General features: G+C 43.7%; 59 protein-coding genes, 1 tRNA gene, 1 pseudogene and 1 other annotated feature (2 of these 62 running past the window's edge). Of the genes and pseudogenes, 37 read left to right on the top strand and 24 right to left on the bottom strand.

All coding sequences use genetic code 11. The features are described from left to right. Both IGJ25_RS16070 and IGJ25_RS16065 read left to right on the top strand, forming a co-directional pair. Positions 1–374 carry the final stretch of a PTS transporter subunit IIBC gene (locus IGJ25_RS16070; protein WP_225001281.1) on the top strand. It extends 1,801 nt beyond the left edge of the window, so 374 of the gene's 2,175 nt are visible here — the last part of the coding sequence; the start codon falls outside the window, past its left edge; the stop codon is at positions 372–374. 93 nt (positions 375–467) lie between these two features. After that, complete coding sequence (locus IGJ25_RS16065; RefSeq protein WP_225001282.1) at positions 468–1,298, top strand: endonuclease/exonuclease/phosphatase family protein; 831 nt, start codon at positions 468–470, stop codon at positions 1,296–1,298. Positions 1,299–1,354: 56 nt separating this feature from the next. Here the strand turns inward: IGJ25_RS16065 and IGJ25_RS16060 are convergent, their stop codons facing one another. The 7 genes and pseudogenes from IGJ25_RS16060 to IGJ25_RS16030 form a co-directional block, all read right to left on the bottom strand. Next, complete coding sequence (locus tag IGJ25_RS16060; protein WP_311947885.1) at positions 1,355–1,795, bottom strand: hypothetical protein; 441 nt, start codon at positions 1,793–1,795, stop codon at positions 1,355–1,357. Then, the gene (locus IGJ25_RS16055; RefSeq protein WP_225001284.1) at positions 1,788–2,561 is read right to left on the bottom strand and encodes a MurR/RpiR family transcriptional regulator; all 774 of its coding nucleotides are present in this window, start codon (positions 2,559–2,561) and stop codon (positions 1,788–1,790) included. Before IGJ25_RS16055 ends, IGJ25_RS16060 begins: the two co-directional genes overlap by 8 nt. A gap of 63 nt (positions 2,562–2,624) precedes the next feature. Further along, a complete protein-coding gene (locus tag IGJ25_RS16050; protein ID WP_008379332.1) occupies positions 2,625–3,956 on the bottom strand; it encodes a 6-phospho-alpha-glucosidase in 1,332 nt (443 codons plus the stop codon). A gap of 13 nt (positions 3,957–3,969) precedes the next feature. Further along, a pseudogene (locus IGJ25_RS16045) lies at positions 3,970–5,562 on the bottom strand (alpha-glucoside-specific PTS transporter subunit IIBC). A gap of 187 nt (positions 5,563–5,749) precedes the next feature. Next, positions 5,750–6,421, bottom strand: coding sequence for a type 1 glutamine amidotransferase (locus IGJ25_RS16040; RefSeq protein WP_005227859.1), 672 nt, complete (start codon positions 6,419–6,421; stop codon positions 5,750–5,752). Then, on the bottom strand, positions 6,414–7,763 hold the full coding sequence (locus tag IGJ25_RS16035) for a Mur ligase family protein (protein ID WP_005227862.1): 1,350 nt from the start codon (positions 7,761–7,763) through the stop codon (positions 6,414–6,416). Before IGJ25_RS16035 ends, IGJ25_RS16040 begins: the two co-directional genes overlap by 8 nt. A gap of 198 nt (positions 7,764–7,961) precedes the next feature. Then, positions 7,962–9,419 carry a TrkH family potassium uptake protein gene (locus IGJ25_RS16030; RefSeq protein ID WP_225001286.1) on the bottom strand — a complete coding sequence of 486 codons (1,458 nt, stop codon included), beginning with the start codon at positions 9,417–9,419 and terminating at the stop codon, positions 7,962–7,964. A gap of 312 nt (positions 9,420–9,731) precedes the next feature. Here IGJ25_RS16030 and IGJ25_RS16025 point away from each other — a divergent pair, with 312 nt between their 5' ends. Then, a complete protein-coding gene (locus IGJ25_RS16025) occupies positions 9,732–10,526 on the top strand; it encodes an HAD family hydrolase (protein WP_324638534.1) in 795 nt (264 codons plus the stop codon). A gap of 147 nt (positions 10,527–10,673) precedes the next feature. Here IGJ25_RS16025 and IGJ25_RS16020 read toward each other — a convergent pair whose 3' ends face one another. After that, on the bottom strand, positions 10,674–11,738 hold the full coding sequence (locus tag IGJ25_RS16020; protein WP_016609917.1) for an iron-containing alcohol dehydrogenase family protein: 1,065 nt from the start codon (positions 11,736–11,738) through the stop codon (positions 10,674–10,676). Positions 11,739–11,900: 162 nt separating this feature from the next. After that, positions 11,901–12,419: a peptide-methionine (S)-S-oxide reductase MsrA gene (msrA, locus tag IGJ25_RS16015; protein ID WP_005227878.1), complete on the bottom strand. Its 519-nt coding sequence runs from the start codon at positions 12,417–12,419 to the stop codon at positions 11,901–11,903. A 128-nt stretch (positions 12,420–12,547) separates the two neighbouring features. On the opposite strand from msrA, the gene IGJ25_RS16010 reads away from it, so the two are divergent. The 7 genes from IGJ25_RS16010 to upp all read left to right on the top strand — a co-directional run bounded on the left by IGJ25_RS16010 (position 12,548) and on the right by upp (position 19,184). Further along, positions 12,548–13,129: a GNAT family N-acetyltransferase gene (locus IGJ25_RS16010; protein ID WP_081116874.1), complete on the top strand. Its 582-nt coding sequence runs from the start codon at positions 12,548–12,550 to the stop codon at positions 13,127–13,129. A gap of 135 nt (positions 13,130–13,264) precedes the next feature. After that, a complete protein-coding gene (locus tag IGJ25_RS16005) occupies positions 13,265–13,849 on the top strand; it encodes a thymidine kinase (protein ID WP_005227882.1) in 585 nt (194 codons plus the stop codon). Between the two features lie 3 nt (positions 13,850–13,852). Then, a complete protein-coding gene (gene prfA / locus IGJ25_RS16000; RefSeq protein ID WP_005227884.1) occupies positions 13,853–14,926 on the top strand; it encodes a peptide chain release factor 1 in 1,074 nt (357 codons plus the stop codon). Then, positions 14,919–15,776, top strand: a complete 858-nt coding sequence (gene prmC, locus IGJ25_RS15995; RefSeq protein WP_225001287.1) for a peptide chain release factor N(5)-glutamine methyltransferase — start codon at positions 14,919–14,921, stop codon at positions 15,774–15,776. Before prfA ends, prmC begins: the two co-directional genes overlap by 8 nt. Before the next feature lie 175 nt (positions 15,777–15,951). Beyond that, positions 15,952–16,980 (top strand): L-threonylcarbamoyladenylate synthase, encoded by a 1,029-nt coding sequence (locus IGJ25_RS15990; protein WP_005227888.1) that lies wholly within the window; start codon positions 15,952–15,954, stop codon positions 16,978–16,980. An 81-nt stretch (positions 16,981–17,061) separates the two neighbouring features. Next, positions 17,062–18,306 carry a serine hydroxymethyltransferase gene (gene glyA / locus IGJ25_RS15985; RefSeq protein WP_005227890.1) on the top strand — a complete coding sequence of 415 codons (1,245 nt, stop codon included), beginning with the start codon at positions 17,062–17,064 and terminating at the stop codon, positions 18,304–18,306. 248 nt (positions 18,307–18,554) lie between these two features. Then, positions 18,555–19,184 carry a uracil phosphoribosyltransferase gene (gene upp, locus IGJ25_RS15980; protein WP_005227894.1) on the top strand — a complete coding sequence of 210 codons (630 nt, stop codon included), beginning with the start codon at positions 18,555–18,557 and terminating at the stop codon, positions 19,182–19,184. 173 nt (positions 19,185–19,357) lie between these two features. Here the strand turns inward: upp and IGJ25_RS15975 are convergent, their stop codons facing one another. Further along, the gene (locus IGJ25_RS15975) at positions 19,358–19,594 is read right to left on the bottom strand and encodes a hypothetical protein (protein WP_005227896.1); all 237 of its coding nucleotides are present in this window, start codon (positions 19,592–19,594) and stop codon (positions 19,358–19,360) included. A 126-nt stretch (positions 19,595–19,720) separates the two neighbouring features. Here IGJ25_RS15975 and IGJ25_RS15970 point away from each other — a divergent pair. Then, positions 19,721–19,793: transfer RNA gene (locus tag IGJ25_RS15970), tRNA-Thr, on the top strand. 102 nt (positions 19,794–19,895) lie between these two features. Here the strand turns inward: IGJ25_RS15970 and IGJ25_RS15965 are convergent. From IGJ25_RS15965 to IGJ25_RS15935, 7 genes are read right to left on the bottom strand one after another with little or no spacing between them, the layout of a single operon-like run. Further along, positions 19,896–20,411, bottom strand: coding sequence for a YjbQ family protein (locus IGJ25_RS15965; RefSeq protein ID WP_005227898.1), 516 nt, complete (start codon positions 20,409–20,411; stop codon positions 19,896–19,898). A gap of 4 nt (positions 20,412–20,415) precedes the next feature. Next, entirely contained in the window at positions 20,416–21,108 is a 693-nt protein-coding gene (locus IGJ25_RS15960; protein ID WP_249850389.1) for a triose-phosphate isomerase, read from the bottom strand. Next, positions 21,108–21,956, bottom strand: coding sequence for a class II fructose-bisphosphate aldolase (locus tag IGJ25_RS15955; protein WP_225001289.1), 849 nt, complete (start codon positions 21,954–21,956; stop codon positions 21,108–21,110). Before IGJ25_RS15955 ends, IGJ25_RS15960 begins: the two co-directional genes overlap by 1 nt. Positions 21,957–21,968: 12 nt before the next feature. Next, on the bottom strand, positions 21,969–22,253 hold the full coding sequence (locus tag IGJ25_RS15950) for a PTS sugar transporter subunit IIB (protein WP_015510443.1): 285 nt from the start codon (positions 22,251–22,253) through the stop codon (positions 21,969–21,971). A gap of 15 nt (positions 22,254–22,268) precedes the next feature. Next, positions 22,269–23,606, bottom strand: coding sequence for a PTS galactitol transporter subunit IIC (locus IGJ25_RS15945; protein ID WP_225001290.1), 1,338 nt, complete (start codon positions 23,604–23,606; stop codon positions 22,269–22,271). Positions 23,607–23,621: 15 nt separating this feature from the next. Further along, complete coding sequence (locus tag IGJ25_RS15940; RefSeq protein ID WP_005233600.1) at positions 23,622–24,077, bottom strand: PTS sugar transporter subunit IIA; 456 nt, start codon at positions 24,075–24,077, stop codon at positions 23,622–23,624. A 2-nt stretch (positions 24,078–24,079) separates the two neighbouring features. Beyond that, positions 24,080–25,993: a BglG family transcription antiterminator gene (locus IGJ25_RS15935; protein WP_413118905.1), complete on the bottom strand. Its 1,914-nt coding sequence runs from the start codon at positions 25,991–25,993 to the stop codon at positions 24,080–24,082. A 483-nt stretch (positions 25,994–26,476) separates the two neighbouring features. Here IGJ25_RS15935 and IGJ25_RS15930 point away from each other — a divergent pair, with 483 nt between their 5' ends. From IGJ25_RS15930 to IGJ25_RS15905, 6 genes are all read left to right on the top strand, one after another. Then, positions 26,477–27,661 (top strand): FtsW/RodA/SpoVE family cell cycle protein, encoded by a 1,185-nt coding sequence (locus IGJ25_RS15930; RefSeq protein ID WP_010749084.1) that lies wholly within the window; start codon positions 26,477–26,479, stop codon positions 27,659–27,661. Positions 27,662–27,670: 9 nt separating this feature from the next. Beyond that, a complete protein-coding gene (locus IGJ25_RS15925) occupies positions 27,671–28,048 on the top strand; it encodes an arsenate reductase family protein (RefSeq protein ID WP_010749085.1) in 378 nt (125 codons plus the stop codon). After that, a complete protein-coding gene (locus IGJ25_RS15920; RefSeq protein WP_010749086.1) occupies positions 28,030–28,368 on the top strand; it encodes a glycine cleavage system protein H in 339 nt (112 codons plus the stop codon). The genes IGJ25_RS15925 and IGJ25_RS15920 overlap by 19 nt, the downstream gene beginning before the upstream one ends. Before the next feature lie 77 nt (positions 28,369–28,445). Next, positions 28,446–28,695: a binding site (T-box leader), on the top strand. 71 nt (positions 28,696–28,766) lie between these two features. Next, positions 28,767–29,801: a methionine ABC transporter ATP-binding protein gene (locus IGJ25_RS15915; RefSeq protein ID WP_005227918.1), complete on the top strand. Its 1,035-nt coding sequence runs from the start codon at positions 28,767–28,769 to the stop codon at positions 29,799–29,801. Continuing rightward, on the top strand, positions 29,794–30,480 hold the full coding sequence (locus tag IGJ25_RS15910) for a methionine ABC transporter permease (RefSeq protein WP_081116877.1): 687 nt from the start codon (positions 29,794–29,796) through the stop codon (positions 30,478–30,480). Before IGJ25_RS15915 ends, IGJ25_RS15910 begins: the two co-directional genes overlap by 8 nt. 44 nt (positions 30,481–30,524) lie before the next feature. Then, a complete protein-coding gene (locus IGJ25_RS15905; RefSeq protein WP_010749087.1) occupies positions 30,525–31,379 on the top strand; it encodes a MetQ/NlpA family ABC transporter substrate-binding protein in 855 nt (284 codons plus the stop codon). A 38-nt stretch (positions 31,380–31,417) separates the two neighbouring features. On the opposite strand, the gene IGJ25_RS15900 is transcribed toward IGJ25_RS15905, so the two are convergent. The 3 genes from IGJ25_RS15900 to IGJ25_RS15890 form a co-directional block, all read right to left on the bottom strand. After that, positions 31,418–32,467 (bottom strand): helix-turn-helix domain-containing protein, encoded by a 1,050-nt coding sequence (locus tag IGJ25_RS15900; protein WP_225001292.1) that lies wholly within the window; start codon positions 32,465–32,467, stop codon positions 31,418–31,420. Positions 32,468–32,715: 248 nt separating this feature from the next. Beyond that, complete coding sequence (locus tag IGJ25_RS15895) at positions 32,716–33,033, bottom strand: DUF960 domain-containing protein (protein WP_005227922.1); 318 nt, start codon at positions 33,031–33,033, stop codon at positions 32,716–32,718. 316 nt (positions 33,034–33,349) lie between these two features. Then, a complete protein-coding gene (locus tag IGJ25_RS15890; RefSeq protein WP_005227923.1) occupies positions 33,350–33,964 on the bottom strand; it encodes a 50S ribosomal protein L25/general stress protein Ctc in 615 nt (204 codons plus the stop codon). 300 nt (positions 33,965–34,264) lie between these two features. Between IGJ25_RS15890 and IGJ25_RS15885 the strand changes: the two genes are divergently transcribed. The 3 genes from IGJ25_RS15885 (at position 34,265) to udk (ending at position 36,386) form a co-directional block, all read left to right on the top strand. Next, positions 34,265–34,981, top strand: a complete 717-nt coding sequence (locus IGJ25_RS15885; RefSeq protein ID WP_005227924.1) for a 16S rRNA pseudouridine(516) synthase — start codon at positions 34,265–34,267, stop codon at positions 34,979–34,981. A gap of 14 nt (positions 34,982–34,995) precedes the next feature. Further along, on the top strand, positions 34,996–35,679 hold the full coding sequence (locus IGJ25_RS15880; protein WP_016609901.1) for a YjjG family noncanonical pyrimidine nucleotidase: 684 nt from the start codon (positions 34,996–34,998) through the stop codon (positions 35,677–35,679). A gap of 83 nt (positions 35,680–35,762) precedes the next feature. Further along, positions 35,763–36,386 carry a uridine kinase gene (gene udk / locus IGJ25_RS15875; RefSeq protein WP_005227927.1) on the top strand — a complete coding sequence of 208 codons (624 nt, stop codon included), beginning with the start codon at positions 35,763–35,765 and terminating at the stop codon, positions 36,384–36,386. Positions 36,387–36,734: 348 nt separating this feature from the next. Here the strand turns inward: udk and IGJ25_RS15870 are convergent, their stop codons facing one another. From IGJ25_RS15870 to IGJ25_RS15860, 3 genes are read right to left on the bottom strand one after another with little or no spacing between them, the layout of a single operon-like run. Then, the gene (locus tag IGJ25_RS15870; RefSeq protein ID WP_005227930.1) at positions 36,735–37,208 is read right to left on the bottom strand and encodes a GNAT family N-acetyltransferase; all 474 of its coding nucleotides are present in this window, start codon (positions 37,206–37,208) and stop codon (positions 36,735–36,737) included. A 13-nt stretch (positions 37,209–37,221) separates the two neighbouring features. Continuing rightward, positions 37,222–38,538 carry a sensor histidine kinase gene (locus IGJ25_RS15865; protein WP_005227932.1) on the bottom strand — a complete coding sequence of 439 codons (1,317 nt, stop codon included), beginning with the start codon at positions 38,536–38,538 and terminating at the stop codon, positions 37,222–37,224. A gap of 3 nt (positions 38,539–38,541) precedes the next feature. Next, positions 38,542–39,216 (bottom strand): response regulator transcription factor, encoded by a 675-nt coding sequence (locus IGJ25_RS15860; RefSeq protein WP_225000628.1) that lies wholly within the window; start codon positions 39,214–39,216, stop codon positions 38,542–38,544. Positions 39,217–39,348: 132 nt separating this feature from the next. Here IGJ25_RS15860 and IGJ25_RS15855 point away from each other — a divergent pair, with 132 nt between their 5' ends. The 6 genes from IGJ25_RS15855 to IGJ25_RS15830 all read left to right on the top strand — a co-directional run bounded on the left by IGJ25_RS15855 (position 39,349) and on the right by IGJ25_RS15830 (position 45,561). Then, complete coding sequence (locus IGJ25_RS15855) at positions 39,349–40,071, top strand: polyphosphate polymerase domain-containing protein (protein ID WP_015510432.1); 723 nt, start codon at positions 39,349–39,351, stop codon at positions 40,069–40,071. Continuing rightward, on the top strand, positions 40,061–40,738 hold the full coding sequence (locus tag IGJ25_RS15850; RefSeq protein ID WP_159160658.1) for a DUF4956 domain-containing protein: 678 nt from the start codon (positions 40,061–40,063) through the stop codon (positions 40,736–40,738). Before IGJ25_RS15855 ends, IGJ25_RS15850 begins: the two co-directional genes overlap by 11 nt. A gap of 15 nt (positions 40,739–40,753) precedes the next feature. Next, entirely contained in the window at positions 40,754–42,610 is a 1,857-nt protein-coding gene (locus tag IGJ25_RS15845; protein ID WP_225000627.1) for a carbohydrate-binding domain-containing protein, read from the top strand. 170 nt (positions 42,611–42,780) lie between these two features. Beyond that, positions 42,781–44,265, top strand: coding sequence for an ABC transporter permease (locus IGJ25_RS15840; RefSeq protein ID WP_225000626.1), 1,485 nt, complete (start codon positions 42,781–42,783; stop codon positions 44,263–44,265). A gap of 10 nt (positions 44,266–44,275) precedes the next feature. Beyond that, a complete protein-coding gene (locus tag IGJ25_RS15835) occupies positions 44,276–44,941 on the top strand; it encodes an ABC transporter ATP-binding protein (RefSeq protein ID WP_016609898.1) in 666 nt (221 codons plus the stop codon). Positions 44,942–45,108: 167 nt separating this feature from the next. After that, entirely contained in the window at positions 45,109–45,561 is a 453-nt protein-coding gene (locus IGJ25_RS15830) for a YaiI/YqxD family protein (protein WP_142964512.1), read from the top strand. Between the two features lie 52 nt (positions 45,562–45,613). Here the strand turns inward: IGJ25_RS15830 and IGJ25_RS15825 are convergent, their stop codons facing one another. Continuing rightward, on the bottom strand, positions 45,614–47,356 hold the full coding sequence (locus IGJ25_RS15825; RefSeq protein WP_015510427.1) for an ABC1 kinase family protein: 1,743 nt from the start codon (positions 47,354–47,356) through the stop codon (positions 45,614–45,616). Between the two features lie 182 nt (positions 47,357–47,538). On the opposite strand from IGJ25_RS15825, the gene IGJ25_RS15820 reads away from it, so the two are divergent. From IGJ25_RS15820 to pcp, 11 genes are all read left to right on the top strand, one after another. Beyond that, positions 47,539–48,633, top strand: coding sequence for a D-alanine--D-alanine ligase (locus tag IGJ25_RS15820; RefSeq protein WP_115232835.1), 1,095 nt, complete (start codon positions 47,539–47,541; stop codon positions 48,631–48,633). An 86-nt stretch (positions 48,634–48,719) separates the two neighbouring features. Further along, entirely contained in the window at positions 48,720–50,069 is a 1,350-nt protein-coding gene (locus IGJ25_RS15815) for a UDP-N-acetylmuramoyl-tripeptide--D-alanyl-D-alanine ligase (protein WP_142965595.1), read from the top strand. Positions 50,070–50,359: 290 nt separating this feature from the next. Then, positions 50,360–51,883, top strand: coding sequence for a degradosome RNA helicase CshA (cshA, locus tag IGJ25_RS15810; RefSeq protein ID WP_225000625.1), 1,524 nt, complete (start codon positions 50,360–50,362; stop codon positions 51,881–51,883). A gap of 203 nt (positions 51,884–52,086) precedes the next feature. Next, positions 52,087–52,452, top strand: coding sequence for a holo-ACP synthase (acpS, locus tag IGJ25_RS15805; RefSeq protein WP_225000624.1), 366 nt, complete (start codon positions 52,087–52,089; stop codon positions 52,450–52,452). 122 nt (positions 52,453–52,574) lie between these two features. Continuing rightward, a complete protein-coding gene (gene alr, locus IGJ25_RS15800) occupies positions 52,575–53,696 on the top strand; it encodes an alanine racemase (RefSeq protein ID WP_225000623.1) in 1,122 nt (373 codons plus the stop codon). Between the two features lie 9 nt (positions 53,697–53,705). Beyond that, on the top strand, positions 53,706–54,077 hold the full coding sequence (locus IGJ25_RS15795) for a type II toxin-antitoxin system PemK/MazF family toxin (protein ID WP_005227961.1): 372 nt from the start codon (positions 53,706–53,708) through the stop codon (positions 54,075–54,077). 8 nt (positions 54,078–54,085) lie between these two features. Next, the gene (locus IGJ25_RS15790; RefSeq protein ID WP_005227970.1) at positions 54,086–54,382 is read left to right on the top strand and encodes a hypothetical protein; all 297 of its coding nucleotides are present in this window, start codon (positions 54,086–54,088) and stop codon (positions 54,380–54,382) included. Between the two features lie 300 nt (positions 54,383–54,682). Then, positions 54,683–55,750 (top strand): 23S rRNA (adenine(2503)-C(2))-methyltransferase RlmN, encoded by a 1,068-nt coding sequence (gene rlmN, locus IGJ25_RS15785; protein ID WP_231435901.1) that lies wholly within the window; start codon positions 54,683–54,685, stop codon positions 55,748–55,750. Between the two features lie 194 nt (positions 55,751–55,944). After that, positions 55,945–56,628 (top strand): DUF969 domain-containing protein, encoded by a 684-nt coding sequence (locus IGJ25_RS15780; RefSeq protein WP_010749105.1) that lies wholly within the window; start codon positions 55,945–55,947, stop codon positions 56,626–56,628. After that, positions 56,629–57,549, top strand: coding sequence for a DUF979 domain-containing protein (locus IGJ25_RS15775; RefSeq protein ID WP_005227977.1), 921 nt, complete (start codon positions 56,629–56,631; stop codon positions 57,547–57,549). Positions 57,550–57,578: 29 nt separating this feature from the next. Further along, positions 57,579–57,671, top strand: the 5' end (the start) of a protein-coding gene (gene pcp / locus IGJ25_RS15770) for a pyroglutamyl-peptidase I (protein WP_005227979.1). It continues 555 nt past the right edge of the window; 93 of the gene's 648 nt are visible here — the first part of the coding sequence; the start codon lies at positions 57,579–57,581; its stop codon lies off the right edge, out of view.

Raw genomic sequence — 57,671 nt, 5'->3', positions numbered from 1 at the left:
TGATGGGTGACGGTTATGGCGTGCGCCCAGAGCAGACGATAGTTGTCGCACCAATCAGCGGGAAAGTCACCAACATCTTCCCAACGAAACATGCGATTGGCTTGCTTTCTGATGAAGGCATCGAAGTATTGGTTCACATGGGCTTAGATACCGTTGACTTAAACGGTGCCCCCTTTACGGTAGCTGTCACTGAAGGACAACAAGTGGCGGTGGGTGACAAGTTAGCGGAGATGGATCTCGCTGCAGTAAGTGCTGCTGGCAAAGACACCACCATCGTTGTAGTGTTGACCAACAGCGATCAAATCGATTCCTTTGAATTGACCCAAATCGGCAAGCAACAAGCAGCCGCAGTTGTTGGAATCGTAAAACTATAATAAAATGACAAGCGGGTCGACTCTTTTGTTGACCCGCTCTCTTTTATTTTTTAAAGGAATCGTACAAGCAAACCGAGAGAAGGAGCCTTATTCATGAAGGTATTAACATTGAACACCCATAGCTGGTTAGAAGAAAATCAGCTCGAAAAATGCAAGATGATCGCACAAGAGATTGCAACAGGAGACTATGACATCATCGCCTTGCAAGAAGTCAACCAAACGATCGCTGCTCAAACCATCGTTCCTGATGGGCTATATTGCCCCACAGATACGCTGGTGGAAATCAAGGAGGACAATTTTGCTTTACGCCTAGTGGAAGAACTGCAACTGTTAGACTGTGATTACTACTGGTCATGGACCTACAGTCACGTAGGCTATGACATTTACCACGAAGGCAATGCCTTATTGTCCAAACAGCCCATCATTGCCAAAGAATACCTTGCTTCACAAGCCACGGATGTCTGGGATCATACCACACGCAAAAACCTGAGCGGCGTGACTGAAGCCGATGGACAGATCGTACAAGTCGTTAGCTGTCATTTTTCTTGGTGGCAAGACGGTAAATTTGCCTACGAGTGGCAACAGACAGAAGCATTTTTAGCAGAACGGGCAGATACCTTATTGATCCTAGGAGATTTCAACAACGATGCGACCAGTTCTGGTCATCAACTCGTCCTTGACAGCTCCTTACAGCTGCAAGACAGCTTTTTAACGGCTGCCGAAACGATCGGTGAAGCCTCTGTCGTTAAAGCCATTGATGGTTGGCAAGACAATCGAGAAGCATTGCGGATCGATTATGTTTTTGCATCCAATGACCTGCAAGCAACGGAATACGAAGTCGTTTTTGACGGAACGCGTACTCCGATCGTCAGCGATCACTTTGGAATCAAAGTGGTTTTTGCTTCAAAAACAGAGCCAAACTAGCAGAAGCGACAGCAAAAAAGCAGTGCCAATCGGCACTGCTTTTCTTTTTGGGGAAGTTAAATCGCTGATCGAACAAAGAGGAAAAAGAATAAACTCAATAAAAGAATGAATGCTAATGCCCCATAGGTAAAACTCTTTTCGCCCCAGGTTGCGTTTTCCTCCTGACTTGAAAGACTTCTTCTTGTAAAAAAGACGAGTCCTGCGCCGATGACATTCGCTGTCAGCAACTGTTGAAAGAAGATCAGGAATAAATACTGACCCAAAAGGCCTTTTTTACTCATGGAAAACCGTTGAATAAAGTACAGGCAAGCCCCTTGCAGCAAAAGGAGACTACTTAACAAGACCCCTAAAGCGGCTAACGGTTGTGAGCTGAGGTACTGGGCAAAGGTCATCCCATGGTTGAAGGCAGTCAAGGAAAGATAAAGATAGTAAGCACCGGCGATCAAAAGCCAATAACTCAGTAAAATCAATGGAAACGCCCATTTTCGTTTAGTCATGGTTGCCCTCCTGTAAAGTGAATAGTCCGTAGGAACGGATCAAATAATCAATCAAGCAGCTTAGTCCAATCAAAGACTGGCTAGGGATTTTCTTGCGACCGATTTGAAAAAAATCGCAATAATAGGTCAGGTGAAACGTTGAATGGCGAGCAAAATAATTATCTCCTGGTGCACTCAATGTCAAAACGGGAATCTGACGAATCGCAAAAGTCGTCAGATTCTCTTTGACGTTTTCTGTTTCGCCGCACAGTGAGGCGATGATCACACAATCTTCGGCAGTGATCATCGGCATGACCATATCAAATTCCGTTTTGTTCGGCAATACGATCACTCGTTTTTCCATAGAAAGCATCATTTTGGAAAACTCCTCCAGTGCTTTCTTTTGGGAAAACCCAGTTGGGTAGCAGTAGATAGTTTTGCTGCGGTCAAACAAGCGGTTGAGGGCAGCTAAGTCTACCGTTTTTAAATAGTTGAGGGTGGCGAAAATATCCTCTTGTTGCTTTTCAAAAATCGTTTTTTGTTGCGAAATCGTTGTTGCCTGTTCTTGCTGATGCCGTAGAAAATATTTGAACTCGGAATAGCCAGAAAAACCAAGTTTTTTCGTCAACCGTAAAATAGAAGACTTGGAGACGTGAACCTGCTCGGATAGCTCGACGATCCCCATAGATAGAACGGTGTCGCCGTTGGAAAGAATGTAGTTTAGAATGCCACGATCAAGTTCACTTAACTCTGATTGGTGCTGTTGAATCAAATACTGTAATTTCACAAAAACCCCTCCTTATTGATTAAGTATAGCTGAAAAGCCAGGAGGGGAGGCGAAGAACGCTGGCTAGTGTAATTCTGGCCAAAAGGCTTGATTTGCTTCAATCAATTCATCGAGTAATTCTTTGGCTACACGGGCATTTGGGACCACTTTTGAAAGAATCAGTGCTTGCCATAATTTCTGGTAAGAACCCTCTGCCCAAGCCTCCACGACTAATTTTTCTACGGCGACTTGTTGCTCCATCAATCCTTTTTGGAAGCGAGGGATCTTGCCTTGTGTGATTGGTTCTGCCCCGTTACTGCCGACGATACAAGGTACTTCCACCATTGCCTGCTCATCAAAGTTGACGATCGCTCCTTCGTTAGGCACGATCAACAGCATCCGTTCTTGCGTGTTATAAGCGATCGCTCGTGCAAGGTCAACGATGTAACTGGCGTGTTCATCCACTTCAAGCGTGGTGTCAGTCGCTGTCTGGTTTTCTACGATGCGTTGGCATTCACCAAAGACGTGTTTTTCGCGGCCAGCCATGACTTCATTTGCCCGTGTAAAAGATGGGTTGGTGTGCGCCACTTCATCTTGAGGGAAAAAGTAATATTTCAAGTAGGTATTTGGCAAAGTGGATGGATCAACTTCGTACACTTCTTTTGCTTTGGCAAAGGTGTGCATCCAGCTGGCATCAGCATGTTGGCTCGCTTCGATTTCTTCTGGCAATGAATAGCCGTATTTTGCCACATGCGCCTGGATCTGCGGCAGCAAATCATTGCCAGCTTTGTCTCGTATATCTGTCCACCAGCCAAAGTGATTCAAGCCATAATAGCGAACCACCAACTCTTTGCGAGAAGCTAAACCGATCGCTTGCGCCATCCGTTCTTCGATTCCCACTGGCATATCACAAATATTAATGATCTTGGCATCAGGGCGCAATTTACGAGTCGCTTCTGCGACAATCGCTGCAGGATTGGAATAATTCAACATCCACGCATCAGGGGAATATTTTTCCATATAATCGACTAACTCCAATACACCGCCGATAGAACGCATCCCATAAGCGATCCCGCCAGGACCACAAGTTTCTTGGCCGACCACACCATATTTCAAAGGGATTTTTTCATCCTTTTCGCGCATCGCATACAAGCCAACTCGGATATGCGCCATCACAAAATCGACATCCTGAAATGCGGTTTCGGGATCAGTGGTTGCTAAAAAGCTGATTTCTGGTGCGCGTTCTTTCAATAAAATCTCGCAAGCTTGTGCAACTTTTTCTTGTCGTTCTTCCAAATTGTCGTAAAACTTGATTTGGCGAATCGGGAAACGATCCAAGTGTTCCAAAAGCATCAAGACGATTCCTGGGGTAAAGGTACTGCCGCCTCCGGCGATCACGATTGAAAATTTTTTCATTTTTGTTTCCTCCTTAGTCTGATACAGCTAATAATTTTTCGAATTGTTCTCTCACTTGTGGCACATCCAGACCAACGATCACTTGGAAGGCGTTGCCGTTGCGAACAACACCATGGGCACCAGCGCCTTTAAAGATGTCATCTGGCAGCACTTGGTCTTGATCTTTGACGGTGATTCTTAGGCGAGTGGCACAATTAGTGACTTTATCAATGTTGTCGCGACCGCCAAACCCTTCTAAGTAGACTGCGGCTTGTTCGGTGTAGCGATTGGCACCAGCAATCACTGGCGTTCCAGTGTTGGCTTGTTTTTCTTTGTAATCTTTTTTGGTGTATAGTTTGACTTCGCTATTGTTTTCTTCCCGTCCTGGTGTGGCTAACTTAAATTTGAGGATCAAGAAGCGGAAAACAAGGAAATAAAGGGCAGTAAAGGCTAACCCGATCACCAGCTGCGTGAAGATCATACTGCGATGATTTTGAAATAGCGGAATCCAGACCTTCGCCAACAGATCGATCAAGCCGCCCCCCATATCTCCAACGACCCCGAAGGCAAACATCGTTGCCGCCATGGTCGCTGCTAAAACAGCGTGCACCGCAAAGAGGGGTGGTGAGATAAAGAGGAAGGTGAATTCCAATGGCTCAGTGATACCAGCTAAAACGGCAGTTAAAGTGGCAGGGATCAAAATCGCTAAGACCTTCTTTTTGTTCTCAGGCTTGGCTGTGAAATAAAAAGCAGCAGCGATCCCTGGTGCAGCAAAGATCTTAGAATTGCCATGTAAAGCAAAGCCCCCTTCAGGGAAAAGCTCTTTCAATGGTCTGGTGGATTGGGCAAATTCTTGTAAATGTGCCATCCAGTATTTGGAGATTCCTTCTTCGACGACAGCGGGACCAAAAACAAAGGGGGTATACACGAAATGATGGAGACCTGTGGGAATCAATATTCGCTCTAAGAAAGTATAGAGCCAGACCCCAAAGACCCCAGCACTTGCTAGAAACCCTTGCATGGACCCAATGCCAGCTTGGACTTTCGGCCAAATCAATGCGATCAAGAAAGCAACTGGCAGCATTAAAAAGAAACCGAGGATCACGACAAAGGAAGAGCCTTGGAAGATTCCGAGAAAATCAGGCAGCTTCGTATCGAAAAACTTGTTGTGAAGATAGACGACGATCGCCGAAATAAAAATTGCTCCGATAATACCAGTATCTAATGTTTTGATGCCAGCGATCATTTTCAAACCACTCTAACCGCCGGGATCAGCTGCAAAGTTGACACCGAAGAAGCTACCAAAGTACTCGATCATGCCAGAAATAAAATAATTACAAGTAATATAGACGACAAAGGCTTCCATTGCCGCTCGCGCATTGGCTTTTTTTGCGAGACCGATCGGTAATCCAATGACAAATAATAATTCCATTTGGTTGAAGACCGTCCACGCTCCGTTTTCAATGATCGTCCAAATGTTGTACCAAGTAGAGCCTTCAGTGGCGATGCTCCCCACAAGCATCGGATTTTTAAAGATAATACACAGCGCGACCATGATCCCTGAAAAGGAAAACAAGAGGACCGGGGTAAACATCGCACCGCCAAACCGCTGAACTTTTTCCATCATAATTTCTTAACATCTCCTTTCAATTTTTACTACAACCTCAGTATAGAAAAGAAAGATAGCGGTTACAATAAAGCGAGGCAGCATAGGAACGTAGAAGCAAACAAAGAGAAAAAGTGGCAACTGCGGGGAAATTTCCCATAAAAAAACAAACCTGCGAAAAACAGGTTTGTTTGCTCCGTACGTGTATTTAAATTTCGACGTTGCCATAACGATTGGCAAGGGCGGTGCGGATCAAGCGCTCTGCCAAATGCTCATTTCTTGCAAGGAGCGGTCCGTGGAAGTAAGAGCCGAACACATTGCGGTAAACCACGCCTTCGGTTTGGTCTTCGCCATTATTTCCTTGTCCTTGGATGACTTTCCCCAATGGTTTTTCCCCTTTACCTAAAAAAGTACGGCCATTATGGTTTTCAAAGCCATAATAGGTCTCATCGAATTCTTCATTGTGGATCACGATGTCACCGATGAATCGGTTGTTTTCTTGGCTTAAGGTGTAATGATCCAAGGCGCCGATCCCATTGATTTTCTCACCGTTGGCACCGATGTAGTAATGACCCAGCAATTGATAGCCGCCGCAGATCGCCAGCATGACGCCATCATTTTCGATATAGCTGGTCAGGGCTTCTTTTTTTGATTGGATATCTTGTGAAACGATCACTTGTTCAAAATCTTGTCCGCCACCGAAGAAGACGAGATCATATTTTTCAGGATCGAAGGGCTCGTGAATGCTGACGACCTCTGCGTTGAAGGTCACGCCTAGTTTTTCGGCCACGTAGCGCAGCATCAAGAGATTGCCGTTGTCGCCATAAGTATTCAAAAGATTTCCATACAAGTGGGCAACATTCAGTTGATACTTAGTCACGACTCATTCCTCCTTTGATATAGCCTTTTTCCGCAAGCTTTTTGCGTAGCTGCAAGACTGCAGTGTAAGTCGCTAAAATATAGACTTTTTCTGTTGGTAAGTCTGCGATTTGCTTGATGACGTCATCAAGTTCAGGGGTTTCAATGATTTTTTCTTCAGGGATCCCCGCAACTTTTAGCCGCAACGCCATATCTTTGTGACGATCACCACCAGCGATCACTTGAGGAATCCCCATATCGGCAAACGCTTCATGGTCGCCATCCCAAATCCAGCTGACGTCGATCCCATCTGCGTAGTTGGCATTCAACAAGCTGACTAGCGAGAAAGGATAGGGCGACAGGCCGATCATATCGATGACTTGGTTCAAACCAACAGGGTTTTTAACTAAGACTAACGTACATTCTTTGTCCCCAATGCGGATCACTTCTTGGCGACCAAAGACTTTTTCGTCATAGGCCAAACCAGATTTGATTTTTGCAGGTGCTACGCCATAATATTCCGCAACCGCAGTTGCCGCCAGCGCATTGTAGACATTGTACATCCCACCAACTTCGATGCGATAGTCGTTGCCATCGATCACAAAGTCAGCAGAGGTGTTGTCCATTGCGGTCATTTCCGTCAGTTTATAATCCAATTCTGGTCGATGGAAGCCGCAATTTGGGCAGTAGTATTTTCCAAGATTGGCATAGGTGATCATTTTATAGTGTAAAATGTGATGACACTCAGGACACAACACGCCATCCGTATTGTAATGGGCCATCTGCTCTTCATCTGGCAAATGATCAAATCCATAGTATTTCCGCGGATTGACAGTTGCTACCGAATTGAACAGTGGCGAATCCCCATTGCAGAGGATCGTAGCTTCTGGTGAGTTTGCGGCACCTTCAACGATCATTTTATAGGTCGTATAGATCTCGCCATAACGGTCCATTTGATCGCGGAAAATATTGGTGAAAACGAATAATTCCGGTTTGATGTACTTCGTTACTTTGCTGAGACTGGCTTCATCGATTTCTAAAACCGCGAATTTTTTGCCTTTTTTAGGGCGTGCCGATAGAAAGGTTGAAACGATCCCTTGGACCATATTGGCGCCGGTGGGGTTCGTCAATACTTCATCAAATTCTTGGCGCAAAATATTGACAGTCAAGGCAGTCGTCAATGTTTTGCCGTTGGTGCCTGTGATCACGACGACTTGGTAATCTTTCGCCAAATGATCTAATATATGTGGATCAACTTTTAATGCTAATTTACCAGGCAGGCTTGAGCCGCCTTTGAAAAAGTTCTTTAATACCCATTGAGAGGTCTTACCGACTGAAACAGCCAGATGACTTCGTATTCCCATAATGTAACCCTCCATTAGAGCGAATGCTTTCATTGTGCAAATTCAATTTATCATACCATATACCAAGAAAAAGGTTAAATTGCTTTTGCGATTCTTTAAATTTCTGCAAAGACCATTCTGATAAATGGCTCTTTTACTTGCGATGATCAAAGGCTTGAAAAGCAAAACAGCAAACCTGGCAGAAGGTTTGCTGCTGCTTTAACCGATAATGATTTTTTCCGTTGGGTACTCGTAGCCTAAGTCACGTGTTTCTTTTGGTACGAATAACATCAAGGTGTACAGCATACCGACACGGCCGATAAACATCAAAAGAGCAATCACGAGTTTGCCGATGGTTGATAAATCGCCCGTGATTCCTAAAGAAAGCCCTGTGGTTCCAAATGCCGAGGAAACTTCAACAATAATGGCGATCAAAGGGATATCCTCGATGGCGGTCAAGAATAAGACACAAAAGAAGCACATGCCCATCGAAAGCATGAAGACCACCACTGATTTGCGGACGTCATCTTGATCGATCCGGCGACCGAAGATATTGATATTGTCCTCACTTTTCAAGAAGGCATAGAGGTACAGCCCAATGATGGCAATGGTCGTCGTCCGAATCCCCCCGCCAACAGAGCTGGGACTACAACCAATAAACATCAGCAAGGAGAAAACGATCAACGTCGTGGTTTGAAAGTTGCCTAAGTCATGGATCTGTAGGCCAGCATTCCGCGTTGTCATGGAATAAAACATGCTGTTCATCCACATACCGCTAAAGCTGTAATCTTTGAACAAATAATCTTTCTCAAGGAAAAAGATCGCTAATGTACCGCCGACAAAGAGGATCACGAAAGCCAAAACAGCAATTTTTGTGAATAAAGAAAAGCGAAACGGCAAGCGGCGGCGTTGTTTTTTCGTTTTAAAAAGGACCCATTCCCGAAAGTCCATGATCACTGGAAATCCGATCCCCCCGATAAAAATCAAAATCATGATACACGTCAGGAAGAAATAATCATGGGAAAACGGCAAGATGGAATTGCCCGTCACATCAAACCCTGAGTTGGTCACAGCAGAGATCGCTTGATAAAACCCATAAAAGATCGCATCTCGCCAATTGTCATAATAGCCGTAAAGATGAAAATAAACAGCGAAGATCGTGCCTGCTACCACCTGACAAAGCAAGATGATTGTAAACGTCGTTCGAATCATCCGAACGATCCCACTAAGCTTTGGCTGATTCATATCCGTCATGATCAACTGGCGCTGCTTTAAACTGATTTTGCGCCGTGAGACGATCGCAAAAAAGGTCGAGATCATCATGATCCCTAAACCGCCGACTTGAAAGAGGACTTCCAATAAGATGACCCCGTGGTCGTTAAACACGTCATTGATCGGAAAAGTAGTCAGCCCAGTGACACTGACCGTGCTGACCGCCATAAAGAACAGATCGATAAACGCGACATGAGAGCCGGGTTCTCGAAAGAAGGGGAGTGAAAAAAGCCCCAAAGAGACCACCGTCATCACGATATAATAAAAAACAATCACTTGGATTGAAGACACGTTCTGGGAAATAAACGTCTTGCTCCTGCGCTGCGTCAAGCGGGCAAAGCGGGTAAAGTTCATTACAAAAAACCCCTCACTAAATAAACTATCCCCAGTATACCAAAGAACCAAGTAGATTTGAAAGAAAGCAGGATAGAATTCATGAGCAGCAGAAATTGTGTAAGGAAAAGCTTTTGGAAAGGGCCGTTGGGTTAGAGGAAACGATCAGGCTGTGGTTCTTGCGGCAGCTTGATTGCTTAAGAAACTTAAAAACTCGAAGCAAATCAGTAAGGATTTCGCGATTTCAGAAGAAAACGCTGGCAATTTATGAGAAGATAAAAGAAGAAAAAGATAGCAGCGACGATCCGCACGGAACAATAGCGAGAAAGCGGACAAAAAAGCGCATCAAATTTTTTGAAAATCGAGACGGAAATGGGGAGTATCATGAAAGACGTAAAAATTATTTTTTTCGATGTTGATGGCACACTGATCGATATGAGCAAAAAGCAAATTTCTGAAAGAATGTTAGCCACATTAAAAGCCTTGAAGAAGCAAGGGATCCTGTTGTGCATTGCGACTGGCAGAAGTCCCATCGCGTTGCCGCAATTTGAAGGCGTGACCTTCGATGCGTTTTTGACCTTTAACGGATCGTATTGTTTTAATCAAGCCGAGGGGATCCACCAAAACCCCATTCCTAAAAAAGATGTTCAGCAAATCATTGAAAATGCCACGGCACTAAAGCGTCCAGTAGCGATCGCTACGAAGGACCGAACGGTTGCCAATGGCAAAGATGATGATTTAGTTGAGTATTTTTCCTTTGCCCACCAAGAAGTGATCGTGGCAGAAGATTTTGATGAGGTGATCCAGCAGCAAGACATTTTCCAAGTGATGCTTGGCTCAGGGAAAAAAGACTACGCCAAAGTGATGGCAAATACCACGGAGGCGAAAATCACCGCCTGGTGGGATCGCGCAGTCGATATTATTCCAGCCAGCAGTGGGAAAGGAAGCGGCATTGCCAAAATGCTGGCTTACTATGGCTTGGATAAATCTGAAGCCATTGCCTTTGGCGATGGCAACAATGACATTGAGATGCTGGAGGCAGTCGGCTGGGGTCTCGCAATGAATAATGCTTCGGATGAGTTAAAAGCAATCGCCGATGAAGTGATCGGTCACGTAGCCGAGGAAGGCATTTATCATTACTGCTTAGAAAACGGGCTGCTGGGTGAAGTCGTGCAGTGATGGGCAATGCTTCAGTTGCTGTTGCCCGTTAAGAACATGCGCAGCCAGGATCGCTACTGCGTGTCTGTTTGATCAAATAAAAAAACTGTTTCCGAAGTGCATTAGAGAAACAGTTTTTTTATATAGTTGTTTAGCAATGTGTAAGGTTTACAGCGCCTCCACCGCTTCGATCGCCTGATAGACTTTTTCGGGTGTGATCGCAGGATCGATCAAAATAAAGGTTTCTTCTTCTTTGACAGCATAGGTCAGAACCGAGGCGAAGTAATCCCGATCAAGGCGTGTCACGTGGAGATCCTTCAGCTTCATTGGCAAGTGCAAAGCTTCGTAAAATGGCCGTAATTCTTCAATCACATCAAAATCATTGGTATAGGCAAGCTGGACCCAAATGCAGTAGGCGACTTTATTGCCGTGCAAGACACTATGGGTCTCACTCAAATAAGACAAGCCGTCATGCAGCGCATGCGCACCAGACGTGCGGCCAAATTCGACTGCAAAACCACCAACTTCGCCTGCCAAAGCAATGATCGCATCGGTGATACGGGCGAAGGCGGGGGTCAGCTGCCCGACTTCTAGGTCTTTGACGGCTTGGATCGCATCGGCAATCAACAAGTTTTTGATCAAAAGAGCGCTTTGGAAACCTAGCCGTACTAAGGCAGTCTTGTCGTCTTCTGCCATGTTGCGGACGATGGCTTCCATTTCATAATATTTGGCTAACGTATCAGCGATCCCCGCGATAAAGTAATCAACGGGTGTAGCTAGTAAAAAACGGGTGTCGACGATCGTCATGTAGGCACCTTTTTTGGCATAGTCGATTTTACAAATCGTATGATCAGGGTAATAGGCGACGATCACAGGGGTAAAGGGTGCACAGTTAGAAACCAATGTAGGGATCACGATCAATTCTGCGCCAAGGGTTTGGGCGGTGATTTTTGCTGTATCAGCGACTTTGCCGCCGCCGATTGCCACCACGGCATCCGCTTGCTGGATCGCTTCAGCTAAGGCTTGCGCATTTTCATAACTCGATGATCCATCGTAGCGGTAGATCGGGTAGTCAAATGAATGGGGGTAATAGGCTGAAAACACATCGAATGACTGCTCCCCAGTGATCACAGCAACTTCTTGGAACTCACTTAAGTACTCTGGCAAATCAGCTAAGACCCCATCGCCAGTAATATACCGATTAGGACCTGGACGGACTTCATTGGCTAACATCAAACAAACACTCCTTTATAATCGTCAGAATTTTCTAATCAGTGTATCGCGAAAATGCCCTGACTGTCAATTTCCTTTTGGCAAAAGAAACAGAAAACAGCCGATCTGCCTTGAGAGCAAATCGGCTGTTAATGATGAATCGGGAGGCATGCTCCAAAAATGTTAGGCCCAGTTTTGGCGAATAAAGCCAGCTCGTCCTGAGCCTTCGCTATAAGCATTGTAATGGGCTGCATTTTTTTTGTAAAAATCTTGATGGTAGTCTTCTGCAGGATAAAAAGGTTCTGCTGGTTCGATCTTCGTTACGATCGGACGGTCAAAGCGGCCGCTAGCTTGCAACTGCGCCTTTGATTTTTCCGCAACCGCTTTTTGTTCTTCACTATTGTAAAAAATCACTGGACGATAGGAATCACCACGGTCGGCAAACTGACCAAACGCATCCGTGGGGTCTGTCTGCTGCCAATAGATGGCAACCAATTCTTCATAAGAGATGACCTCAGGATCAAAGGTGATCTCAACTGCTTCGGTGTGACCGGTGGTTCCTGTCGTTACTTGTTGGTAGGTTGGGTTAGGCACATGGCCGCCAGTAAAGCCAGAAACCACTTTGAGGATGCCTGGCTGCGAGTCAAAAGGTTTCACCATGCACCAAAAACAACCGCCAGCAAAAATTGCCGTATCTTTCATAGGTATTCCTCCTTTGCTTCTATGGTATGCTTCTAGTAGAGAAAAACAAGAGATATGCTTGTAAGAAGGAAAAAAGCAGAAAATGAGTTCTTTACGAGAAAACAAAATGAGAAAGAGAGGCACAACCAATGTTAGATAAATCAATTCCATATGCAGAAATCTGGATGAAACGAGCGCACAAAAGCACACCGATCCAGCCTGTTCAATCCGATAACTATTCATTACGCAGCTACCAAGCAGGAGACGAAAGGCACTGGGCACGGATTGAAACATCCGTCGGAGAGTTTGACAATGAGGCCGAGGCATTTGCGTATTTTGAAAAGGAATTTATGCCCGAGCAAGCACAGCTAGGCCAACGAATGTTTTTTGCCCTTGATCAATCAGGTACACCGGTCGGTACGGCTACCGCTTGGAAAAAAGCCAAGCAAGACGGCACACCGGTTCCACTAGTCCATTGGGTAGCAGTAATGCCGCAAGCTCAACGTCAAGGAATCGCTCGCGGCTTGGTCACGCAAGTCGTTTCTGTCTTGGAGGCAGCCAACGAGCCGATGTATCTTCATACGCAAACCTGGAGCCATGCAGCAATCACGCTGTATCAGCAGCTCGGATTTGTGATCATTGCAACGGATATCAATGGGAATGAAAATCCAGAATATCCGCTGGCTTGTCAAGTATTGGCAGAAGTTGCTCAAAAAGCCAGAAACGAGTAAGAGATGGCGGCGGCAAAAATCCGTTAATTTTTCGTAAAACTCTTGCGTAAAAGGCGGCAGGTGTCGAATTTAAGTCTGTAAAAATTCTCCTTTTTCAAGTATAATACCAAAGGAGTATGAGGAAGGATGGGCGAGATGGCACAGCTTTTTTTTAAATATGGCGCAATGAATAGTGGGAAAACGATCGAGATACTGAAAGTTGCTCACAACTATGAAGAACAAGACAAACCAGTCGTGATCATGACAAGTGGATTGGACACGAGAAGCGGTGTGGGAAATGTTTCGAGCCGCATCGGCTTAGAACGAGACGCGATCCCGATTTTTGATGAAACGGATCTGTTCCATTTGATCAAAGACCTCGGTTACAAACCTTATTGTATTTTGATCGACGAAGCACAGTTCCTAAAGAAGCATCACGTGCTGGCTTTCACCAAAATCGTGGACGAGCTAGGTATCCCTGTGATGGCCTTTGGTTTGAAAAATGATTTCCGCAATGAATTATTTGAAGGCTCAAAATACTTGCTGCTTTACGCAGATAAAATCGAAGAGATGAAAACCATCTGCTGGTTCTGTCATAAAAAAGCAACCATGAACTTGCACTATATCGACGGAAAACCCGTTTACGAGGGCGACCAAGTACAAATCGGCGGTAACGAAGCGTATTATCCTGTTTGCCGCAAACATTACTTTCACCCGGGAATGAAAAAAGAAGGAGAATAATCAATGTACGATCAGTTACAAGCAATCGAAGACCGTTACGAAGAATTAGGCGAATTACTTAGTGATCCAGCCGTGATCTCTGACACCAAACGCTTCATGCAGCTTTCAAAAGAAGAAGCCAATACACGGGAAACGGTGGAAGTCTACCGTCGTTACAAAGAAGTCGTTGAGGGAATCAAGGATACCGAAGAAATGCTTGGGGAAAACCTTGATGCGGAAATGGCAGAGATGGCCAAAGAAGAACTCTCTGACTTGAAAAAAGAAAAAGATGTTTTAGAAGAACGCATCAAAATCTTGTTATTGCCAAAAGATCCGAATGATGACAAAAACATCATCATGGAGATCCGTGGTGCAGCAGGCGGCGATGAAGCAGCCTTATTTGCTGGCGATCTTTTCAATATGTATCAAAAATATGCGGAAAACCAAGGCTGGAAAGTCGAAGTCATGGATGCCAACGTCACTGGGATCGGCGGCTACAAAGAAGTCATCATGATGATCACTGGCGACAACGTCTTTTCAAAATTGAAATATGAGAGCGGCGCCCACCGAGTGCAGCGGGTACCGTCTACCGAATCACAAGGCCGAATCCATACGTCTACGGCAACGGTCGTGGTTATGCCCGAAGCTGAAGAAGTCGAAATCGATATCGCAGACAAAGATATTCGGACCGATATTTACCATGCCTCTGGTGCTGGTGGTCAGCACGTCAACAAAACAGCTTCTGCTGTTCGTCTGACGCACTTGCCAACAGGGATCGCTGTTGCGATGCAAGATGAGCGTTCACAGCTGAAAAACCGTGAGAAAGCGATGAAAGTCTTGCGGGCACGGGTCTATGACCAAATGCAGCAAGAAGCACAAAGCGAATACGACGCAAACCGTAAATCAGCAGTGGGTACCGGCGATCGTTCTGAACGGATTCGCACCTATAACTTCCCGCAAAACCGCGTAACAGATCACCGTATCGGGTTGACTATTCAAAAATTGGATCAAATTTTAGCTGGAAAACTCGATGAAATTGTTGATGCACTGATCGTTTACGATCAAACATCAAAATTAGATGAGATGCAAAATGGCTAAAACCTATCGAGAAGTCCTTTCACGGGCTTCTTCTTTTTTAGAAACGAAAGGGCTGGACGGGTATGCGATCCAATACCTGTTTTTACAGCGAAAAAACTGGCAGCAACTCGATTGGCTGCTGCATATGGACCAACCCATCTTAAGGGAAGATGAGGCACAGATCGCAGCAGATCTTGAACAGCTGTTGCAGCATGAACCACCGCAATATTTATTAGGGTATGAAGAATTTTATGGGCATCGCTTAAAAGTGACCCCTGCAACCTTGATCCCGCGTCCAGAAACCGAAGAGCTGGTGGAAAAGTGTTTGGCAAAATTACCAGCAGATCAGCCGCTGCGAGTCGTAGACATCGGCACAGGTACTGGAGCGATCGCCATTGCCTTGAAATTAGCACGTCCCCAGTGGACCGTAAGTGCCGTGGATCTTTCAGCAGAGGCATTAGCCGTTGCTAAAGAAAATGCGGCAACCTTAGACGCAGAGATCCGCTTTTTCCAAGGAGATACCTTAGAACCCGTGGCAGATCAGCAATGGGATCTGATCGTTTCCAACCCGCCGTATATCAGCGCTGAAGAGTGGCCGCTGATGGATATCAGCGTAAGAGAAAAAGAGCCTAAAATGGCGCTTTTTGCACAAGAACAAGGATTGGCGATCTATAAGCAATTGGCACAGCAAGCACCGAATTGTTTGGCGCCTAACGGGCAAATGGCGCTAGAAATCGGCTTTCAGCAAGGATTAGCTGTTCAACAGCTTTTTGCAGCCGCTTTTCCCAACAAAGAAGTCACTGTAGTAAAAGATCTTGCGGGTCAAGACCGGATGGTGTTCGTCAGTCATCCACAAGATGTGGATAAATAAATTTTTTTGCTACAGAAAAATTGCAAAAACCTTATGAAATGAACGACTTCTAAATAAACCGAGTTATAAACAGGGTTATCCACACTTGACAAACGACTTATCCACAAAATGTGGAAAAGAAACGAGAAAATGTTGATAAGTGTGGAAACTTCTCAAAAAAGGATGTGGATAAATTGTGGAAACAAAAATTTTTGATCAAACACAGTTGAACGAAGCAGCAGCTATTTTAGCTGAGGGGGGATTGGTGGCGTTCCCGACGGAAACCGTCTATGGACTAGGGGCTAGCGCGCTTTTGCCCACGGCTGTTGCGCAAGTATATCAAGTCAAAGGGCGACCTAGTGACAACCCTTTGATCGTTCATATTGCCGAGCCAGAGCAGTTGGAACCGTTTGTGGATAACAAGCATCCTTTTGCTGATAAATTGATGGAAACTTTCTGGCCTGGGCCCTTAACCTTGATCTTTTCGATCAAAAAAGACAGTTTACCTAGCATTGTTACTGGCGGCTTATCCACAGCGGCTTTTCGGATGCCAAACAACACCAAGACGTTAGCGTTGATCAAACAAGCCCAACAGCCATTGGTTGGCCCTAGCGCGAATACTTCTGGTAAACCAAGCCCAACATCAGCTGCGCATGTTCAGCATGATCTGGCAGGCAAAATCGCTGGCATCTTGGATGATGGGGTGACGCAGATCGGTGTCGAATCAACGGTCTTAGATTTGAGTGACCCAACGGCGCCGCCGATCATCTTACGTCCTGGTGCGATCTCTAAAGAACAGCTTGAAGCAGTTTTACAAACAAAAGTCCTCGTCGATCAGCACTTAGTAACAGAAAGTGAAGCACCCAAAGCGCCGGGCATGAAATACAAGCACTATGCACCGAATACCAATGTCCTGATGGTCAATGACCAAGATTGGCCGGCAGCCATGGCTTGGGCAAAAGAACAACAGTTTAAGGTAGGGGTTTTAGCTGGACCAACGATCGCCGAGCAAGTCCGCTTTGAAGCTGCAGCCATCTATTTATTTTTTGATGACAGTGTGGAAGCCGCGACAAAAGGGCTGTTTGCTGGTTTACGGGCGTTAGATGAATCGATTGCTGAGTTAGATGTCTTATTTGCACCCACGTTTCCAGAAAGCGGCTTAGGGGCTGCTTATATGAATCGGTTGAAAAAAGCTGCAAATCAAAGTTTCTTTCAAGAAAATTAGCAAAAAACCAGAATTCATTATAGGTAGCTTATGAAGAAATGTGATACAATGCTACCATTAAGGTAAAGGGGTGTTGTAAGCATGGATTATCAAACGTTTGATCCCGAATTGTGGCAAGCGATCGAAAAAGAAACGAATCGTCAACAAAACAATTTGGAATTGATTGCGTCTGAAAATATCGTTTCAGAAGGTGTAATGGCTGCGCAAGGTAGTATTTTGACAAATAAATACGCTGAGGGTTATCCAGGTCGTCGTTACTATGGCGGTTGTGAATTTGTTGATGTGGTAGAAAACTTAGCAATTGAACGGGCGAAAAGTATTTTCGGTGCGGCATATGCCAATGTTCAACCGCATTCTGGTTCTCAAGCCAACACAGCAGCTTATTTAGCGTTGATCGAAACAGGCGATACAGTATTAGGGATGGATCTTTCCGCAGGCGGTCATTTGACTCATGGCTCACCAGTGAATTTCAGCGGCAAGACCTATAATTTTGTTAGTTATGGTGTTGATCCTGCAACAGAAGTCATCGACTACAATGTCGTTCGTATTTTGGCGCGTAAGCATCAACCGAAACTGATCGTTGCTGGTGCCAGTGCTTACTCACGTACGATCGATTTTGCGAAGTTCCGTGAAATCGCTGATGAAGTTGGCGCAAAATTGATGGTGGATATGGCGCATATCGCTGGTTTAGTAGCGGCTGGTCTTCATCCAAACCCAGTTCCTTATGCGGACATCACGACTTCTACGACCCATAAAACATTACGCGGCCCTCGAGGCGGCTTGATTTTAACAAATGATGAAGACTTAGCGAAAAAAATCAATAGTGCCGTTTTCCCTGGTATCCAAGGCGGCCCATTAGAGCACGTGATCGCAGCGAAAGCTGTTGCTTTTAAAGAAGCACAAGATGAGTCGTTCAAAGAGTACTCTGAGCAAGTCATCCGCAATGCACAAGCAATGGCGAAAGTCTTCAACCAAGCACCACAAGCCCGCTTGGTCTCTGGTGCAACAGACAATCACCTATTATTGATCGATGTGCGCGGCTTTGATTTGAACGGCAAAGAAGCAGAAGCTTTGCTGGATCAAGTCAATATCACCGTCAATAAAAACTCGATTCCTTTCGAATCACTAAGTCCTTTCAAAACGAGTGGGATTCGCGTGGGGACACCAGCGATCACTAGTCGTGGCTTTAAAGAAGAAGATTGTGTCGAAGTGGCGAAATTGATCGTCAAAGTTTTAGAAAAACCAAATGATGAAGCCGTTTTGGCAGAAGTCACGGCGCAAGTCAAAGAATTGACGGACAACTATCCACTTTATAAAAATAAATAAAAGGGGACTGTGACAGAAGTTAAGGTCAGACAAGACGTCTCAAGCGTTTTTCCTGCGCTACAGCTCTTTGATCACCGAAAGTGAAAAAGGGGCTAGAATGAACGCAGAGGCGTGTTATATGCCGTCTTGTCTCCTTCCTTCTAACACAATCCTTTTTTTGAGGAAAAGCAGTATTGCCTGTGGCAGATGGTTGTAACAAGAGCCGATTTGCTTTAAAATAAGAGAAAAACCAAAGGAGATTTTTTTAAATGGGTAAATTTCAAGTAATCGATCACCCGCTGATCCAACACAAATTAACAATGATCCGCGACAAGAACTGTGGAACAAAGGTTTTCCGTGAAGTTGTTAATGAAATCGCAATGTTGATGGCGTATGAAGTGTCTCGCGACATGCCGCTTGAAGATCTAGTGATTGAAACACCAATTGAAGAATCAACACAAAAAACACTATCTGGTAAAAAGGTAGCGATCATTCCGATCCTGCGTGCAGGTCTAGGCATGGTTGATGGTATCCTTGAATTGATCCCAGCCGCAAAAGTTGGTCATATCGGGATGTACCGTGATGAAGAAACGCTAGAACCACACGAATACTTCGTAAAATTACCTGAAGACATCGATGAACGTCAATTATTTATCGTTGACCCAATGTTAGCTACGGGCGGTTCAGCGATCATGGCGATCGACGCACTGAAAAAACGCGGCGCTTCAAACATGAAATTCGTCTGCTTAGTTGCTGCACCAGAAGGCGTGAAAGCATTGCAAGATGCCCATCCAGATGTTGACATCTATACTGCAAATCTTGATGAACGCCTAAATGAACACGGCTATATCGTTCCTGGTTTGGGCGATGCCGGTGACCGTCTATTCGGTACAAAATAAATCAATACAAATAAGACAAAGGCAACTGAAGTTTTGCCTCGTCAATGATGCCATGGAAGAAGATCGACAGCCAAAACGGTTCGATCGGTTATCCATGGCTTTTTTTAGCTTTTCATAAAATCAGACAATGAAAAAAGGAGAAAATCAACTGATTTTCTCCTTACATAAACGGGTTATAGTTTGGTTAATTGTTTGTAATTGATGATCAATACACCATTACTTTGCGAAACTAATTTCTGGTTTTCTGGGGTTTCGTTCAGCTCGACCACCGCAGAGTTTTTCAACTGCTTTGTGATGGTACCAGTTTGTTTCTTCCCATGGAACGTGAACATGACAGGAGTAGCGACCTCAAACGTTGAACCTTCTTGTGACGGGACAATTGTTGTTTCGAATTTACCAAATGTTGCCATGTAAAAACCTCCTTGATACTTCTATTATATCACAATTTTCGGAAAATTTCAGTAAGTAGATTTTTTTCAGCAGACCTCTTTACAAAACAACCGTTTTTGCATATAATTTTCTTTGTGCCATACAACGCCAGCTTAGCTCAGTTGGTAGAGCAACGCACTCGTAACGCGTAGGTCACAGGTTCGAATCCTGCAGCTGGCATAAGAAATGAAAAACCATGAATCTTCTTTTAGAGGATTCATGGTTTTTCTTTTGCATGCGATAAGTAATCTCAATTTTTTCTGGTTTACCCGGTAACTGTTTTTATTCGCCCATTAGCATTACATGGCATGTCCTATTTCGCACACGATTTTGATCGAAATCAACAAAATAGATATAGCCTACGGAACCGATCTCTAGCTTGCCGTTACTTAAAATAAAGCTTTCGCTTGCACCGAAAAAACTCGAGCGAATATGTGCATCGCCGTTTAAAATCGTTGCTGGATCTGTTGGGTAGTTTGGATCGTCCAGACTCATCAAAAATTCTAAATGCTTTGGTCCAGGATAACGGTAATCGGTATTTTCTGATAACTCACGAGGAATAATCTTATCGAGAATTCGGTTTAAATCAACTTGAAGAAATTCATCTCCGTTAAAGTCTGTATCATGCATGTATTCTTCAAAGATAACCGAACAGGTCGTATGAGGAGACTGTACGAGACAGATTCCATTTGAAATTCCACTTTTTTCAACCATCGTTTTCACTTCTTCTGTGATGTTGTGGTAAGACACTCGATTCCCGTTAGAAGTTAACGTCAGTTGCTCTTTTAAAAATTTCACAGTGTTAATCCTCCTTTTTATACTTCACCGCTTGTTTGATCATTTCTGTAAGGGTTTGAACTGGATCTTCTGCTTGCACAATGCCGCTTGTCCCCCCAGTGCCATCAGCCCCTGACGACAAAGCTTTTTCAACATCGGCAGCACTAGATATACCAGCTGCCTGCAGAATTAGGATTTCTGGATCAATTTCACGAACAACACGATTTGTTTCCGTCATGTATTGAAGATCACTGGTTTGTCCTGTCCCAATTAGTTCTGTTGGCTCGCAAACCATCACATCGGGTTTTAGGGAAGCTGCGGCTCTTGCTTCAGTCAATGAATTCGCACAAACAATTGTTAAAATTCCCAATTCATTTGAGCGTTGCATCGCTTTAGTCAGTTCTTGCAATGTCATGGGGTGTTCAGCATGGTTTAAAAAGGTAGCTTCAGCACCGGCTTCTGCCACTGCTTCGGGTAAAACATAACCCATTCCTCGACCGATTTCGATTCCGTCTAAATGTTGAACAGTGATGAATAAATGTGTTGTTGCCTGTTTAATTAGAGAAACGTCTGCTTGTTGCACAGTAAATAGAATGTCGATGTCATATAAAGACGACAACTCATCAGCAGCTTTTGCCAATGCCAATGCTTGTTTTCCATAAAGATAGGCTTTGGGATTGACGACAAAGAATGGCGTTCTTAAAGTTCTTTTTTTCATTAGCTTTCTCCTTCACGATAAGATTTGGTATGAAAGACTGTAAAATAGTGCTCGAGTGTCTTGGACATTCCATTGCTTGCTGAGTGAAGTAGATCGAAATAGTCATTTGGTTGATTTTTGTGAATTTCATTCATAGCAGCAGTGACGAAGTCCGTAAAAATATTTATTTTACGGATACCTTCTAAGGCACATTTTTCAAGGTTTTCATCGCCAGAAGAGGATCCGCCATGCAGAACAAGAGGAACATTGACGGCATGGTGTATTTCATTTAAAACGTCAAAATTTATTTTGGGTATCCCTTGATAATGTCCGTGAGAGGTGCCAATAGAAACTGCCAACGAATCAACACCGGTTAATTTGGCAAATGCAACAGCCTCAGAAGGTTCTGTGTAAATAGATTGACTATTTAGGGCTGATTCCAGACTGTTTTCCGACCCAACGTGCCCGATTTCCGCTTCAACAACGACACCATTTTTATGAGCGTAATCGGCGATCTCCTTTGACCGACGGACATTTTCTTCGAATGACTCCTCAGAAGCGTCAATCATTACGGAAGTAAAACCTAAATGAATGGCTCTTTTGATGACCTCTTCATCGGTACCGTGATCTAGGTGCAGAGCGATAGGTGTAGTGCTTTTTTTTGCTAAAAATTTTCCAATCATGGCAGCCTCTTCTAAAGTCAACATGTTCATATGGGATTGAGCGAAGGCCAATATCAAAGGTTTGTTCAAACTTTCAGCAGTTTCCGCGTATGTTCTTGCACTAGTTAAGTCGAAAAAATTTGCTGCGGGTAATGCATAGTTGTGTTTTTCTGCATGTGCGAATAGTTCTTTTGTTGTGACCAACATAGGGCATTCTCCTTACTCTTTGATTTTCTTTTCGATTTCCGCGTACATCTCTTCTGTACCAATCCCTGTTAAGAGCGGTAGCCCCATAATTACACGATCTTTGATTGAGTCTGGAACAACCGTTGTACTCACCACGATGTCATAGTTATCAATTTTATTCATCTCATCTGCCACTTTGGATTGATACAGTTTCACTTGATCAGTTAATCCTTTTTCTTTCAGCCATTCTTTTACCTTATTTGTTACAATCGTTGAAGTTGCAACACCTGTGCCACACATAATCAGTAATTTTTTCATTATCATTTCCTCCTATTATTTCGATGTTTGTTTCTTGGGACGAATTTTATTTACATAAATCAATCCAAACAAAACAGAGACGCCAATTATGGCTAAACCGCCCCAGCTTAATATTTTGGTTAAGCCGACATAAAGGAATGTGGTCCATAAACCACCTTCAGCCATAGCAGTGATCATAGAGTTTCCTTGTAGATCAAAGTTTGCGGATCGAGCAGCAGTAGTGACAAGCGGTGCTGCCCACGAAGTAATATATAGAATGCTTACCATATAAATCGTTCCAGCAATTACTGTTCGAATGATGTTTCCTCCAAAAATAGCAGCCATCAAGCAAATCAGAAAGGGAATAGTTGCTAAATCACCAAAAGGCAAGGTCGTATTGCCTGGTAGAACTACGGCTAACAAAATAGTGATCGGAACTAAAAGCAATGAGGAAGATAGGACAGCTGGATGACCAACCGATAATGCTGCATCCATACCGATGTAAAGCTCTCTTCCAGGAAACCGTTTTTTGACGAATTCATTTGCAGATTCAGAAATAGGCGTTAGACCTTCCATCAGTAAAGCCACCATTTTGGGCATCAAAACCATCACAGCGCCTGTTTGGACGGCTAATTGGCCGACCCCTGCTGTGTCATATCCGGCAAGTATTCCCATGATGAGACCAATCAAAAAGCCCATAACAGTAGAGTCGCCAAAGACACCAAATTTTTTCTGAATGGTTTCTGGATCTGCTTTCCAATCTTTTAGTCCTGGAATATGATCAAAGAGCCAATTCATCGGTAGTGCAAAGATGAATCCTGGTGCGGCGGTACCATGAGGAAAAGTAATATTAGGAAACCCGTAGAACTTATTAATGATCGGACCTAAAATATCTCCCATTAAAAGAATCATCATCAAATAGATGACGGTCGCCGCGATCCCCATTGCAAAATCTCCAGTGAGGGCATAAATCAGAGAAGAGATGAAGGCTGCGTGCCAAATATTCCAAATATCTACATTCAATACTTTAGTCAGCCCTAAAATGATGAGTAGAACATTTAGGACCACACCAATCGGAATCGCAAGACTTCCTAAAATCGTCCCGTAAGAAATTGCCGCTGCGGCAGGCCATCCGACATCAATCGTTGTCAAATTTAATCCTAAACGTTCGACCATATGCTGTGCTGCGGGACCCAAACTGCTGCTTAGAAGGTCAATCACCAAATTCAATCCAACAAACCCAACACCAACAGTTAAAGCTGAAGTAAAGGCTTTGCTAGGTTTTGTCCCCAAAATTATTCCAAAAATAAAAATTAAAATCGGCAAAACAACGATTGAACCTAGATCAACGAACCACTGTAATGCATTTAACATAATTGTTCCTCCTTTTTATTGCAGTCCATTTTTTTCAATAATCGAAAGATACGCTTCTTTAGTCGTTACTGAGGATAGGGCTTCCAAAACCCCTGGTGTTTGAAACATAGAGATAAGATTTTGCAGCATACCCAATTGCTCATGTGGTTCCTTCAGTGCAAGCATGAACAACAGGGATACATCGATTTTCTTTTCTTGTGAACCCATTTCAATAAATGAAAGGGGAGAGGCAAGTGACATAAAAGCGACTTGGGATCGTAAAACAAATTTGCTGTCCGTGTGTGGGATCGCTACCCCAATGCCGTTGATTTTTAAACCTGTAGGAAAGGTTTCTTCTCGCTGTACGATATTTTGATAGAACTGATCATTTACACAATGAGTTTTGATGAGTTCGTCTGCTAATAGTCGAAAAGCTTCCTCTTTTGTTTTAGAATCTTTTTCAAGTAACACGATTTGGTGATCAAAAAACATGATCAATTTCCTCCTCTTAACAATCTTTGATACAGTTCTTCTTGCGTTTGACTATTAACGATCCATTGAATTTCTTCGGCTGAGTTAAACAATCCGTAAATCGAAGCGATCAACTCTTTTGCCTCGATCATGTTTTCTTCAGCAATCGCAAGCAAAACAATTAGTTGGATTTTTGTGTCTCCCCAAGTAATTGGCGCATCGAGGGTGAGAAAAGCAAGTTTTGTTTCTTTCACTGTATGTGGATCAGCATGTGGAATGGCTACTCCCGTCTTTAATCCAGTGCTTCCTAGTTCCTCTCGTTCAAATAGAGAATGCTTAAATTTTGTTGTAACAAGCTTTTTTTTCAGATAATCATCTGCTAAAAAATCCAGTACATCTTTTTTTGTTCGAAACTTTTTTTTGACAAAAAGGAAAGTAGGATCTAAATATTTTTGTAATAAAGTCGTTTTCTGGTATTTTTTTGAGTAAAAATTTTTCTCATTCTCATTAAGATTAGATATCTTTGCTGAGATTCTTCCTATTTCTTCGGTAGTAGGAAGCGGCGAAATATAAATAACTGGCGGTGCTGTAATGTCCAATGGAATAGTTGATATGATCAGATCAACAGTCTCAAGAGATGTACTGGCCAGTTTACTTAAAGGAATGATCTCCAATACGGTATCAGCAGCGATCGTCTGTTTGATACGGTTAAAAATCAACTCCGATGTAGCAAAACCTGATTGGCAAACAATTAGTATATGGTTAGTAATTTTTATCTTTTCAAAGGCTAACTGAAAATGGATCGTCAGAAAAGAGACTTCGTCTTCTGTTAATGAGATTTGAAATCGCTCCTCCAAATCTCCAATTGCATATTTGGTCAATGTATACATTGTTGAGTATTGTTTTTTGATACTTTTTATCAGTGGGTTTTTCAATAAAATGCCTGTCTTTGATCGATGGATCATGGGAACGATATGAGCCAATAATGTTTGCAGTAATAATTTATCTTGTGTCAGATCTGCGTTTAACATATGTGACATTTTTTGAATAATTTGTTTCGTACAATTTGTGATAATAGATTCGTGAGGCTCATCCATTTGTCCAAAAGGTTCGATACCGTGTGCTAATAACAGGGAACATACATATTGAATATCTGTATCACTAAATTGAACAGGTAGTTGCTGTTGGATCATTTCAGAAAAATCGACCGCGATCATATAGAATTTCATTCGTCTAAGTTCGTCAAATACTAGATGCTCTTGTTTTTCAATGTGTTTATCTATAAGAAGTCTTGAAAGAAAAATTCGCAATGAAAGCTTCAAGGATTCAATAGAATAATTATTGACTGGATGACCGATTGTTTGAGTCATATCTGAGACAAATTTCTTCGTTAATTCAAGTACCTTAGAGTCAAAGAGATTGCTCACCAAAAGATTTTCACTGGCTTTGGCGTCGGTATACTGCTCTAAAAAAGATTTGAATACGTTTTGAGTAGCAGATTCAACTGAGGTTAGCTTGAGTCCACTAGTAGTCATTTTTGTAGATACGTGATGGAATCGACAGAAAGCAACGATTTCATCAACATCTTTCTTTATTGACTGGTTGCTAATATAAAAATATTCAGAGAATTCCTGATAGTGCATTGGCTTTACTGAAAACAGATAGTTAGCGAAAATAAAGATTTTACGATAATTAGGTGAAAATAGTTCGAGTTTAGTCTCTTTTTTTGCTAACAATCGATAACCATTCTGTTTCGCTGATTCAAAACCAGATAAAAAGATTCCTTTTCTTGGTACTTTTTTGATAGCTAGTCCCGAATCTTTTAGTTTCTTTTCTAAAGTCGTTAAATTGTTATAAACCGTTTTTTGGGATACATTTAACTGCTTTTGAAAAAAAGATGCAGGGCGAAACTCCTTTTGTTCTAATAGCAATTGCAACAGTAGCTGTTCTCAATTACTTAAAATCATTGGTTCACCTCCGGAAGCGCTTCCTTAATTGTATTCTAGTGAAATTATATGGTGGCGTAAATAACATTTCATTACCACATTAATGTGGTAAATACGATTGTCGTATATCAATTTATATTTTGTAAAAAGTAGTCATTTGTTGCTATTTATTTGAAACGAAAACTAGGCGGGGATCTATCATGGAGTTAAAGTTGCTTTATTCTGTTACATAGAGCAAAGATTTATCAAAAATAAAGAAGAATACATAGAATAAGGTATTTGATTAATAAGAAGAATGGACGAATTCAGCGATTATTTCGTTGTAATTCTAAACAATTTTGGATTGTTTTTAACCCTCTTTTCCCGAAAATCATTAAAGTTTCTAAATTTTTTGTGAATGCTCATGGACAATCCTTTCTTTTCTCCTCAATTATCACTATAATGGATAAAGATTCTACAGAAGAGAGTGTGGACATGGAAAATTCACGAATAAAAACGAACGATAATCGAATTGACTACGGTGTGATTCTACCCGTATTTTTATTATGTCTGATTGGTTTGGCGTCCCTGTATGTGGCGCTGACACACGATCCGAATAACCCGAATATGCTGCGAATGTTAGGGTTTCAAGCTTTATGGTATGTGTTAGGCGTTGTTGCCGTGATCATTATCATGCAGATCAAATCAAAATGGCTCTGGAAATTGACGCCCTATATTTATGGGGCTGGGCTAGCCGTTATGCTGGCGCTGCTGAAATTTTACAACCGGACGATGGCTGCCTCGACAGGGTCGAAAAACTGGTTTAGTTTTGGTCCTTTTACCTTGCAGCCTTCAGAATTGATGAAGATCGCCTATATCATGATGTTGGCGTTAGTCGTCACGCAGCACAATGTCAAGCATCGGGAACGGGATCTGAAAACAGATGGGTTACTGATTGCAAAAATGTTGGCCGTCACGATCCCAGTCCTGATCCTGATCACCTTACAAAATGACTTTGGTACGATGTTGGTCTTTCTAGCGATTTTCGGTGGGGTCTTCTTGATGTCAGGAATCTCATGGCGAATCATCGTGCCAGTGATTGCGGCATTTGTGATTCTCGGCGGTGGAACGATTTTCTTAGTGACTACCGATGTTGGTCGCGAGTTTTTGTACAATACAGGAATCTTTAAAGAATACCAATTCGCCCGTATCGATTCGTGGCTAGATCCTTTTCATGATACCCAAGGGCAATCCTTCCAATTGGCGTATGCTCTGATGGCGATCGCCTCTGGTGGGATGTTCGGGAAAGGATTTAATGTCAGCGATGTGTATGTACCAGTCCGAGAATCCGATATGATTTTTTCGGTGATCGGTGAGAATTTTGGGTTTATTGGCAGCGCGTTTGTCATTTTATTGTATTTTATTTTGATCTATCGAATGATCCGCGTATGTTTCGATACCAACAATGAATTTTATGCCTACTTGGCAACTGGGATCATTATGATGATTCTCTTCCATGTGTTTGAAAACATTGGCGCAAACATCGGTCTCTTACCGTTGACGGGGATTCCACTGCCGTTTATCAGCCAAGGAGGATCTGCCCTATTAAGCAATATGATTGGGATCGGTTTGATTTTATCGATGCGCTATCAAGCTGAGACCGCACCAAAAACACTTTAAGGAGTTCACATGATTACATTTTATTGGTACCCAAAATGCAGTACATGCCGAAATGCGAAGCGTTGGTTAGAAGAGCACGAGATTCCCTTTGAAGCGATCGATATGGTAGCTACACCGCCTCAACCGGAACAATTGCTGGCTTGGATCCAATCAAGCGAAGCACCGTTAACCCGTTTCTTTAACACAAGCGGCATGAAATACCGTGAATTACAATTAAAAGAAAAAGTGCCGACCATGACTGCCCAAGACGCAGCCGATGTGCTGGCAACCGATGGTATGTTGATCAAGCGCCCACTGCTGGTTAGCGGCGACCGCTTTTTGATTAATGGATTTAAAGAAAATGAATATGAAGGAGTCTTACTAGAATCATGGAAAAGAAATGCTTAAGAAAAAAAGATAATTTGTGGGTTTTGTTTAACGGGAAAGAATATTGTGTCGGTTTAACAAAAGAAGCGCAAGAAGAACTTGGTGCGGTCACGTTTGCTTCGATTCAAAAAGCAGGAACTGCTTTAAAACAAGGAGAGACCCTTGTTGAGCTGGAAGCGGAAAAAGCAGTCAGTGAATTTCCAAGTCCTTTGACGGGCGTGATTTCTTCCGTAAATGAAAAAATCGATCAATCGATTGATACCTTAAATGATGAAGACGAAATGAACGCTTGGCTGGTCAGCTTCAAAGAGGTTGACCCAAGTCAATTTGAAGCCTTGTAAGTCAAAGCTGTAAAAACGACTATTTTTTCAAAAAGAATTGACAGTCGGATAAGACGTTGCTATAATTTGCTCAATAAATGAATGCTTTGAAAAGAAGAGTACATGTTCTTAACGTACACAGAGAGCCCTGTTTGGTGCAAATGGGCAACGGAGAGAGGATGGAAGATGGTCTTTGAGCATGATAGGTGAGTGGAAACAAGCCTATCACGGGAGGCACCCGTTACAGTGCAGCAGTATGCGAAGCAATTCAAGTACTGAGCGAGGCTGTTGATGCGAATCGACAGTAAATCAAGGTGGTAACGCGGAAGTTGTGCTTTCGTCCTTTGTAACAGTATAATGTACAGAGGATGAAAGCTTTTTTTGTGTTTAACCAACCAAAGAGGAAAGATGGGAATAACATGGCATTAATCGAATTGTCGCATGTAAAAAAGTCATTCGGCAAAAAGCAAACGGCTGTCCACGCCGTCAATGATGTTTCACTGCAAGTGGAAAAAGGCGATATCTACGGAATCGTCGGTTACTCTGGTGCTGGGAAAAGTACATTAGTACGTTTGTTGAACGGCCTAGAATTGCCGACAGCAGGAGATGTAGTCATTAACGGTCAAAACATTTTGGCATTGAAAAACAAAGAATTGAGAAACTTCCGCAAAAAAATCGGCATGATTTTTCAGCACTTTAATCTTTTATGGTCTCGAACGGTGGCGGAAAACATTGAATTGCCATTGGAGTTGGCTGGCGTTGAAAAAGCAAAACGCCGTCAACGAGCGCAAGAGCTGATTAAATTAGTTGGGTTGGAAGGACGGGAGAATGCCTATCCGGCACAATTGTCTGGCGGACAAAAGCAAAGAGTCGGGATTGCTCGTGCACTAGCGAATGAACCAGAAATTTTGCTGTGTGATGAAGCAACGAGTGCGTTAGATCCACAAACAACAGAAGAAGTGTTGGATCTCTTGCTTTCCATCAATAAAAAATTGCATTTGACGATCGTCCTGATTACCCATGAAATGAACGTCATTCGCAAAATCTGCAATAAGGTCGCGGTGATGGAGCATGGGCAGATCGTGGAAGAAGGGTCAGTGCAATCGGTTTTCCGTAACCCACAGCAGGAAGTGACCAAACGTTTTGTTCAGCAAGATTTGGAGCCAGAAGAAGATGCTGAAGAATTACGGCAAGCCTTCCTACGAGAAAATCCGCAAGGGCATTTAGTGACCTTGACTTTTACACAAGACAACGCCAATGAACCAGTGATTTCACAAGCAATCCGTCGCTTCCAGATCGATGTCAATGTCGTTTACGGAAAGATCCAACAAACCAATGAGGGATCCTTTGGCGGCTTGACGGTTTTATTGACAGGTGAAGCAAGTGAGATCGAAAAAGCGATCGCCTTTTTCAAAGAGCAGCAAGTAGGCGTGGAGGTGATTGAACGTGGATAAGTCATTTGTAGAAACCTATTTTAATTTTGAAAAGGTCGACTGGACCAATATGCAGCAAGCAACCCTAGACACCTTGTTTATGACTTTCTTCTCCATGGTTTTAGTGGTCGTGATCGGTTTGCTTCTGGGATTGGCGCTTTATTCACTAGGGCGTAAACAAACAGCGGGAGCCAACATTTTCTATAACGTGGTTTCCATCATCAGTAACGCCTTTCGTTCAACGCCATTCATGATTTTGATGGTCTTGATCATTCCGTTTACAACATTATTAGTCGGTTCATTCCTAGGGGCAAAAGCAGCGATCCCAGCATTAGTTTTATCTGCGGCACCGTTTTATGCTCGGATGGTGGAAATTGCTTTTCGTGAAGTCAATCCTGGTGTGATTGAAGCAGCGGAAGCGATGGGTGCTAGTTACTGGGAGATCATCTACAAGATCGTGATTCCCGAAAGTGTTCCAGCATTGATTTCAGGACTGACGGTCACAACGATCTCAATGATTGGTTATACTGCCATGGCAGGCGCGATCGGTGCCGGTGGGCTAGGCGCTTTGGCTTGGCAAGAAGGATTTCAACGTGGGAATTACACTGTTACGCTTGTTGCAACAGTGATTATTTTAATTATCGTTTTCATTATCCAAGGAATCGGCGATTTCCTTGCGAAAGCCACCGATAAACGGTAAATGAAACGAAGAACAAAAAGTGGAAAATATGGGAGGAAATGGATATGAAAAAGATTTTTGGTATTGCAACAACCTTATTGTTAACTGCCGCTTTAGCAGCTTGTGGGACAGGCTCAAATTCAGGAAGCTCTGACTCATCTGCGGCTGAGGGAGAATCAACAAAATTAGTGATCGGTGCATCAGTTACGCCTCATGCGGAAATTTTAGAACAAGCCAAACCTTTACTAGCAGAAGAAGGCATTGATCTTGAAATCAAAACCTTCGATGATTATGTGTTGCCAAACAAAGCATTGGAAAATGGCGATATCGATGCCAATTACTTCCAACACATTCCTTACTTGAACAAACAAATCGCAGACAATGGCTATGATTTTGTCAATGCTGGTGCGATCCATATCGAGCCAATGGGTCTTTACTCAAAACGAATCTCTGATATTTCAGAACTAGAAGATGGTGCAACGGTTCTTACTTCCACTTCTGAATCTGACTGGGGTCGTATCCTAACGATTTTACAAGATGCTGACTTGATCACTTTAAAAGACGGCGTTGATACAGAAACGGCAACCTTTGATGATATTGCTGAAAATCCGAAAAACTTAGAATTTAAACATGACGTCGATCCATCTCTTTTGGCGACTGCTTATCAAAACGACGAAGCAGACCTAATTGCCATCAATGCGAACTTCGCATTCGGGATCGATTTGAACCCAGCGGATGATTCTGTTTTATTAGAAGCGGATAATTCGCCTTATGTCAACGTGATCGCTGTCCGCAGTGGTGACGAAGATAGCGACAAAATCAAGAAATTGATCGAAGTGCTGCATTCAGACGAAATCAAAGACTTTGTGGAAGAACAATGGCAAGGTTCAGTGAAAATCGTTGATGCTGACGCTAAATAATTCACTGCCAACTAAATGAACCTCAAAAGAGCGTGTCGCTACTGAAGCGGACGCTCTTTTTTTTGCGGAAAGGCAATGATCGGTTGGAAAAAAGAGAGCTCTTGCCAAATGCATTCATAGAGTAAGGGTAACTCGGGATGCTTTTTTAAGAGTTTTTCGTAATGGGGAAGCTGAGTCAAAAAAGCCTGGACCAAGCGTTGGGAACGTTCAGATAGGCAAGAATTTAGTGGCGGATAGACAAATAAATTGCCTTCCAGCAAGGCGCCCAAAAGATGGGCTTGGAAAATTTTCGACAAAAGCACTTCTAATGGCTGCTGGAGCGGATGCTCCGACAAAATCGGCGTGATGATTCGTCGCAAAAGGAAGGCTTCTTCTGTTGGCACATAAAAAGGCTCCAGTGCTAGCAGCTGTTGCCACAAAAATAAATAGCTGCGTTCACCAACTAAATAAAAACGCGGCACAAAACATGTTGGATAAACTTGCTGAGTAAACGTGGCGGGGGTGTTGGGATAAAAAGCGTTTGCCCGCAACTGATGAATCTGCTTCAGTTCTTGAAACGCTTGATTAGAAGAAAGCGTCGGGCTTGCTAAGAGGGTGAGTCGAAAAATCACATAGCGCTGCTGTTGCCGTTCATTACCAGTAATCAAAGGAAAACTGCGACGGTCGATCCTTAGATGATAAGGTGCCAAAAAAAAAGAAAAGGACAAAAAGCGCCGATGCAAACTGGAGGGGCTCAGGTAATACCGCTTGTGGAGGTCTGCAAAGGAAATGGTCGGCATTTTTAACAGTAACAAGAGCAACTGATAGTTTGTACTTTTATTAAACAATGCAGCAAGCATTTCTGTATGGGGGAAGTTTTTGCTGGCTAGGGGCTGCTGCAAATCATGAAAGGCACGAATGTGTCCTTGCTGCACATCATAATGGAAGGAAGGGTCCTCGTTTAAACAACTGGACAGTAGCCGACGGATCGTTTTGACGGAAAGATTTTGATCGGCAGCAGCTTTATTCAAAGGAAGGGGATTTTCGCTCAAGAGCATCGTGGACAGACGCAGCATTTGCATAATACCTTTTTCAAGGATATTTTTCAAAACTAGGCACCTCTTTCAGCTGAATTTTGCAACTGTCCTTATTATAAGGGAACTTCACACGTTATTTTAACACACAAAAAATAGTCAATAAAACGTAATAAAAAACGGGGGAGTCATTGGTTGCTTGCTCGAACCCTGTATAATATAGAATTAAATGAGAGGAAGGAATCAAAAAAAACCACCTTTTAAAATAAAAAGGGTGGTTTTTTATGTAAGTATCGTTATAAAAAGAGAAACACGAAGCGCTGTTAACGAGTCTCGCTAGGCAATAAAATCGTTTGCCGCTGCCCATCGTCATACACATAGACTTTTTGGGGATAGAGGTCGGAATAACGGTAAGGCAGATCAACGCCGAGTTCGATTTGACTTTGTGCTTGAGAAAAAAGCAGTGTGACACGACCGTGATTGTTTTGGACTTCAAAGGTGAGCAGATTTGTCAACGGAATAAACCCTTTTAAATCGAGATCGATGATTAACCAAATACTATCGATCAGTTCGCCAGGCAGTGTTTGAACAATCCCGCCAGAAGCGTAGCGGCTGCGGTGATCATCAAATGTTTCAAACATAAAAACCCCTCCTTCAAGTAGGCTTGCCAATAACATCAAATTTGTCTATTTATCATAATGAAGAACCGTCAAAAATGCAACTACTTCTGCTTTTCTTTTTGGGCAGCGACGCATTTTAACTATTTTCTTAAAAATTTGTTGGGTTGGCTGGACCAAGCTTTCCCATGGCGTCTTTCAGTGGAAAATAGTCAGTTGCAGCTCACCAGCTCTTCGTAAGAATGAAAAAGACTCTTAAAGGAAAAGCCCTTCAAGAGTCTTGCATTTCTTAGAAGTGTCTGTTGATTGAAGACGCGATCTTAAGAACGATGTTCTATGATTATTCTTCGTCTTCACCGATAACTGCTGGTTCAGCAGCTTCGCCAGCTTCTTCATCTTCAGAGATTTCTTGTGGTTCAGTAACCGCAACGATTTGTTCTTCTGGATCGGTCACGATCGTGTACTCGTCGTTCTTAGGCAGATCAGCCACTGTTAATGAATCGCCGATCTCTAATGACGTTACATCGATCTCAACACGTTCAGGCAATTTGTCTGGTGTTGCTGATACAACGACTGTATACAAGTTTTGTGCTAGAACACCACCAGCTTTGACACCAGCAGATTCGCCAATTAAGGTTACTTCTGCTTCTACTTCTGTTTCTTCATTCATATCGACAGATAGGAATTCAACGTGGGTTAAATTGCGTGTGAAGGTATCTGATTGATACTCTTTGATCAGTGTATTGACTTTTTTGCCTTCTAAACTGATCGTGATTACGGTATTCAATCCATTTTCACGCAAGATTTTTTCTAATTCTGCTGCATTGACAGCAATCGGTGTGCTTTCTACTTTGTACCCATTGACAATTGCAGGTACTTTTCCTTCGTGGCGCAACTTGTTCCGTAAAGAACGTGGGCGAACTTCTCTTTTCGTAACTTCTAATGATACTGACATAACTCAATTCCTCCTAAAATTTTCTCGTTAATAACGAGATTTTTTAAGCAAATTTTGTTAACTCTGCACATTAAGTGGTACGTGAGTGAAAACACGCAAAAGGGCAGTTGTGTACACAACTGCCCCAGAAAGTTTTGGTTCAACTTTTCTCCACCAGGTCATAACGCTGTGTATGAGAAACTATATTTACTTTACTCTTTAACCTTACGCAAAAAGACAAAGAAAGTCAAATCATTTGAAATCCTGGCAGTTTTCTTTCGCTAGATCCTGAGCTATAATAGCCACTATGGAGAAAAATTTATGCGTTTAGATAAAGTGATCGAGCAACAATTGAATACTTCTCGTAAAGAGATGAAACGGTTGTTTCAGCAAGGAAAAGTCCTCGTGGATCAAAGGATTGAAGGGCGACCTGAGCGCAATGTCGATAGCGCCATCCATCAAATCATCGTTGCGGGACGTCAGTTGGAGACGCAGGAACGCTATTATATCGTCAACAAGCCCAATGGTGTCGTTACAGCGAATGTTGATCAACAGCACCAGACAGTGATCGATTTGATTGCACCAAAGGACCAGCACCCAGATCTTTATGCCGTCGGTCGATTGGATCGGGACACGGAAGGGTTGGTATTAGTTACGACGAATGGTCAGTTAGGCTATGACTTGCTGCATCCTACGAAAAAGGTGACCAAGCGATATGAAGTGGTGGTCAATGACTTGGTGACTCCTGAAGATGTGGCGGCATTTGCCACAGGGATCACCTTTCATGGTGGTGTCACTTGCAAACCAGCTGCCCTAACGATCATCGATGCCCGAGCGGCTCGTTCCTTTGTTTCGTTAGAAATTGCTGAAGGCAAGTTCCATCAAGTGAAAAAGATGTTTTTAGCCCGAGGGAAAAAAGTCATTCAGCTGAAACGAACAGCGATGGGTTCGCTGGTTCTACCAGATGATTTAGCAGTGGGGAGTTATCGCTCGCTGACGCAAGAAGAATTAAAAGGACTGGCGGCGCATTTCCGCTGAGAAAGAGGGAGAAAATGAAGTATAAAACATTATTATTTGATGTCGATGACACGATCCTCGATTTTCAAGATACCGAAGATCAAGCCTTAAAAGCACTATTTGAAGCTCATGGCTTGGAAATGACCCCAGAGCGCAAACAAAGCTATCAAACGATCAATCATGATTTGTGGCAGCAGTTTGAGCAAGGGAAAATCACGAGAGACCAAGTCATCAATGAGCGTTTCGGTTTGTTTTTTGAAACGCAAGGCATTCAGGTCGATAGTCCAGCAGTTGAATTGGCCTATCGGGAATTTCTAAATGAAGGACATAAACTGTTAGACAACAGTGATGAGATCTTAGCGGAGTTGGCGCAGCATTTTGACCTATATGTGGTGACGAACGGGGTTTCTGAAACCCAATATCGCCGCTTGGAAGATGCCAAATTAAAGCCGTATTTCCGTGATATTTTTGTTTCAGAAGATACAGGGTATCAAAAACCAATGAAAGAATATTTTGACTATGTGTTTGCTCGCATACCAAACGTTAAAAAACAAGAAACAGTCATCATTGGCGATTCACTGACTTCAGATATCTTAGGCGGACAACTGGCAGGGATCGATACGATTTGGTTCAATCCAAAGAAAAAAAACAGTGGTGAGATTCAGCCTACTTATGAGATCGAACGTTTGCAGCAATTACTTCCTTTATTGCAGCACTGATTCTACAGAAACAGTAGTAATTTGCCGAATTTTCGCTATAATAGAACCAGTGTGAATTTTTTAAGATGAAAGAGGTTAATTGAATGACGAATGGCAAGCCCATTATTATTGGTGTGACAGGTGGATCAGGTAGTGGAAAAACAAGCGTGAGTCGGGCGATCTTTAATCATTTCCCCAACCATTCTATTATGATGCTTGAACAAGATTCCTACTATAAAGACCAAAGTGATCTGAGCTTTGAAGAACGGTTGAACACCAACTATGACCATCCTTTTGCATTTGATACTGATTTGTTGATCGATCACTTGCAACAGCTGCTTGCATATCAAACGATCGAAAAACCCGTCTATGATTATGTTGCGCATACCCGCAGCGAAGCAACGATCATTCAAGAACCCAAAGAAGTCATTATCTTGGAAGGGATCTTGATTCTAGAAGATGAGCGATTGCGTAATTTAATGGATATTAAACTTTATGTTGATACAGACGATGATATTCGAATCATTCGCCGAATCAAACGTGACATGGAAGAACGTGGCCGGACATTGGATTCTGTGATCGAACAATACTTGACGGTGGTAAAACCGATGTATCATCAATTCATCGAACCGACCAAACGGTATGCCGATGTCATCGTACCAGAAGGCGGCGAAAACCACGTAGCCATCGATTTGATTACGACCAAAGTAGCGACCTTCTTATCCTAAGTTTTTTTATCCATCAATTGGAATGTTTCTATTTGAAAAGTAACAATTGATTCATGAAAAACTGCTGATAGGCACTCTTTCTTGAGAAATGCTTATCAGCAGTTTTAATTTTATAAAAAACAGTAGTATTCCGACTAAATTTATGGTAAAGTAATCCTCATGCGACGAGTCGAGAAGGTCTAGCATTAGCTGACCAGATTGATAGCAGAGGCACACCGCGTAAGCAACCTACCGGATTTGTAGGGTGTCGGAATATTCCTTTTGTGGAGATAGGGTATTCTACTAGCAATAGTACTGTGAGTGAAGAAAGCTGTGAACATTTTTGTTCACAGCTTTTTTTTTGTTCATTTAGGTGAGAGAACAGCGATAGATGGTGGAAGACTCTCCCCAAGGATGGTAGCCTGTTCCGATCGGTTCAAAAGCAAATTTCTCATAAAAAGTAGAAAGATCCGTACATAGATACAGAGAATCAAAACCAGCTCCAGCAGCACGTTGCTTGGCTGTTTCGATCAAAAGGCGGGCACCGCCTTGGCCACGCCACAAAGGGTCCACATACAAGGCGCAAAGCCAAGGGGTCAAATCCATCCGACTGATGAAGTCGTTGGGGATCAAGCCACCGCAGCCGATGATTTGATAACGTCCGTCTGCTGCGATTTCTTCGTTGACCAGCAGCAGCCATTGCGGCAAAGGATTTGCTGAAAAACTATGGGTCAGGCTATCCTCATAAACCATGAGGGAGTCGGGACCAGCCCACTGTTTTTGGAAGTAACGAATGGCTTCTGCTAAGTAGTCAGGGTGTTCTTTAAGGGTGATGACCTGCATTTGTTTTTCTCCTTTATCCTTCTTTAGGTAAACGAATCTGAAAAATAACCCCTCGTGGCTGCAAATCTTTGACTTGGATTTGTCCCTTGTGCTCTTCAACGATTTGCTTGGCGATCGCTAAGCCTAAACCATAGCCGCCGGTCTCTTTGGAGCGGGAACGATCCTCGCGGTAGAAGCGGTCAAAGATACGGGCTTTTTCTTCATCGGAAATGGCTGGTCCTGTGTTTTTGACCTCGATCAGCCATTGCTTGTTAGAAATCTCCGATAAGAGGGTGATTTTATCACCACTGCTGGTATATTTTAAGGCATTATCTAGGAGGATCACGAGGACTTGATGGATTTTCTTTTGGTCAAAGCAAGCGGTCGTTTTGGCAAAGTTTTCGACAACAAAGTGTTTTTGATCCAATTCGGCAATTTCTTTGAAAGGTTTGACTAAGTCATCGATAAAAGGAGCTAGCTCGATGGTTTCTTTTGTCAAAAGCAATTGATTGGAATCACTGCGGGCGATCGTCAGCAAATCCGCCGTTAATCCAGTCAGCCGCCGAGTTTCCGCTAACGCTTGTGCGATGCTTTCAGATTCTTCAATGATCGTATGATTGGGCTTGGTAAACAGGCGTTCCAGACTGTTTTGAATGATCGTCAATGGTGTGCGCAGCTCATGGGATGCATTTTCGACAAATTCCTGCTGTTTTTTCCAGGAGGCTAAAATGGGGCGCATGTTCAAGCTGGAAAGCAAATAGCTGATCCCGATCGAAAGAATCCAGAAAAAGATCATCGATAAAATCAAAATCGTTTGGAAATTGTTCATCGCATTTTTGATTTGGTTAGTGTTCGCCAAGACTTGGATATAGCCGACACCAGCATCATTTGTTGGTGCTTTGGTGGTGATCGAACGAAACAAAAGGGTCTCTTCTTCCTCTGACAAGGACTGATCCACCACTGAAAAAGATGTGATACTGTCTAAGTGGCTTGTATCTAAAGATAAACTTGCCAGTTGTGAAAAGCGGCCGCCCAAGGTCTGCTTGTTTAATATCTCACCGTCTTCAGACCAGAGAATCAACTGGGTATTGAAGCGATTGGTCCCAGGGATCTTTGGCATGGCACTATCTGGTGGCAATACCTCTAGATTGGATTGCGAAGCGCTGATCTCTGCTTGGATCAAGCGGGTATCTTTGACTGCTTGTTCCAAAGAAATGTCGGTTTGCCGATAAGCCGATTGGTTGAACAATTGGAGGACGATGGTTCCTAAAAGTAAGAAAACCAACGCAAAGGCACTGACATTTAGGAGAAAGGAGTGCAGCCGTTGTCTCTTAGAGCGTTCTTTATTCATAGACTAGGCTCCTTGCATAATATAGCCGACATTTCGCAACGTACGGATCTCTTTGTCGATCCCTGTCTGGCGCAAGTGTTTCCGCAGATTGCTCATATAGACTTCGACGACAGTCAAGGTCGTTTCTGAATCAAATCCCCAGATGCGATCAAAAATCTGTTCCTTAGTCAAAATAATGTTTCTATTTTGTAGAAAATACAGCAGCAGCTCAAATTCTTTCCCTTGGATCGGCAAAAGCTGCCCTTGGTAACTGACCTCATTGGTGCCAAGGTTGCACAGCAATCCGTTATATTCCAGGGTATTTTCATTGAACAAACCTAAGGAGCGTTTTAGCAACGCTTTGATCCGCATCAATAATTCTTCCCGATAAAAAGGCTTGGTCAAATAATCATCTGCCCCTTTTTGAAAACCAGTCACTTTGTCTTCTAAGCCGTCTTTGGCTGTTAAAATCAGGACTGGTGTTTGGAGTTCTTTTTTTCTTAGGGCAGAAAGCACCTCATAACCGTTCATCTCTGGCATCATCAAGTCGAGAATAATCAAATCATAGATCCCCGTTTCTGCCTCGTATAAGCCTTCACTGCCATCATAGGCTTGTGTGACGTCACCGATCTCGCTGACGATTTCTTTCATATTATCAGATAATGTTTTGTCATCTTCGATCACTAATAGTTTAATCATGTTCCCACCTCTTTAAGGATAAGAATAGCACGAATAGCATAAAAAATGCTTAAAAAAACTGTTTTGCCTTAAGCTGCATTTAAGATAGCTGCCGTAAATTCAGTGCATGGATTTCAAGGGAGGAACATTTTTATGAAATTGAAAAAAGTCTTTCAAAGAAAAGAGACAAAATATTTAATAGCCAAGGAGCAATTTCCTGCATTTCTTGCTGAGCTGCAGCAAAGAATGGCGATCGATGAATATGGGCAGCACACGATTATGTCCTTGTATTACGATACCCACGATTACCGCTTTATTCGTCATTCGATGGACAAACCGAAATACAAAGAAAAATTTCGGGTCCGCAGCTATGGCATACCGACAGAGCAGCAGTTAATTTTTTTAGAGATCAAAAAGAAAGTCAATGGCGTGGTCTACAAACGCCGAGTCCCGATGCCCTATGCTGACTATTGCGGCTGGTTGCAAACAGGGGTCTTGCCGTCAATGGCAGAAGCACCGCAAATCGCTGCAGAGATTCACTGGCTATTTAAGCAAAACCCAGACTTGCTGCCGAAAGTGTTGATTGCCTATGATCGCTTGTCGCTGTTTATTGATGATGATAGTGAATTTCGCGTGACATTCGACCAAAACATTCGCTTTCGCACCTATGATCTTATGTTCGGTTCTGGCAGTGAGGGGGCGCTGGTAGCACCTGAAATCGGGGTGTTGATGGAAGTGAAAGCCCTCGGCGCTTATCCATTATGGTTTGTGGAGCTGTTGAACAAATACAGCGTGCGCAAAGGTAGCTTTTCGAAATATGCCCAAACGTATCAACGGCATTTGTTCAAGAAGGAGGAATGGTTACATGTTATCTAGTCTGTTTTCTGGCGATACGAGCACCTTGGAATGGCGTAGCTTATTGATCTGTGTCGCCGCCTCATTGCTTTTAGGAATATTGGTAGCGGCGATCCATATGATCCGCAATGTCTACACAAAAAACTTCGTCATTACCTTGGCGGTCTTACCGATCCTCGTTCAATCCGTGATCATGCTAGTCAACGGCAATCTTGGCACAGGTGTGGCGATCTTAGGCGCCTTCAGTTTGATTCGTTTCCGCTCGGTTCCAGGAGGGTCTAGAGAGATCACCAGCGTCTTTTGGTCGATGGGGATCGGTCTGGCAACTGGGATGGGCTACGTCGGCTATGTCGTGATTTTTTCCATCATCGTGGCGCTTTTCTTGACCCTTTTATACACGGTACCCTTTGGCGATCGACAAGCCACGAGTGAACGAGAACTGAAAGTCACGATTCCAGAAGATTTGGATTATCCGCAACTATTCGATGATCTCTTTGAAAAATATACGCATTCTGCCAAACTGACATCGGTTCGAACGACCACGATGGGGAGCTTATATGAGTTGCGTTATCAGTTGCTGTTAAAAGACCAAGCGCAAGAAAAACAAATCATTGATGAAGTTCGGGTTCGTAATGGCAATTTACCCGTTGTTTTAGGCAAGCTCACCGCTAACCGCGATGAGCTGTAGAAGGAGGAACCTCTTATGAAAAAACTCATTTATCCGCTCTTACTCTCATCGCTGCTCCTAGGCGCTTGTGGGCAAACCGATAGTAGTAGCACGAGCAGCAGCTCCAGTTCTGCAGCGGCTGTTTCAGGTTCTGCCGCAGTGACCAACGTTGCAACGACTCTTGATGATGCTACGGACTATTATGGCAGTTACGAAGAAGAAGACGTGGATCCCTCCTACGATGAGGCGACCGCCACGCAACTTGAATTGAATGACAGCGATACGACGGCTGTTGATGGCGTTACAGTGGAAGACCAAACGGTGACGATCACGCAAGCTGGTACCTATGTCGTCAGCGGTTCCTTAAGTAATGGCCAACTGGTTGTCAACGTCAATAAAGAAGAAAAAGTCCATCTGATCTTTGCGGATGTCACGATCACCAATGAAGACGGGGCGGCAGTCGTTATCGAACAAGCAGAAAAAGTCATCACGACCTTAGCCAGTGATACGACAAATACTCTGATAGATGGCAGCAGCTACACCTTGGCGGAAGGTGAGACGGAACCAGATGCCGCTTTTTATAGTAAAGAAGATTTGTCCATCAACGGTGATGGAACGTTGGTGATCACAGGAAATTACAGCAACGGGCTGCGCAGCAAAGATGATTTGGTTTTAGCTGGTGGCACGATTGAGATCACAGTGAAAAACAATACCATCAAAGGAAAAGATTCCGTGTCGATCTTGGCAGGGAACTACACACTGAACACCACTGAAGGAGATGGCATCCAAGCGAATAATTCGGAAGATGCGGAAAAAGGCTACGTTGCGATCGATGGCGGTACCTTTACGATCCAAAGTGGGCGTGATGGCATCCAAGCAGAAACGAATTTGAGCATCCAATCAGCCGATCTCACGATCAAAACGGCTGACGGGGCACAAAGTCAGTCGCTAGTGACGGATGAAAGCTACAAAGGATTGAAAGCTGGCGGTGTGATGACCATCAGCAGCGGTACCTTTGCGATCGATAGTGCAGATGATAGCCTGCATGCCAACGATACCATCAACATCACAGGTGGTACGATCACTGCCAGCAGTGGTGACGACGGCATACATGCGGACAATGAATTGACGATCTCCGATGGGACGATTGCTATCGAAGAATCCTATGAAGGACTAGAAGCAAGTGTGATCACGATTGCTGGTGGTACGACACACGTCGTGGCTAGCGATGACGGGATCAATGCCGGTGGCGGCAGTGATACAGAGGAAACCACTGGCCAATTTGGGCAAGACAGCTTTGGTGGCGGTCCTGGCGGTGGCGATACCGCAGATGACAGCAAACAAGTCATAATCACTGGCGGAACGTTGGTGGTCGATGCCGAAGGGGATGGCCTGGACAGTAACGGCAATGTCACTATGAGTGATGGGGTCGTCATCGTAAATGGTCCAACGACCGGTGGCAATGGCGCTTTGGATTATAACGGGACGTTTGAAATCACTGGCGGTGTCTTGTTAGCTGCTGGTACGACCGATATGGCCATGAATGTCAGTGGGGGAAGTCAACAGTCGATCGGGATCAGTTTCGATCAAACCCAAGCAGCAGAGACCCTTGTGACCTTAAAGGATAGTCAAGGACAGACGATCTTGTCCTATGCACCAAGCAAAAGCTACCAACATGTGGTTCTTTCTAGCCCAGATTTGACGGATAGCAGCTATACATTGGTCAGTGGGGGAACGAATGATGCGCAAGCTGTTTCTGGTTATTATGCTGGTGGGACCCTTAGTGATGGGACGGAATTAGGAACGTTGCCCGTCACGGAAACGATCGCCAACTTGACCCAATCAGGAGCGACAGCGACAACCAATCAAATGGGCGGCGGCTTTGGCCGTTAGTTGAAGATTCCTCGATCATTCCCTGGGGGTCATCAATAAAACGTGCAGATCGCAGAAGACAGCTGCGGTCTGTTCCAACGTTTTGAAAAATTAGGGGAAGATTTAAGTTCAATTTAAGCTAAGGTTCTTATAGTCGAAATACAATAATTTGCCATTCAGGAGGAACAAAGATGAATTTTTTGAAACGAGGGCTCCAAAGTTTATGGGCGAAAAAAGGCCGGAGTCTGCTGCTGATCGCCGTATTTTCTGCAATCTTGATTTTTGTATTGGCGGGTTTGACGATTCGCAGTGCAGCGCTAGTAGCGACTGAAAATGCTCAGAAAAGTGTCGGCGCAATCGTGACGTTGCAAGCCAACCGTGAGCAGGCTTTTCAGCAAAGAAGTTCTTCATCTGACAGCGATGACCAGAGCACACGTCCAGATCCAGGGAGTTTTCAATCGACACCTGTAGCGATCACAGATGCCCAAGCAATCGCTGATTTAGACGGGGTTGCTTCATATAGTTTTGAAGTCAGTACCTCGGCTGATGCCGTCAGCGGGATCGAACCGATCTCTAGCAGTGACTCCTCGACAGAGTCAGAAGCAACCGATAGCAGCGAGTCGGGGCAAATGGGCGGTATGCCAGGAGGTATGCCTGGTGGGAGTATGAGTACAGGTGATTTCCAAATCACTGGCGTATCAACCAGTGCGGCGTATACGACTTTTTCGGAAGGAACAGCGACGATCACGGATGGAGAAGGAATTACTTCTGAGGACGAAGGCACAAACCAAGTCTTGATTGAATCCTCACTAGCTGAAGCGAATGATTTAGCGGTCGGAGATACGTTTTCAATCACTGATGCAGAGGACAATGAAGTAGAAGTGACGGTCAAAGGAATCTATGAAACGAGTGAAGTTGGCAACAGCATGAGCCAAATGTTTAACTTTCTCAACCCAGCCAACACGATCATTGCCTCTTATACCCTTGCCAATACGTTGAGCGGCAATGAGGACACCATTGATTCAGCAACCTATACCTTGAGTGATCCGTCTGAAATGACGGCATTCGTGGAAGAAGCAGAAGGATTGATCGATACAGAAACCTATAGCATCCAAACCAATGATCAGATGTATCAATCGATGCTGACACCGTTGAATAATGTCGCGAGCTTTGCCAAAAATATTATTGTGTTAGTTGCTGCTGCCGGTATCATTATTTTGACGTTGATCGTGATGATGTCGATTCGGGAACGTCGCTATGAGATTGGCGTATTGCTCTCTTTAGGCGAGTCACGAGCCAAAGTGATCCTACAGTTTTTCACAGAGATTTTTGTCTGCATGGTATTTGCTTTAGGGATCGCGGCCGCTAGCGGCAATCTTGTCGGTAATGCCGTCGGAGAGCAATTATTGGCACAGCAAACCGAAACGACGACGGATCAGGCAGCTGCTGAAAACGCTGGACCTGGAGGCGGAGAGATGCCGCAAATGGGCGGTAACCGTGGCGGTTCTTTCCCATCCTTCACCCAATCAGCAGAAGTGGAGTCCTTAGAAATTACCGTTTCCCCTCAACAAATTGGTCTATTGGCATTACTCGGTCTAGGGATCAGCTTTGGCTCGATCTTACTCTCGTCGGCGGGCATTTTGCGGCTGAACCCGAAAAAAATCTTGGTTTCTTAGGAGGAACGACATGACATTACGAACAGAACAATTAGGCTATTGGTATCAAAGCGAAGCAGAAGCCCTGTTTCGTGGCGTTGACTTGACCTTCGAGCCTGGCAAGATGTATGCGATCTTAGGTTCCAGCGGATCGGGGAAAACGACCTTCCTGTCGCTGATCACAGGCCTAGATACCCCGAAAGAAGGAAAGATTTTCTACAACGAAGAAACGTTAGCAAAAATCGGGCTGCGGGAGTACCGCCGCAAAGATGTGTCCATCGTGTTCCAAGCCTATAATCTATTGCCTTATCTGTCGGCATTGGACAATGTGGTGACAGCGATGGCGATCGCGAAGTCGCAGCAAGCCGATAAAAAGGCCTACGCTTTAGCAAACTTAGCCAAAGTTGGCATCACGGAAGAGCTGGCACTGAAAAAAGTGACCCAATTATCGGGTGGGCAGCAGCAGCGGGTGGCGATCGTTCGCGCATTGTGCTGTGAGCATGAGCTGATCGTAGCCGATGAACCGACTGGAAACTTGGATGAAACGACGTCCAAAGAGATCGTCAAACTGTTTCAAGAAATTGCTCATGAGCAAAAAAAATGTATTATCTTAGTGACCCATGAGCAAGAAGTAGCCAAGGCTTGCGATGTCGTTTATGAGCTAAAAGAGCGAGCCTTTTCTAAAGTTGAAGGATAAGCTTTGCTTAGGGTAGCTGCTAGTTATTAGGGCGGAGGCAGTTGCTCTTCTTGAGGCTTTAAATACATCCTCAAGGAAACGGCTGTAAAGTCTGCTTGCATCTTCGCCTTGCTCCTCTTACAATAGAAGTAATTGTAAACGAAGAAACTTGTGAGGGGAGTGTGGAGATGCGACTTTTTATTGACGGCGATGGATCGCCAGTGAAAAACGAAGTGATCGAGCTGGCTCAGCAATATCAGCTGCCGGTGGTGATCGTCACCAGTGTCGATCATTACACGACCAAAGATTATCCTGCCCATGTTCACTTTGTCTATGTCGACAAAGGCTCGGATCGTGCGGATTATGAAATCGTGAAGGAAATAGAGCCGGGTGATTTTCTCGTTACCCAAGATTATGGGTTAGCCTCTTTGGTCTTGCCGAAAAAAGCGCGGGTTTTTCACCATAACGGCACAGAGTATTTGCCAGAAACGATCGATTTTTTACTTGGACAACGCTACTTAGGTGCGCAGATGCGTAAAGCAGGCAAGCGTACAAAAGGACCGAAGCCCTTTACGAAAGAGGATCGGGAAGCCTTCAAACGAATCTTTGAAAACGAATTGCGACAGATCCTTGCAAAATAAGCACCCTCAAGACCCAGCTTCTGCATGAACCACGGGAATTGAAGGTGCTTATTTATTTCTTGCGAAAACGATCATAGAAGTATTTGCTGACTAAAGCCACGATCGCGAAAAATGCTAAGGTATATCCGAAGATCCCCATCTGATGGACGAAGGCTCCTTGTTGCGGGCTGGCGACCACCAATAAGGAAGAGCCAAGGATGACCGCAGCTAGAATAATACCGATCACCAGTCGATTGACCATCTGATCAAAGCGGTCCAATAGCTGTTTTTGTTCGCGGATCTCTAGATTCAATCGGTGTTTACCAGTCGCAAAAGTGTCTAAGACAGCCAAGGTCCGATCGGGAAGATGGCTAAGTGCCCGCAAGCTTTTTGCGGTTGCCAAGGCGCTTTTTTTCACCTCGTCTTCAATACTCAGCTGCTGTAGGAAATATTTTTGTGCAAAAGGCTGAGTGACTTCCATCATTGATAATTCGGGATCTAAGGCTTTGATCACACCTTCCAAGGTACCAAAAGCCTTGATCAGCAAGGTGATGTCTCGATGCATCTGCAGTTGGTTATCATGGCAGATCGTGATGACTTCCGCCATCACTTTTTGCAAGTCGATATCCTTTAGCGGCATATTATAGTAGTTTTCAACAAATTTTTGCAGGTCTTGGTAGAAGGCGACTTCGTCAAAGGAACTGCCGCTGCTGTTGCACAACCGCAAGACGGCTTTACCGACTTCTTGGGTGTCTTGGGTATAAAGAGCAATCAACGCATCGGCTAAACGGCTGCGTAAAGACTGATCCAAATGACCCATCATCCCAAAGTCCAAGAAAATCACTTGGTAAGGCGGCATGACAGCTTCTTCTTGCCATTTCAACGAATAATCGACCCCGCCGAGGACACCGACGCGCTGCTTGACTTGAAATGGTTGTGGGCGGTTGGCTTGATCCGTGAAGACATGCAAGAAAAGATTGCCAGGATGTGGATCAGCGTGAAAGAAGCCATCTTCAAAGACTTGTTTCATAAAGTTTTCGACTAATAGCGTCCCCACTTGTTTTTTCACGGCTTTAACAGACTGATTGTCATAAACGATGTCTTGATTTTTGCGGGTCAGTAAGCAATTCAAGCTTTCACCTGCCATGTAATCCATGACTAATACTTTTTGGGTACACCATTCGGGATAAACTTTTGGCAATGCCAACTGCGGGTCTTGGTGATTGTTGCGGTAGAATTCCTGTGCGTTTTTCATCTCTTGCAAAAAATTTGTTTCATTGGCAAGTGATCGTCGGACTTCGCTTAGCACGCTTTTTAAATCCACCACATTGGCTTCTGGAATTGCGCGAACCAACGGCAGGGCTTTTTCAAAAAGATCGAGATCCACTTGAATTGCCGCAATGATCCCTGGATGCTGTACTTTGACGATCACTTCTTTGCCGCTGAGCAAGTTTGCTCGATGAGCTTGTCCGATGGAAGCTGAGGCGACTGGAATTTCATCAAAAGCGGAAAAAACTTCCGTTAGCGGTTGCTGCAGTTCTGCTTCCAGCAGTGCTTTGACCTTGGGAAATGGATCACTTTTGACATTGTCCTGCAGCTGCTTGAATTCATCGACAAAGGTGCTGGAAAGCAGATCATTGCGGACCGAAAGCATCTGCCCGATTTTGATAAATGTTGGTCCTAATTCTTCAAACGCTTGACGCACCATTTCGGGGTGCTGCTGTTTGCTGATATTTTGAACGACTTTGTATTTCAAAAAGACTTGAACGATTTGTTTTAATCGTCCTTTTCTAGAAGGAGCGGTTTGTTCTGTCATAGGTCCCACCTCTTTAAACGTGCCGTGATATATTCATAGTACTGACAAAATGAAAAACATTCAACTAACGACTGTGTAAGCTTAAAGAAATTTCTGCAAGATTTAATGCCGGTTGGTCGATTTTGTGCTAAAATGTGGAAGACTTAGTTTGGTAGAATCAATGAATACAGGAGGAAATTCTTTTGAAAATCATTTTATTATACGGGGGACGCAGTGCAGAACATGAGGTATCACTGTTATCCGCTTTTTCAGTTGTTAATGCTGTATATTATAATTACTACCAAGTTCAATTAGTAATGATCACCAAAGAAGGACGCTGGTTAAAAGGCCCATTATTGACTGAGGCGCCAACGTCTCCAGATACTTTGGCATTGACCAATGAAGAAACCAAAGGGGAAGAAATTTCACCTGGGGCAATCTACGAAGAAGACGCGATCGTCTTTCCTTTACTTCACGGACCAAATGGCGAAGACGGCACGATCCAAGGGTTTTTAGAAACCATCGGAATGCCTTATGTCGGAGCCGGTGTCTTGACTAGTGCCTGTGGGATGGACAAAATCATGACCAAGTATATCTTGCAAGCTGCGGGGATTCCGCAAGTTCCCTATGTACCAGTCTTGAAAAATGCGTGGAAAGAAAATCCGAAAAAGATTTTCGATCAATGTGAAGGCAGTCTGCTTTATCCAATGTTTGTCAAACCTGCCAACATGGGCTCAAGTGTCGGTATCTCGAAAGCCGAGAACCGTGAAGAACTGCAAAATGCGCTACAAGAAGCGTATCGCTACGATACCCGAGCGATCGTTGAACAAGGAATCGAAGCCCGTGAGATCGAAGTAGCCGTTCTTGGAAACGAAGACGTTCGGACCACAATGCCGGGAGAAATCGTAAAAGATGTTGCCTTTTATGATTACAATTCCAAATACATTGACAACCGAATCGAGATGCAGATTCCTGCACAAATTCCAGAAGAAACACAAGCCAAAGCTCAAGAGTTTGCGAAAAAAGCCTATACGATGTTAGGCGGCAGCGGATTGAGCCGTTGTGATTTCTTTTTGACCAATAAAAATGAGCTCTTTTTAAATGAGCTGAACACGATGCCTGGGTTCACTGAATTCAGCATGTACCCACTGCTATGGGAGAAGACCGGCTTGCCTTATGGGGATTTGATTGAAGAATTGATCCAATTAGGGATGAATCGTTTCAATCAAAGACGTTCGTTCTTGACCAATGTAGAAGCAACAGAAAAAGAAGCAGAAAACGAAAACGAAGCAGAATAAATAGCAGGAAGAAAGCCAGCTCAACTCAAGGAAAATACTTGAAGCGATCTTGTGCTTTCTTTTTTTAGGAAAAAGGAGCGAACCTGATGAATTTTACTGTAAAAGAAGCCGCTGCCGTATTTGGTCAGCAAATTGAAAATGAAACGCCACTTGCCTCTGTGGAATTCGACAGCCGTCTGATCAAAGAAAACAGTCTCTTTGTTCCCTTAGCGGGGACCCGTGACGGACATGAATTTGCCCAACAAGCCAAAGACAATGGGGCGATCGCCACACTGTGGAGCCACCCTACGATCGAACCGCCGCAAGACATCCTTGTGATTCCTGTCACGGATACCGTCAAAGCGTTCCAACAATTGGCACGAGCGTATAAAGAAAAGCTTGCACCGAAAATCATCGGTATTACTGGAAGTAACGGGAAAACGACCACCAAAGATATGGTGGAAGCGGTCATGGCCCAAAAGTACCAGACCTATAAAACCCAAGGCAACCACAACAATGAACTAGGCGTGCCTTTGACTATCTTGCATGCGCCAGAAGATACCCAAGTGTTGATTTTAGAAATGGGAATGGATCATGCAGGTGAAATCGAAGTCCTTTCACGCTTAGCAGAACCTGACGCTGCCGCTATCACGTTGATAGGCGAAGCCCACATTGAAAACTTAGGGTCCAGAGAAGGGATCGCCAAAGCCAAAATGGAGATCACCGCAGGATTGAAAAAAGACGGCTTCTTTATGATGCCAGCTGATGAACCATTGTTAGAGCCCTTTGTTCCCAATTTAACGCAGACCATTGAAACTTTTGGCTTAACTGAGGGAGATCTACAAGGAGACATCGTGGAGGAATCGCAAGATCAGACGATTTTTACGGTAGCAGGTACCACCTTTACCTTACCGGTCTTAGGCGGCTATAATGTCAAAAATGCCTTGATCGCGATTGGGATAGGACGTCATTTTGGTGTAGCAGATGAAGCGATCAAGGAAGGCTTGGCGCATTTTCAATTGACGAAAAATCGGACCCAATGGGTGACTGCTGGTAATGGGGCAGCGATTTTGAGCGATATTTATAATGCCAATCCGACGGCCATGGGTCTTGTATTGGATAGCTTCCGCAAATTGCCTTTAGCAGGACGACGGATCGCCGTATTGGCAGATATGCTTGAATTAGGACCAGATTCTCCACAAATGCACGAGCAGATGGCCGCACACTTAGACGACTCGTTCCAGCTAGTTTTCCTTTATGGCAAAGAAATGCAGGCATTGCAAAAACGACTAGCGAACACTGCCCTTGCTGACAAGGTGCGCTATTTTGCGATCGATGAAAAACCACAGCTGATCGCCTCCTTAATAGAAACTTTAGAACCTTCCGATAGCCTAGTGATCAAAGGCAGCAATGGCATGGGCCTGAGTGAAGTCGTTGATGCACTAAAAGGAATGTAAAAGGGAGTTGAAATCTTGCTGAAACTTTCAAAGCGTGTTATACTTATCTAACGCCGAAAGATGAAGCACAGAATGATTACTGTAAAAAACATTGACGTTTTGAGATAAAATGATGGCTGAGACAAACAACACTTGTTTTAGCCTTTTATAATGCCTTCGTGAAGCGGTTTTTCGGTACCGAGAGAAAGATAAGAGTAAATGGGACTACTCTTGTGTTTCTGAAGAACTAACCTACGCTTCGATGATAGAAAAACAGGCATCGAAAAGATGACCAGCCTAGGAGGATCCATTTGAAATTTAAAGATCTAGAATTATCCAACGAATTATTGACTTCTGTTGAGCGTGCCGGCTTTGAAGAAGCAACACCCATCCAAGAAGCAACGATTCCATTAGCCTTAGCAGGCAAAGACGTGATCGGTCAAGCACAGACCGGTACTGGTAAAACCGCCGCATTTGGTTTGCCAATGTTAGAAAAAATTGACCCAATGAACCATCAACTACAAGGATTAGTGATTGCCCCAACCCGTGAATTAGCGATCCAAACCCAAGAAGAATTGTACCGTCTTGGTAAAGACAAAAAAATTCGTGTACAAGCAGTTTACGGTGGAGCCGATATCGGCCGTCAAATCCGTCAACTAAAAGATCGTCCCCACATCGTAGTTGGTACACCAGGTCGTATGTTAGACCATATCAACCGCCACACCTTGAAATTAGGCACCGTTGAAACGCTTGTATTAGATGAAGCGGATGAAATGTTGAACATGGGCTTCTTGGAAGATATTGAAAAAATCATCAGCCAAGTACCAGATGTTCGTCAAACATTGCTATTTTCAGCAACAATGCCGCCAGCAATCAAAAACATCGGCGTGAAATTCATGAAAGAGCCTGAACATGTACAGATCAAAGCCAAAGAAATGACCGCTGATTTGATCGATCAATACTATGTTCGTTCAAAAGACTACGAAAAATTTGATATCATGACTCGCTTATTGGATGTGCAAACGCCAGAATTGACCATCGTTTTCGGTCGTACGAAACGTCGTGTCGATGAATTGGCGCGCGGCTTAGAAGCCCGCGGCTATAAAGCAGAAGGCATTCATGGAGACCTTTCTCAACAAAAACGAATGAGCGTTTTGCGTTCATTCAAGAGTGGTCAACTAGATATCTTAGTTGCCACAGACGTTGCAGCTCGTGGATTAGATATCTCTGGTGTTACACACGTTTACAACTACGATATCCCTCAAGACCCTGAAAGCTATGTTCACCGGATTGGACGTACTGGTCGTGCTGGAAAAGGTGGAATGTCTGTGACTTTCGTTACACCAAACGAAATGAGCTATCTGCACGTCATTGAAAACTTAACGAAAAAACGGATGACACCAATGCGCCCACCGACCGAAAAAGAAGCGTTCAAAGGTCAATTAGGTGCCGCAATCGAATCTGTTGAAACCAAATTGGATGAAAATGGCTTAGATAAATACTTGCAAGCAGCCGACGATCTATTAGAACGTTATTCTGCACAAGATTTAGCAGCATTGCTTCTAAAAACTATGGCAAAAGATCCTGCTGATTTAGCACCAGTGAAGATCACACCAGAGCGTCCATTGCCTCAAGGGAAAAAATCATTCAACAAAAATGGTCGTCGCAGCAACAATAGCAACGGCAATCGTAACCGCAAAGAAAACGGTGGGAACCGTGGCGGCGGCAACGGCAATAAAGCCCGCGGCAACTATTCAAAAGATGGTGCCCGTAAAAACAATCGCCGCAGCAACGACAAAAAACGCGGTTTCGTAATCAGAAACAACCAAGACTAATTAAGTTTGTGGACCTTGTAAGGAAACTTGCAAGGTCTTTTTTTATATAAAAAACAAATACGAACGATTAAAAATCTTAATCTCCGTATAAACTCGTCAGATTTGAATGGTAATTCGCCATTTTTTTGGTAGAATGGTAACTAGCTGAACAAGGGATATTTCCAATTTGGAAAACCCTATCTTAGGTGAAGGTAGAGAAAAGAATGATCAAAGGAATCGGGATCGATGCAGTCGAGCTGCCTCGAATGAAAGAATTAATTGAAAAAAAACCTCAGTTTATAACGCGTATTTTAACAGAGAGGGAAGCAAAATTATTTGCACGCTTGGCGCTGAAACGTCAGGTAGAGTTCCTTGGCGGGCGCTATGCCTGCAAAGAAGCGTTCTCGAAAGCTTGGGGGACAGGGATCGGCAAAGTTTCTTTTCATGATATTGAAGTCTTGACCAATGAATTCGGTGCCCCGATCGTCACTAAAGCACCGCATCCTTTAGAAAAAACGTTTGTCAGTATCACCCATACAAATGATACTGCTTTTGCACAAATTATTTTAGAAGTACTAGATAGTGAATAAACCAAGTTGAAGTAGTCTGTCAGTCAAGAAGACTTTGATACTTCATGGACGAACAGCCGACTACATAAAACCAACTTAATTTGTTCGTCTGATCAAGCACTAGTAGAAAGAAGGAACTGGAAATGGTGGTTGCTTACCATAGACCAACGAAAGCGATAATTGATACAACTGCGATTACCGAAAATATCAAACATGAGATTGCTCACTTACCAAGCGAGACATTTCTTTTTGCGGTGGTCAAAGCGAATGGTTACGGACACGGAGCGGTTCAAACCGCTCTTGCAGCCAAAGAAGGCGGCGCAGATGGTTTTTGCGTTGCGACGATCGATGAAGCGATCGAATTGAGAGAAGCAGGGATTACTGACCCGATTTTGATCTTAGGTGTCGTGAATGTGTGTGATATTGCCTTGCTGACGACCTATGATTTGTCATTTCCAGTCGCTTCGATGGACTGGCTGCTAGAAGCAGGCGCTTATTTAGAGGAGAACCCTCTAAATAAGCCGCTTAAAGTGCATATCAAGGTGGATACTGGTATGGGGAGAATCGGCTTTTTGACTGTCGAAGAAGTGCGCCAAGCCGTTCTTTGGTTAGAAGATCACCTCTCTTTTGAGTGGGAAGGGATCTTTACCCATTTCTCCACAGCGGATCAAGTAGACACGAGCTATTGGGAAACCCAGCACCAACGTTTTAAAGAAGTCTTAACTGTTTTGCCCTATTTGCCGACATATATACATACAGGCAATAGCGCAACCTCTTTATGGCACAAAGAAGCAGTAGGAAATATGGTCCGTTTTGGGATCGCAATGTATGGGTTGAACCCATCAGGTCATGCGCTGAGCGAACCATTTTCCTTAAAACCTGCGCTTTCGCTCGTTTCTGAACTGATACAAGTGAAATTACTTGAAAAAGGAGCGGGGATTGGCTATGGTGAAACATATATCACTCCACGTCAGGAATGGATCGGCACCGTGCCTATCGGTTATGCTGACGGCTGGTTACGAAAAATGCAAGGCTTCTCGATCTTAGTAGAAGGCGAGCGTTGTGAGATCGTCGGTCGAGTGTGTATGGATCAATTGATGATTCGTTTGCCGCGGGCATTTGCTGTCGGTACACCAGTCACCTTGATCGGTGAGAATCATGGGGAACAAATTACGATGCAGGATGTTGCAGACCAGTTAGAAACGATTCACTATGAAGTAGCGTGTACCCTTTCAGCAAGGGTTCCGCGAGAATATAAAAGTTAGGGTGGTCCTATGGTAAAAAGGGGAGATATTTATTTTGCCGATCTTTCACCAGTGGTTGGATCGGAGCAAGGCGGGATACGTCCAGTCTTGATCATTCAAAATGACTTAGGGAATCACTTCAGTCCCACAGTGATCATTGCGGCGATCACGGCAAAAATGGCGAAGCCGAAATTACCAACGCATATTGGGATTTCCGCTTCTTGCACAGGGATTGGCAAAGACTCCGTCATTTTGATGGAACAGATTCGCACGATCGACAAAAGCCGTTTGAAAGAAAAGGTTTGTCACTTAGACGATAAAGTGATGTGTGAAGTCGATGCTGCCTTGATGATCAGTATTGGTGTTGAGCCGACTTTTGCCACATCAACGATCGAGGTGTAAATCTGTCAATGGGGTATGTAGTATTAATAGCAGTTGTCATTTTATTGAGTTTCTTTACGTATAAACATATTCGCCGTTTTCTTTCAGAAACAAAAAAGCGCAACGAAACCATGGAACAAGGATATTATCTTGTGAGTCATACATATGAAGAAAAGCGGGAACAGACACATTATTACGGCGTTTTTCAGCAGGGAGACAAAGAGCTGATACTAGAAATGTCGCTACAACTTTATTTGCAACTGCAGCCGCCGCAACGGGGCATGTTGACCGCCAAAGAAGGCAGAGTGCTTTCTTTTGAAATGTGATCATGTAATGAAAGTAACGCGCACGAGGAAACAGCCCCCTCATGAAAACAAGCAGGAAAGAGCCACTTTGTTTCGTACATCGGAGCAGGTTCTGTCACTGCTTGTTTTTTTCATGCAGGTCTTTGTGAGAGGTTTCCTGTGGACAAAGATTCAATGAATGGAAGAAAGAGCATCTTCAAAAAAGAGGAATACCACAAAAGCGTGGGGCTAGAATGCTTTGAAGATCAGCCAATGTACGGTTGCTTTTCACAAAGAATTCAGTTATAGTATGTAGCGACTAGTTTGAAAAGAGGGAAAAAAGTGAACCCATCGATTTATGGACTTACCAAATCAGATCTATCTTTGTGGATAACTGAACAAAAAGAAAAGAAATTCCGTGCCAACCAAGTTTGGGAGTGGCTCTATGAAAAACGAGTAACCAGCTTTGAAGAAATGACCAACCTACCGAAACCTTTGATTGAGAAACTGTCGGCAGCCTTTGTGATCAATCCCCTGAAACAGATGGTGGTACAAGAAGCCAGTGACGGAACCGTCAAGTATTTATTCCAATTGCCAGACAATCACATGATTGAAACGGTCTTGATGCGTCAAGAATATGGCATGTCCGTTTGTGTGACGACCCAAGTCGGCTGCAACATCGGCTGTACGTTTTGTGCCAGTGGGTTATTAAAGAAGCAACGAGACTTAACGGCAGGCGAGATCGTGGCTCAAATCATGTTAGTACAACACTATTTTGATGAACGCAATGAGGGGGAACGAGTCTCTCACGTGGTGGTCATGGGGATCGGCGAACCCTTTGATAACTATGACAATGTGATGCATTTCTTACAGATCATCAATGACCCGAAAGGCTTAGCGATCGGCGCGCGGCATATTACTGTGTCAACCAGCGGCTTAGCGCATAAAATTAGAGAGTTTGCGGAGAACGGCTTGCAAGTGAACCTAGCGATTTCGCTGCATGCCCCAAATAACGAAGTCAGAACCTCCATGATGCGGATCAATCGGAGTTTCCCGATTGAAAAGCTGATGGCAGCGGTCGACTATTATTTAGAAAAAACCAATCGTCGGATCACATTTGAGTACATCATGCTGGATCATGTCAATGACCGGCCAGAACATGCCCGTCAGTTGGCTGCTTTATTGAAGGATAAAAAGAAATTGTCATACGTTAATTTGATCCCATATAACCCAGTGAGTGAGCATGACCAATACGCTCGAAGTAAAAAAGCCGATGTGCTAGCCTTTTATGACATTTTAAAGAAAAACGGCATCAATTGCGTGATCCGTAAAGAACACGGGACAGATATCGACGCAGCTTGCGGACAGCTGCGAAGCAAACAAATGAAAAAAGAAGCCTCCGCTTCTTAAACGTAAAAAGCAAAAGAAGGACTGCACAAGCGCAGTTCTTCTTTTTTTATTTACTATCAAAGTAATTAAAAAACACATTAAAGAAAGCGTATTCCTCGAAAGAAAATTCAAAAAACATTGTTTTACAAGAAAAAAATAGATTATACTAAAAGCTGGTATCCATTAAAAATAACTTATCGTGAAAGGATGATTTGATGGAATGGATTAAATTAATTGGTATTCTAGTTATTTTAGTCGGCTTTTTGCTGAAGCTAGATACTATTGCTGTCGTAATCGTTGCTGGTTTTGTCACCGCGCTTGTGTCGGGGATTTCTGTTGTTGATTTTTTAACAATGTTAGGAGAAGCGTTTGTCAATAATCGACTCGTTACGCTGTTCTTACTGACACTACCGATGGTCGGCTTGTCAGAACGTTTTGGCTTGAAGCAGCAGGCAGTCATATTGATTGAAAAGATCAAAGGCTTAACACCAGGGAAGTTCTTGAGCTTGTACTTGTTTATTCGAGAACTTGCTGGCTTTTTCTCTATTCGGATCCAAGGACATACACAATTTATCCGCCCGATCGTTAACCCGATGGCGCAAGCTGCTGGGGAAAACAAATTTGGGGAACTGGATGAAAAAGATCAGGAAAAAATCAAAGCTCGGGCTGCCGCTAACGAAAACTTCGGGAATTTCTTTGCCCAAAATACCTTTGTGGCTGCTTCTGGTGTGCTATTGATCGTAGGAACATTGCAATCTCTTGGCTACGATGTGGCAGCTAGTTCGATCGCGCAAGCCTCATTGCCGATCGCATTGATCGTCTTAGTCATTGCTACGTTGTCGAACTTGCTCTTTGATCGTAAATTAGCAAAAAAATATGGCAAGAAGGAGGACAAATAGATGGAAGGAATCGTTAACGGATTACTGGAATTCTTTTATATCTTGATCGGATTGCTGTCGATCATGACGGCTGTACGGGTTTTTCGCGAAGCGGATCATCCCACCCGATTAGGCACCTCTGCTTTTTGGTTACTGCTAGGGATCGTCTTTGCTTTCGGGAATTTCTTGCCGTATCTTGTGGACGGGATTTTGATCGTTTTGATGGGCTGTTTGACCTTCTTCAAACAAGTGCAGATTGGTAAAATCGTGGACGTGGATGATGAAAAAGCAGAAGCATCGGCTAAACGGATCGGTAGTACGATCTTCGTGCCATGTATCAGCTTAGCATTGATCGCTGTGGTGATTTCTTATACACCATTAGGAGGCCAAGTTGGAATCGGGATCGCATCGATCTTAGCGCTCTTGTTGGCAGTCGTGTTGACTTCCGCTAAACCGAAAACAGTGCTGGACGATTCCGACCGGATGCTTCGTCAAGTCGGAACTGCCGGTATCTTGCCGCAGTTATTAGCAGCACTAGGTGTCATTTTTAACGCTGCTGGTGTCGGTGATGTGATTTCTCAAGGAATCTCTGGTGTCGTGCCAGAAGGCAATCGTTTTATCGGTGTCGTGGCTTACTGTTTAGGAATGATGATCTTTACTATGATTATGGGAAATGGCTTTGCGGCATTTACCGTTATTACCGCAGGCATCGGTGTACCTTTTGTGATGGCGCAAGGCGGCGACCCAGTCGTTGCTGGTGCGTTGGCAATGACCGCTGGTTTTTGTGGCACATTGCTGACTCCGATGGCAGCCAATTTCAATGCACTGCCAGTGGCCTTGTTAGAGATGAAAGACCCCAATGGCGTCATTAAAGCACAAGCCCCAATTGCTTTATTATTGTTAGTGATCCACATCGCTTTAATGTACTTTTGGGCATTTTAGTGGAAAACAAAGAGGGAAGGATGATGGAAATGAAACTACTAATTACCGGATTTGATCCATTTGGCGGAGAAGCAATCAATCCTGCCTTAGAAGCAGTGAAATTGTTGCCAGATACAATTCAT

The sequence above is a fragment of the Enterococcus sp. DIV0240d genome (assembly GCF_051711245.1).
GTDB lineage: Bacteria > Bacillota > Bacilli > Lactobacillales > Enterococcaceae > Enterococcus_D > Enterococcus_D casseliflavus.
This window is presented reverse-complemented; position numbering and strand designations above follow the sequence as displayed.

Excerpts from the sequence above, each read along its gene's own strand:
- IGJ25_RS16065 (WP_225001282.1), top strand. The coding sequence starts at position 468 with ATGAAGGTATTAACATTGAACACCCATAGCTGGTTAGAAGAAAATCAG.
- IGJ25_RS16060 (WP_311947885.1), bottom strand. The coding sequence starts at position 1,795 with ATGACTAAACGAAAATGGGCGTTTCCATTGATTTTACTGAGTTATTGG.
- IGJ25_RS16050 (WP_008379332.1), bottom strand. The coding sequence starts at position 3,956 with ATGAAAAAATTTTCAATCGTGATCGCCGGAGGCGGCAGTACCTTTACC.
- IGJ25_RS16035 (WP_005227862.1), bottom strand. The coding sequence starts at position 7,763 with ATGGGAATACGAAGTCATCTGGCTGTTTCAGTCGGTAAGACCTCTCAA.
- IGJ25_RS16025 (WP_324638534.1), top strand. The coding sequence starts at position 9,732 with ATGAAAGACGTAAAAATTATTTTTTTCGATGTTGATGGCACACTGATC.
- IGJ25_RS16020 (WP_016609917.1), bottom strand. The coding sequence starts at position 11,738 with ATGTTAGCCAATGAAGTCCGTCCAGGTCCTAATCGGTATATTACTGGC.
- msrA (WP_005227878.1), bottom strand. The coding sequence starts at position 12,419 with ATGAAAGATACGGCAATTTTTGCTGGCGGTTGTTTTTGGTGCATGGTG.
- IGJ25_RS16010 (WP_081116874.1), top strand. The coding sequence starts at position 12,548 with ATGTTAGATAAATCAATTCCATATGCAGAAATCTGGATGAAACGAGCG.
- IGJ25_RS16005 (WP_005227882.1), top strand. The coding sequence starts at position 13,265 with ATGGCACAGCTTTTTTTTAAATATGGCGCAATGAATAGTGGGAAAACG.
- prfA (WP_005227884.1), top strand. The coding sequence starts at position 13,853 with ATGTACGATCAGTTACAAGCAATCGAAGACCGTTACGAAGAATTAGGC.
- prmC (WP_225001287.1), top strand. The coding sequence starts at position 14,919 with ATGGCTAAAACCTATCGAGAAGTCCTTTCACGGGCTTCTTCTTTTTTA.
- glyA (WP_005227890.1), top strand. The coding sequence starts at position 17,062 with ATGGATTATCAAACGTTTGATCCCGAATTGTGGCAAGCGATCGAAAAA.
- upp (WP_005227894.1), top strand. The coding sequence starts at position 18,555 with ATGGGTAAATTTCAAGTAATCGATCACCCGCTGATCCAACACAAATTA.
- IGJ25_RS15975 (WP_005227896.1), bottom strand. The coding sequence starts at position 19,594 with ATGGCAACATTTGGTAAATTCGAAACAACAATTGTCCCGTCACAAGAA.
- IGJ25_RS15960 (WP_249850389.1), bottom strand. The coding sequence starts at position 21,108 with ATGAAAAAAAGAACTTTAAGAACGCCATTCTTTGTCGTCAATCCCAAA.
- IGJ25_RS15955 (WP_225001289.1), bottom strand. The coding sequence starts at position 21,956 with ATGTTGGTCACAACAAAAGAACTATTCGCACATGCAGAAAAACACAAC.
- IGJ25_RS15950 (WP_015510443.1), bottom strand. The coding sequence starts at position 22,253 with ATGAAAAAATTACTGATTATGTGTGGCACAGGTGTTGCAACTTCAACG.
- IGJ25_RS15945 (WP_225001290.1), bottom strand. The coding sequence starts at position 23,606 with ATGTTAAATGCATTACAGTGGTTCGTTGATCTAGGTTCAATCGTTGTT.
- IGJ25_RS15940 (WP_005233600.1), bottom strand. The coding sequence starts at position 24,077 with ATGTTTTTTGATCACCAAATCGTGTTACTTGAAAAAGATTCTAAAACA.
- IGJ25_RS15930 (WP_010749084.1), top strand. The coding sequence starts at position 26,477 with ATGGAAAATTCACGAATAAAAACGAACGATAATCGAATTGACTACGGT.
- IGJ25_RS15925 (WP_010749085.1), top strand. The coding sequence starts at position 27,671 with ATGATTACATTTTATTGGTACCCAAAATGCAGTACATGCCGAAATGCG.
- IGJ25_RS15920 (WP_010749086.1), top strand. The coding sequence starts at position 28,030 with ATGGAAAAGAAATGCTTAAGAAAAAAAGATAATTTGTGGGTTTTGTTT.
- IGJ25_RS15915 (WP_005227918.1), top strand. The coding sequence starts at position 28,767 with ATGGCATTAATCGAATTGTCGCATGTAAAAAAGTCATTCGGCAAAAAG.
- IGJ25_RS15905 (WP_010749087.1), top strand. The coding sequence starts at position 30,525 with ATGAAAAAGATTTTTGGTATTGCAACAACCTTATTGTTAACTGCCGCT.
- IGJ25_RS15895 (WP_005227922.1), bottom strand. The coding sequence starts at position 33,033 with ATGTTTGAAACATTTGATGATCACCGCAGCCGCTACGCTTCTGGCGGG.
- IGJ25_RS15890 (WP_005227923.1), bottom strand. The coding sequence starts at position 33,964 with ATGTCAGTATCATTAGAAGTTACGAAAAGAGAAGTTCGCCCACGTTCT.
- IGJ25_RS15885 (WP_005227924.1), top strand. The coding sequence starts at position 34,265 with ATGCGTTTAGATAAAGTGATCGAGCAACAATTGAATACTTCTCGTAAA.
- IGJ25_RS15880 (WP_016609901.1), top strand. The coding sequence starts at position 34,996 with ATGAAGTATAAAACATTATTATTTGATGTCGATGACACGATCCTCGAT.
- udk (WP_005227927.1), top strand. The coding sequence starts at position 35,763 with ATGACGAATGGCAAGCCCATTATTATTGGTGTGACAGGTGGATCAGGT.
- IGJ25_RS15870 (WP_005227930.1), bottom strand. The coding sequence starts at position 37,208 with ATGCAGGTCATCACCCTTAAAGAACACCCTGACTACTTAGCAGAAGCC.
- IGJ25_RS15865 (WP_005227932.1), bottom strand. The coding sequence starts at position 38,538 with ATGAATAAAGAACGCTCTAAGAGACAACGGCTGCACTCCTTTCTCCTA.
- IGJ25_RS15860 (WP_225000628.1), bottom strand. The coding sequence starts at position 39,216 with ATGATTAAACTATTAGTGATCGAAGATGACAAAACATTATCTGATAAT.
- IGJ25_RS15855 (WP_015510432.1), top strand. The coding sequence starts at position 39,349 with ATGAAATTGAAAAAAGTCTTTCAAAGAAAAGAGACAAAATATTTAATA.
- IGJ25_RS15850 (WP_159160658.1), top strand. The coding sequence starts at position 40,061 with ATGTTATCTAGTCTGTTTTCTGGCGATACGAGCACCTTGGAATGGCGT.
- IGJ25_RS15845 (WP_225000627.1), top strand. The coding sequence starts at position 40,754 with ATGAAAAAACTCATTTATCCGCTCTTACTCTCATCGCTGCTCCTAGGC.
- IGJ25_RS15840 (WP_225000626.1), top strand. The coding sequence starts at position 42,781 with ATGAATTTTTTGAAACGAGGGCTCCAAAGTTTATGGGCGAAAAAAGGC.
- IGJ25_RS15835 (WP_016609898.1), top strand. The coding sequence starts at position 44,276 with ATGACATTACGAACAGAACAATTAGGCTATTGGTATCAAAGCGAAGCA.
- IGJ25_RS15830 (WP_142964512.1), top strand. The coding sequence starts at position 45,109 with ATGCGACTTTTTATTGACGGCGATGGATCGCCAGTGAAAAACGAAGTG.
- IGJ25_RS15825 (WP_015510427.1), bottom strand. The coding sequence starts at position 47,356 with ATGACAGAACAAACCGCTCCTTCTAGAAAAGGACGATTAAAACAAATC.
- IGJ25_RS15815 (WP_142965595.1), top strand. The coding sequence starts at position 48,720 with ATGAATTTTACTGTAAAAGAAGCCGCTGCCGTATTTGGTCAGCAAATT.
- acpS (WP_225000624.1), top strand. The coding sequence starts at position 52,087 with ATGATCAAAGGAATCGGGATCGATGCAGTCGAGCTGCCTCGAATGAAA.
- alr (WP_225000623.1), top strand. The coding sequence starts at position 52,575 with ATGGTGGTTGCTTACCATAGACCAACGAAAGCGATAATTGATACAACT.
- IGJ25_RS15795 (WP_005227961.1), top strand. The coding sequence starts at position 53,706 with ATGGTAAAAAGGGGAGATATTTATTTTGCCGATCTTTCACCAGTGGTT.
- IGJ25_RS15790 (WP_005227970.1), top strand. The coding sequence starts at position 54,086 with ATGGGGTATGTAGTATTAATAGCAGTTGTCATTTTATTGAGTTTCTTT.
- IGJ25_RS15780 (WP_010749105.1), top strand. The coding sequence starts at position 55,945 with ATGGAATGGATTAAATTAATTGGTATTCTAGTTATTTTAGTCGGCTTT.
- IGJ25_RS15775 (WP_005227977.1), top strand. The coding sequence starts at position 56,629 with ATGGAAGGAATCGTTAACGGATTACTGGAATTCTTTTATATCTTGATC.